The 43,803-nt window shown below is 70.1% G+C and carries 68 protein-coding genes; 63 read left to right on the top strand and 5 right to left on the bottom strand.

Annotated elements, in window-relative coordinates; all coding sequences use genetic code 11:
* Window positions 1–144 precede the first annotated feature (144 nt).
* Window positions 145–1,443, top strand: a complete 1,299-nt coding sequence (locus ACFYWS_RS39565) for a tyrosine-type recombinase/integrase (RefSeq protein WP_389284619.1) — start codon at window positions 145–147, stop codon at window positions 1,441–1,443.
* On the opposite strand, the gene ACFYWS_RS39560 is transcribed toward ACFYWS_RS39565, so the two are convergent.
* Together ACFYWS_RS39560 and ACFYWS_RS39555 are read right to left on the bottom strand one after the other, a co-directional pair.
* Window positions 1,444–1,923, bottom strand: a complete 480-nt coding sequence (locus ACFYWS_RS39560) for a hypothetical protein (protein ID WP_389284618.1) — start codon at window positions 1,921–1,923, stop codon at window positions 1,444–1,446.
* A gap of 171 nt (window positions 1,924–2,094) precedes the next feature.
* Window positions 2,095–2,514 carry an XRE family transcriptional regulator gene (locus ACFYWS_RS39555; RefSeq protein ID WP_389284616.1) on the bottom strand — a complete coding sequence of 140 codons (420 nt, stop codon included), beginning with the start codon at window positions 2,512–2,514 and terminating at the stop codon, window positions 2,095–2,097.
* Window positions 2,515–2,778: 264 nt separating this feature from the next.
* On the opposite strand from ACFYWS_RS39555, the gene ACFYWS_RS39550 reads away from it, so the two are divergent.
* The 26 genes from ACFYWS_RS39550 (at window position 2,779) to ACFYWS_RS39425 (ending at window position 14,332) form a co-directional block, all read left to right on the top strand.
* The gene (locus tag ACFYWS_RS39550) at window positions 2,779–3,066 is read left to right on the top strand and encodes a hypothetical protein (RefSeq protein WP_389284615.1); all 288 of its coding nucleotides are present in this window, start codon (window positions 2,779–2,781) and stop codon (window positions 3,064–3,066) included.
* Window positions 3,063–3,335 (top strand): helix-turn-helix domain-containing protein, encoded by a 273-nt coding sequence (locus ACFYWS_RS39545; protein ID WP_389284613.1) that lies wholly within the window; start codon window positions 3,063–3,065, stop codon window positions 3,333–3,335. Before ACFYWS_RS39550 ends, ACFYWS_RS39545 begins: the two co-directional genes overlap by 4 nt.
* Before the next feature lie 90 nt (window positions 3,336–3,425).
* Complete coding sequence (locus ACFYWS_RS39540) at window positions 3,426–3,800, top strand: hypothetical protein (protein WP_389284612.1); 375 nt, start codon at window positions 3,426–3,428, stop codon at window positions 3,798–3,800.
* The gene (locus tag ACFYWS_RS39535) at window positions 3,797–4,075 is read left to right on the top strand and encodes a hypothetical protein (protein ID WP_389284610.1); all 279 of its coding nucleotides are present in this window, start codon (window positions 3,797–3,799) and stop codon (window positions 4,073–4,075) included. Before ACFYWS_RS39540 ends, ACFYWS_RS39535 begins: the two co-directional genes overlap by 4 nt.
* Window positions 4,069–4,284 (top strand): hypothetical protein, encoded by a 216-nt coding sequence (locus tag ACFYWS_RS39530; protein ID WP_389284608.1) that lies wholly within the window; start codon window positions 4,069–4,071, stop codon window positions 4,282–4,284. Before ACFYWS_RS39535 ends, ACFYWS_RS39530 begins: the two co-directional genes overlap by 7 nt.
* The gene (locus ACFYWS_RS39525) at window positions 4,281–4,721 is read left to right on the top strand and encodes a hypothetical protein (RefSeq protein ID WP_389284606.1); all 441 of its coding nucleotides are present in this window, start codon (window positions 4,281–4,283) and stop codon (window positions 4,719–4,721) included. Before ACFYWS_RS39530 ends, ACFYWS_RS39525 begins: the two co-directional genes overlap by 4 nt.
* Window positions 4,718–5,767: a YqaJ viral recombinase family protein gene (locus ACFYWS_RS39520; protein ID WP_389284604.1), complete on the top strand. Its 1,050-nt coding sequence runs from the start codon at window positions 4,718–4,720 to the stop codon at window positions 5,765–5,767. The genes ACFYWS_RS39525 and ACFYWS_RS39520 overlap by 4 nt, the downstream gene beginning before the upstream one ends.
* Window positions 5,764–6,564: an ERF family protein gene (locus ACFYWS_RS39515; protein ID WP_389284602.1), complete on the top strand. Its 801-nt coding sequence runs from the start codon at window positions 5,764–5,766 to the stop codon at window positions 6,562–6,564. The genes ACFYWS_RS39520 and ACFYWS_RS39515 overlap by 4 nt, the downstream gene beginning before the upstream one ends.
* Entirely contained in the window at window positions 6,561–7,292 is a 732-nt protein-coding gene (locus ACFYWS_RS39510) for an exonuclease domain-containing protein (protein WP_389284600.1), read from the top strand. Before ACFYWS_RS39515 ends, ACFYWS_RS39510 begins: the two co-directional genes overlap by 4 nt.
* Entirely contained in the window at window positions 7,289–7,552 is a 264-nt protein-coding gene (locus ACFYWS_RS39505) for a hypothetical protein (RefSeq protein ID WP_389284598.1), read from the top strand. The genes ACFYWS_RS39510 and ACFYWS_RS39505 overlap by 4 nt, the downstream gene beginning before the upstream one ends.
* Window positions 7,549–8,172, top strand: coding sequence for a hypothetical protein (locus ACFYWS_RS39500; RefSeq protein ID WP_389284597.1), 624 nt, complete (start codon window positions 7,549–7,551; stop codon window positions 8,170–8,172). The genes ACFYWS_RS39505 and ACFYWS_RS39500 overlap by 4 nt, the downstream gene beginning before the upstream one ends.
* The gene (locus ACFYWS_RS39495; protein ID WP_389284596.1) at window positions 8,169–8,477 is read left to right on the top strand and encodes a WhiB family transcriptional regulator; all 309 of its coding nucleotides are present in this window, start codon (window positions 8,169–8,171) and stop codon (window positions 8,475–8,477) included. The genes ACFYWS_RS39500 and ACFYWS_RS39495 overlap by 4 nt, the downstream gene beginning before the upstream one ends.
* Window positions 8,474–8,704 (top strand): hypothetical protein, encoded by a 231-nt coding sequence (locus ACFYWS_RS39490; protein ID WP_389284595.1) that lies wholly within the window; start codon window positions 8,474–8,476, stop codon window positions 8,702–8,704. The genes ACFYWS_RS39495 and ACFYWS_RS39490 overlap by 4 nt, the downstream gene beginning before the upstream one ends.
* Window positions 8,704–9,141: a hypothetical protein gene (locus ACFYWS_RS39485; RefSeq protein ID WP_389284594.1), complete on the top strand. Its 438-nt coding sequence runs from the start codon at window positions 8,704–8,706 to the stop codon at window positions 9,139–9,141. Before ACFYWS_RS39490 ends, ACFYWS_RS39485 begins: the two co-directional genes overlap by 1 nt.
* A gap of 77 nt (window positions 9,142–9,218) precedes the next feature.
* Window positions 9,219–10,082, top strand: a complete 864-nt coding sequence (locus ACFYWS_RS39480) for a hypothetical protein (protein ID WP_389284593.1) — start codon at window positions 9,219–9,221, stop codon at window positions 10,080–10,082.
* Window positions 10,079–10,711, top strand: a complete 633-nt coding sequence (locus ACFYWS_RS39475; RefSeq protein ID WP_389284591.1) for a hypothetical protein — start codon at window positions 10,079–10,081, stop codon at window positions 10,709–10,711. The genes ACFYWS_RS39480 and ACFYWS_RS39475 overlap by 4 nt, the downstream gene beginning before the upstream one ends.
* Entirely contained in the window at window positions 10,708–10,899 is a 192-nt protein-coding gene (locus ACFYWS_RS39470) for a hypothetical protein (protein WP_389284590.1), read from the top strand. The genes ACFYWS_RS39475 and ACFYWS_RS39470 overlap by 4 nt, the downstream gene beginning before the upstream one ends.
* Before the next feature lie 74 nt (window positions 10,900–10,973).
* Entirely contained in the window at window positions 10,974–11,165 is a 192-nt protein-coding gene (locus ACFYWS_RS39465; protein WP_389284588.1) for a hypothetical protein, read from the top strand.
* An 18-nt stretch (window positions 11,166–11,183) separates the two neighbouring features.
* Entirely contained in the window at window positions 11,184–11,324 is a 141-nt protein-coding gene (locus ACFYWS_RS39460; protein WP_389284587.1) for a hypothetical protein, read from the top strand.
* 36 nt (window positions 11,325–11,360) lie between these two features.
* Window positions 11,361–11,702 carry a hypothetical protein gene (locus ACFYWS_RS39455; RefSeq protein WP_389284585.1) on the top strand — a complete coding sequence of 114 codons (342 nt, stop codon included), beginning with the start codon at window positions 11,361–11,363 and terminating at the stop codon, window positions 11,700–11,702.
* Window positions 11,703–11,779: 77 nt separating this feature from the next.
* Window positions 11,780–12,334 carry a hypothetical protein gene (locus ACFYWS_RS39450; RefSeq protein ID WP_389284583.1) on the top strand — a complete coding sequence of 185 codons (555 nt, stop codon included), beginning with the start codon at window positions 11,780–11,782 and terminating at the stop codon, window positions 12,332–12,334.
* A complete protein-coding gene (locus ACFYWS_RS39445; RefSeq protein WP_389284581.1) occupies window positions 12,331–12,480 on the top strand; it encodes a hypothetical protein in 150 nt (49 codons plus the stop codon). The genes ACFYWS_RS39450 and ACFYWS_RS39445 overlap by 4 nt, the downstream gene beginning before the upstream one ends.
* A complete protein-coding gene (locus ACFYWS_RS39440) occupies window positions 12,477–12,713 on the top strand; it encodes a hypothetical protein (RefSeq protein WP_389284579.1) in 237 nt (78 codons plus the stop codon). Before ACFYWS_RS39445 ends, ACFYWS_RS39440 begins: the two co-directional genes overlap by 4 nt.
* On the top strand, window positions 12,710–13,105 hold the full coding sequence (locus ACFYWS_RS39435; protein ID WP_389284577.1) for a hypothetical protein: 396 nt from the start codon (window positions 12,710–12,712) through the stop codon (window positions 13,103–13,105). The genes ACFYWS_RS39440 and ACFYWS_RS39435 overlap by 4 nt, the downstream gene beginning before the upstream one ends.
* 2 nt (window positions 13,106–13,107) lie before the next feature.
* On the top strand, window positions 13,108–13,485 hold the full coding sequence (locus ACFYWS_RS39430) for a hypothetical protein (RefSeq protein WP_389284575.1): 378 nt from the start codon (window positions 13,108–13,110) through the stop codon (window positions 13,483–13,485).
* Window positions 13,486–13,579: 94 nt separating this feature from the next.
* Window positions 13,580–14,332 (top strand): hypothetical protein, encoded by a 753-nt coding sequence (locus ACFYWS_RS39425; protein ID WP_389284573.1) that lies wholly within the window; start codon window positions 13,580–13,582, stop codon window positions 14,330–14,332.
* Between the two features lie 204 nt (window positions 14,333–14,536).
* Here ACFYWS_RS39425 and ACFYWS_RS39420 read toward each other — a convergent pair whose 3' ends face one another.
* The gene (locus ACFYWS_RS39420) at window positions 14,537–14,752 is read right to left on the bottom strand and encodes a hypothetical protein (protein WP_389284571.1); all 216 of its coding nucleotides are present in this window, start codon (window positions 14,750–14,752) and stop codon (window positions 14,537–14,539) included.
* Window positions 14,753–14,879: 127 nt separating this feature from the next.
* Entirely contained in the window at window positions 14,880–15,284 is a 405-nt protein-coding gene (locus ACFYWS_RS39415; RefSeq protein WP_389284569.1) for a helix-turn-helix transcriptional regulator, read from the bottom strand.
* 181 nt (window positions 15,285–15,465) lie between these two features.
* Between ACFYWS_RS39415 and ACFYWS_RS39410 the strand changes: the two genes are divergently transcribed.
* The 36 genes from ACFYWS_RS39410 (at window position 15,466) to ACFYWS_RS39235 (ending at window position 42,720) form a co-directional block, all read left to right on the top strand.
* Complete coding sequence (locus tag ACFYWS_RS39410; protein WP_389284567.1) at window positions 15,466–15,639, top strand: hypothetical protein; 174 nt, start codon at window positions 15,466–15,468, stop codon at window positions 15,637–15,639.
* A 67-nt stretch (window positions 15,640–15,706) separates the two neighbouring features.
* Window positions 15,707–16,558: a protein transporter Sec31 gene (locus ACFYWS_RS39405; RefSeq protein WP_389284565.1), complete on the top strand. Its 852-nt coding sequence runs from the start codon at window positions 15,707–15,709 to the stop codon at window positions 16,556–16,558.
* A complete protein-coding gene (locus ACFYWS_RS39400) occupies window positions 16,555–16,698 on the top strand; it encodes a hypothetical protein (protein ID WP_389284563.1) in 144 nt (47 codons plus the stop codon). Before ACFYWS_RS39405 ends, ACFYWS_RS39400 begins: the two co-directional genes overlap by 4 nt.
* Window positions 16,695–17,279: a hypothetical protein gene (locus tag ACFYWS_RS39395; protein WP_389284561.1), complete on the top strand. Its 585-nt coding sequence runs from the start codon at window positions 16,695–16,697 to the stop codon at window positions 17,277–17,279. Before ACFYWS_RS39400 ends, ACFYWS_RS39395 begins: the two co-directional genes overlap by 4 nt.
* A 16-nt stretch (window positions 17,280–17,295) precedes the next feature.
* A complete protein-coding gene (locus ACFYWS_RS39390) occupies window positions 17,296–17,700 on the top strand; it encodes a hypothetical protein (RefSeq protein ID WP_389284560.1) in 405 nt (134 codons plus the stop codon).
* Complete coding sequence (locus ACFYWS_RS39385) at window positions 17,700–18,341, top strand: hypothetical protein (RefSeq protein ID WP_389284558.1); 642 nt, start codon at window positions 17,700–17,702, stop codon at window positions 18,339–18,341. The genes ACFYWS_RS39390 and ACFYWS_RS39385 overlap by 1 nt, the downstream gene beginning before the upstream one ends.
* A 280-nt stretch (window positions 18,342–18,621) precedes the next feature.
* Window positions 18,622–18,789 carry a hypothetical protein gene (locus ACFYWS_RS39380; protein ID WP_389284556.1) on the top strand — a complete coding sequence of 56 codons (168 nt, stop codon included), beginning with the start codon at window positions 18,622–18,624 and terminating at the stop codon, window positions 18,787–18,789.
* A gap of 81 nt (window positions 18,790–18,870) precedes the next feature.
* Window positions 18,871–19,017: a hypothetical protein gene (locus ACFYWS_RS39375; RefSeq protein WP_389284555.1), complete on the top strand. Its 147-nt coding sequence runs from the start codon at window positions 18,871–18,873 to the stop codon at window positions 19,015–19,017.
* 247 nt (window positions 19,018–19,264) lie between these two features.
* The gene (locus tag ACFYWS_RS39370; protein WP_389284553.1) at window positions 19,265–19,525 is read left to right on the top strand and encodes a hypothetical protein; all 261 of its coding nucleotides are present in this window, start codon (window positions 19,265–19,267) and stop codon (window positions 19,523–19,525) included.
* Between the two features lie 65 nt (window positions 19,526–19,590).
* On the top strand, window positions 19,591–20,136 hold the full coding sequence (locus tag ACFYWS_RS39365) for a helix-turn-helix domain-containing protein (protein WP_389284551.1): 546 nt from the start codon (window positions 19,591–19,593) through the stop codon (window positions 20,134–20,136).
* Window positions 20,123–21,400: a PBSX family phage terminase large subunit gene (locus ACFYWS_RS39360; RefSeq protein WP_389284549.1), complete on the top strand. Its 1,278-nt coding sequence runs from the start codon at window positions 20,123–20,125 to the stop codon at window positions 21,398–21,400. The genes ACFYWS_RS39365 and ACFYWS_RS39360 overlap by 14 nt, the downstream gene beginning before the upstream one ends.
* Entirely contained in the window at window positions 21,400–21,672 is a 273-nt protein-coding gene (locus tag ACFYWS_RS39355) for a hypothetical protein (protein WP_389284547.1), read from the top strand. Before ACFYWS_RS39360 ends, ACFYWS_RS39355 begins: the two co-directional genes overlap by 1 nt.
* Complete coding sequence (locus ACFYWS_RS39350) at window positions 21,653–23,230, top strand: phage portal protein (protein ID WP_389284545.1); 1,578 nt, start codon at window positions 21,653–21,655, stop codon at window positions 23,228–23,230. The genes ACFYWS_RS39355 and ACFYWS_RS39350 overlap by 20 nt, the downstream gene beginning before the upstream one ends.
* 3 nt (window positions 23,231–23,233) lie before the next feature.
* Window positions 23,234–24,373, top strand: a complete 1,140-nt coding sequence (locus ACFYWS_RS39345) for a phage minor capsid protein (RefSeq protein ID WP_389284543.1) — start codon at window positions 23,234–23,236, stop codon at window positions 24,371–24,373.
* Window positions 24,374–24,428: 55 nt separating this feature from the next.
* On the top strand, window positions 24,429–25,157 hold the full coding sequence (locus tag ACFYWS_RS39340) for a hypothetical protein (protein WP_389284541.1): 729 nt from the start codon (window positions 24,429–24,431) through the stop codon (window positions 25,155–25,157).
* A 9-nt stretch (window positions 25,158–25,166) separates the two neighbouring features.
* Window positions 25,167–26,366: a DUF5309 family protein gene (locus ACFYWS_RS39335; protein ID WP_389284539.1), complete on the top strand. Its 1,200-nt coding sequence runs from the start codon at window positions 25,167–25,169 to the stop codon at window positions 26,364–26,366.
* Between the two features lie 5 nt (window positions 26,367–26,371).
* Window positions 26,372–26,680: a hypothetical protein gene (locus ACFYWS_RS39330; RefSeq protein ID WP_389284537.1), complete on the top strand. Its 309-nt coding sequence runs from the start codon at window positions 26,372–26,374 to the stop codon at window positions 26,678–26,680.
* On the top strand, window positions 26,680–27,186 hold the full coding sequence (locus tag ACFYWS_RS39325) for a hypothetical protein (RefSeq protein WP_389284535.1): 507 nt from the start codon (window positions 26,680–26,682) through the stop codon (window positions 27,184–27,186). Before ACFYWS_RS39330 ends, ACFYWS_RS39325 begins: the two co-directional genes overlap by 1 nt.
* 9 nt (window positions 27,187–27,195) lie before the next feature.
* Window positions 27,196–27,615: a hypothetical protein gene (locus tag ACFYWS_RS39320; RefSeq protein ID WP_389284533.1), complete on the top strand. Its 420-nt coding sequence runs from the start codon at window positions 27,196–27,198 to the stop codon at window positions 27,613–27,615.
* Window positions 27,609–27,923, top strand: coding sequence for a hypothetical protein (locus ACFYWS_RS39315; protein ID WP_389284531.1), 315 nt, complete (start codon window positions 27,609–27,611; stop codon window positions 27,921–27,923). Before ACFYWS_RS39320 ends, ACFYWS_RS39315 begins: the two co-directional genes overlap by 7 nt.
* Window positions 27,920–28,270 carry a hypothetical protein gene (locus ACFYWS_RS39310; RefSeq protein ID WP_389284530.1) on the top strand — a complete coding sequence of 117 codons (351 nt, stop codon included), beginning with the start codon at window positions 27,920–27,922 and terminating at the stop codon, window positions 28,268–28,270. The genes ACFYWS_RS39315 and ACFYWS_RS39310 overlap by 4 nt, the downstream gene beginning before the upstream one ends.
* A 60-nt stretch (window positions 28,271–28,330) precedes the next feature.
* A complete protein-coding gene (locus ACFYWS_RS39305; RefSeq protein ID WP_389284528.1) occupies window positions 28,331–28,762 on the top strand; it encodes a minor capsid protein in 432 nt (143 codons plus the stop codon).
* Window positions 28,763–28,774: 12 nt separating this feature from the next.
* Window positions 28,775–29,245 (top strand): phage tail tube protein, encoded by a 471-nt coding sequence (locus ACFYWS_RS39300; protein WP_389284527.1) that lies wholly within the window; start codon window positions 28,775–28,777, stop codon window positions 29,243–29,245.
* The gene (locus tag ACFYWS_RS39295) at window positions 29,245–29,748 is read left to right on the top strand and encodes a hypothetical protein (protein WP_389284525.1); all 504 of its coding nucleotides are present in this window, start codon (window positions 29,245–29,247) and stop codon (window positions 29,746–29,748) included. The genes ACFYWS_RS39300 and ACFYWS_RS39295 overlap by 1 nt, the downstream gene beginning before the upstream one ends.
* A 201-nt stretch (window positions 29,749–29,949) precedes the next feature.
* On the top strand, window positions 29,950–32,253 hold the full coding sequence (locus ACFYWS_RS39290; protein ID WP_389284524.1) for a hypothetical protein: 2,304 nt from the start codon (window positions 29,950–29,952) through the stop codon (window positions 32,251–32,253).
* 3 nt (window positions 32,254–32,256) lie between these two features.
* Complete coding sequence (locus ACFYWS_RS39285) at window positions 32,257–36,048, top strand: carbohydrate binding domain-containing protein (RefSeq protein ID WP_389284522.1); 3,792 nt, start codon at window positions 32,257–32,259, stop codon at window positions 36,046–36,048.
* A gap of 10 nt (window positions 36,049–36,058) precedes the next feature.
* Complete coding sequence (locus tag ACFYWS_RS39280) at window positions 36,059–37,675, top strand: right-handed parallel beta-helix repeat-containing protein (RefSeq protein ID WP_389284520.1); 1,617 nt, start codon at window positions 36,059–36,061, stop codon at window positions 37,673–37,675.
* A gap of 59 nt (window positions 37,676–37,734) precedes the next feature.
* A complete protein-coding gene (locus ACFYWS_RS39275; RefSeq protein WP_389284518.1) occupies window positions 37,735–37,959 on the top strand; it encodes a hypothetical protein in 225 nt (74 codons plus the stop codon).
* Window positions 37,959–38,786 (top strand): N-acetylmuramoyl-L-alanine amidase, encoded by an 828-nt coding sequence (locus ACFYWS_RS39270; protein ID WP_389284517.1) that lies wholly within the window; start codon window positions 37,959–37,961, stop codon window positions 38,784–38,786. Before ACFYWS_RS39275 ends, ACFYWS_RS39270 begins: the two co-directional genes overlap by 1 nt.
* A gap of 8 nt (window positions 38,787–38,794) precedes the next feature.
* A complete protein-coding gene (locus tag ACFYWS_RS39265) occupies window positions 38,795–39,022 on the top strand; it encodes a holin (protein ID WP_389284515.1) in 228 nt (75 codons plus the stop codon).
* Window positions 39,023–39,071: 49 nt separating this feature from the next.
* Window positions 39,072–39,404 carry a hypothetical protein gene (locus ACFYWS_RS39260; RefSeq protein WP_389284513.1) on the top strand — a complete coding sequence of 111 codons (333 nt, stop codon included), beginning with the start codon at window positions 39,072–39,074 and terminating at the stop codon, window positions 39,402–39,404.
* The gene (locus ACFYWS_RS39255) at window positions 39,401–40,087 is read left to right on the top strand and encodes a collagen-like protein (protein ID WP_389284511.1); all 687 of its coding nucleotides are present in this window, start codon (window positions 39,401–39,403) and stop codon (window positions 40,085–40,087) included. Before ACFYWS_RS39260 ends, ACFYWS_RS39255 begins: the two co-directional genes overlap by 4 nt.
* A 98-nt stretch (window positions 40,088–40,185) precedes the next feature.
* Window positions 40,186–40,827: an HAD family hydrolase gene (locus ACFYWS_RS39250; RefSeq protein WP_389284509.1), complete on the top strand. Its 642-nt coding sequence runs from the start codon at window positions 40,186–40,188 to the stop codon at window positions 40,825–40,827.
* Between the two features lie 107 nt (window positions 40,828–40,934).
* A complete protein-coding gene (locus tag ACFYWS_RS39245) occupies window positions 40,935–42,110 on the top strand; it encodes a helix-turn-helix domain-containing protein (RefSeq protein ID WP_389284507.1) in 1,176 nt (391 codons plus the stop codon).
* Window positions 42,111–42,214: 104 nt separating this feature from the next.
* A complete protein-coding gene (locus ACFYWS_RS39240) occupies window positions 42,215–42,412 on the top strand; it encodes a hypothetical protein (RefSeq protein ID WP_389284505.1) in 198 nt (65 codons plus the stop codon).
* A complete protein-coding gene (locus ACFYWS_RS39235) occupies window positions 42,409–42,720 on the top strand; it encodes a hypothetical protein (RefSeq protein WP_389284503.1) in 312 nt (103 codons plus the stop codon). Before ACFYWS_RS39240 ends, ACFYWS_RS39235 begins: the two co-directional genes overlap by 4 nt.
* A gap of 367 nt (window positions 42,721–43,087) precedes the next feature.
* On the opposite strand, the gene ACFYWS_RS39230 is transcribed toward ACFYWS_RS39235, so the two are convergent.
* Entirely contained in the window at window positions 43,088–43,318 is a 231-nt protein-coding gene (locus ACFYWS_RS39230; protein WP_389284501.1) for a helix-turn-helix domain-containing protein, read from the bottom strand.
* Window positions 43,319–43,803 lie beyond the last annotated feature (485 nt).

The following is a 43,803-nucleotide window of genomic DNA, read 5'->3' as shown; positions in this document are numbered from 1 at the left end:
GGTTCAAGTCCCGTCACTCACCCTGAATGATCAAGGCTCGACCTGCGAAAGCAGGTCGAGCCTTCTTCATGTCCGCACCCATGGGAACACCACGGGAACACGACCCCCTCCCCACGGCCGCCCCGCACGCCTATCGTCGCCGTCATGGCGAGCATCGTTGAGCGCCCCAAGAAGTCGGGCGAGGTCACGTATCAGGTGAAGTGGCGCGAGGGCGGCGCCTGGCAGACCGAGAACTTCGGCGGCGAGACCGGCGCCGAGCAGGCCGGCCAGTTCAAGCAGCTCGTCGAGGCGCACGGCAGCCAGTGGCCGTACGGCTGGGTCAAGGGTCACGGCTTCGTCGAACCCGAGCAGCACCCCAACGACCACCCCTTCGGGGACTACGCCCTCCGGTACGTCGACGGACTGAACACCGTGGACGACCGCACCAAGCACGACTACAAGCGGGACATCGAGAAGCACTTCCTCGGCGTGACGTACGTCGACTCGGCCGGCACCGAGCATCGCCTCGGCGGCCTCGTCCACACCGAGCCGGACGGCACGGAGCTCCCGCCGACCATCTGCAACGTGACGCAGGCCGACGTGAACGGATGGGTAGGCCGGCAGCGGCACGCGGTCACGGCTCCCGACAATCCCGAGAAGGTGCTCCGGATCAAGGCCAGCGCCAAGAGCGTCGCCAACCGGCACGGCCTGCTGTACGTGATCTTTCAGACCGCGGTCGAGTCGGAGCCCGCGCTCCGCGAGTCGAACCCCTGCAAGAAGACCGGCCTCCCCCGCCAGGACGAGGGCACCGACGAGGAGATGGTGTTCCTCGAACACGAGGAGTACGCGCGCATCAGCCTCGAACTGCGCGCCCTCGACCCCGCGGCCGCAGACCTCGCCGACTTCCTCGTCGGCACCGGCATGCGCTGGGGCGAGGCCACCGCACTCCAGACCCGCGACATCAACTGGACCACCGGCAAGGCCAACGTGCAGCGAGCATGGAAGCGACAGGACGACAACACGTTCAAGATCGGGCCACCCAAGACGAAGAAGGCCCGACGCTTGGTGAAGCTGAACGCGGACCAACTGGCGATGCTGCGCCGCCTGACAACCGGCCGCCGCCCGGAGGACTGGATCTTCCGGGGCGGGCAGGGCAAGGCGTGGCGGCACAGCAACTTCTACCACCGCAAGTGGGAGCGGGCGCTCGCCGAAGCGATCAAGAAGGGGCTCGGCAAAAAGCCCAGGATCCACGATCTGAGGCACACCCACGTGGCGTGGCTGATCGAGCAGAACATCAACCCGGCAGCGATCCAGGCCCGGTTGGGGCATGAGTCGATCACGACAACGATCGACCGGTACGGGCACCTGCTGAACAACCTGGACGATGAGATCAGCGCCGCCGTCACCAACGCGATGCGAGTGGCAGCACCCCGCGAGGGTCTACGTGCCGTCCGCTCCGCGTGATCAGGGGCCCGGCTGCGGCGAGGGGCCGCCGCGCCAGTCCTGCGTCCACTCGCCGGTGCCGACGATGTGGAGCAGGTAGCCGCGCATCTCGTCGAAGCACTGCCGGGTCATGGCGCCGGCCGCAACGAGCCACACGAAGCGGCCGGACTGCTCGTCGGGGGTGATCGCCGCGCCGTCGGGCAGGCTCGGGCGGAACTCCATGTCGAACTCTGCGACGGCGAGTTGGGGGTCGGCCTCGACGGGTGGGATCTTCCCCCAGTTCTGCCGCCATCGGCCGCTGCCGACTATGACCTGGAGGTGGCGGAGCATCTCGTCGAAGCACTGCTGTGTCATGGCGCCTACGGCTACGAGGAAGACGAACTTCCCGTCGCGTTCGGCGGGCACGATGGCTCTGCCGTCTGGCAGGTGGGGCACGAACTCCATGTCGAACTCCGCCTGGGGTTCCTCTTCCGCCGCGCGCGCTGCGCCTTCGTCCGCCATTGTCGAGCCCCTTCGCATGGCACACCCCGCAATTCGAACTTGATTCGAACATGCAGGTTACAAGTGATCCATCACGCCCCCCAGGCGGATCACCGACTGTGCCATACCGATCAGGTTGTGACTAGAGGGACTCAATGTGTAACTGAAAGTAGTATTAACTACTTGGTACGTTCACTCGGACGGGCGTCGAGTGCGCCGCCGGAGGAGGATCTGAGCCAGTTCATCGAGCTCGTCGAGCTCCTCCTCGTCGATCCCCTCGATCCGGGCCAGGAAAAGGCGCCGCTTCCCCTCGACGTCCCAGCGCTCGGAGACGTGCCCGAAGAACTGCGCACTGGCCGCGCGCTGCAAGGCGCTCACTGGGAGGTGGAGTGCGGCGGCGAGTGCACGTAGCTGCCCCTCGGTCGGCGCCTTCACTCCCCGATTCTTGATCAGGTTCTCGATGGTGCTCTTCGTGTAGAGCGGCCCGAGCTCCGGGTGCTCCGGATCGATCGCCGCCTCGGCGAGGGTGCGGTAGCCGAGGCCGCGCTCCTTCATCTGATCGCGCACGAGATCGGACAAGTCCGTCCGCCTCGTCGTTTCCTCCGCTGCCATGATCCTCGTCTCCGCGTGGGCCGTGTGGGGGGTGGTGTCCACGTGACTACTGCGTCGTCTTTGGCATATGCACTGGTCGGCGCACCTTTCTTGCCATCCCGACTGACACAGTGTCCAGGTTCCTGGTCACCGAACGCCACCCCACCCTCCACCTTGACCAAAATTCCCCGAAACACTCCGTCCAATTATCTGGACACAGCGTCCAGGTTCCTGCCATGATCTGGGTGTCCAAAAAACTGGCCACCCTGTCCAAGGAGGTAGATCGTGGCGCCCGAACCTCGCTACGAACTCGTCCGCCCCGACCTGCTCCGCCTTCTCATGGGGCGCACGTGGACCGGTGCCGACGTCAGCGGCCGCGAACTCGCCGCCGCCATCGGCATACCGCGAGCCACCCTCAACGCCCTGCTCACCGGCACCACCCGCTCGCAGCCCGAGACCATCGCCCGCGCCATCTGCCGGGAGATCGGAATCGAACTGCTCTGCCTGTGGACGCCCAAGAGCCGCACGACACGCGTCCCCGAGCCCGCGCCCAAGCAGCTGGCCGCCGCGTGACCCGCCGCTTCACCTACGCCGAAGCCGCGGTCGTACTGCGCGTCTCCGAAACCTGGCTGCGCCGGCACATCAAGTCGCTGCCGCACAGCAAGAAGGGCCGAGTCGTGACGTTCACGGCGGAGGACCTGGAGCGGATCGACGCTCTGCACCACCACGAGCCGACGGCGGGCCCGCTGTCCATCGTCTCGGCCCCGCGCGCCGACGGCCCGCACCCGATGGCGGGGCTCCGGCCGCTGCCTCCGCGCGGCGCGGCTGTCCGAACTTCCTGATCTTTCCCTGAACGCGCCGAGGGGCCGCCCGCTTGCAGGCCCGGCGACCCCCGACTACGGCGCCCCTACCAAGAGAGAAGAGAGGCCCCGATGGCCACTGAGATTACCGACTCGATGACCTTGGCCGTACAGGCCCTGGTTCTGATGAACGAGCGCGCGGCCCAAGTCCAGGCCGTCGCGATCCAGTTGATCGCGGAGTACAGCGCAGCTCTGCCGCCGCTCTCCGCAGTCCGCGCCGAGGCGTCCACGAACCGCGTACACCTGGCGTTGCAGACGTTGACGGAGGCGGACGCCCGCCAGTGGGCGCAGGCCCTCGACGTCACGTTGGAGACGTCCGAGCCGAACCGGGGCCGCTACGAGCACGGCTACCACGTCCACACCGTTGCGACGTTCGTGGTCGACGGCGTGAACGTGGAGCTCGGCTCGGCCGTGTGGGTGTCGACGCCTGAGGCGGTCGCCGCGTGAGCGCCCCGCTGGTCGTGAACACGGTCGAGGGCACCGTGTGGACGCGCCGCCCGCAGTTGCGGGATGGGGCCGACCTGTACGCGCCGCAGAAGTGCCCGACGTGCCCGGAGTTCCTGATGGCGACGTACGCCGAGCTGACCGAGCACGGGATCGCGGGCGAGGCGTTCGCGCTTCCGATGCCGGTGGGTGTCGAGCGGGCGGCCGATCGGTTGACGGCGCTGCTCGCCCCGACGCAGGCCCTCCGCGAGGACGAGACGGGCGGTGCCTCGTGCTGACCAACGCGCTCCTCCTCTTCTTCCTCGCGCTCTCCGGTGAGGGCCTCCTCCTCTTCAAGCACGGGCTCGACCGCGAGTTCCCGATGGACAACGACCCGGAGGACGAGCCCGAGGTCGACGAGCTGGACATCGCGGACGAGGTGGCGCTCGCGGATTCGGGGCGCCGTTGGACACCGCGTTTGGTGCCGGGGCAGCGAGGTGCGGTGTGAGCGCCTCGACCGAGATCGAGAACTACCCCGGCGAACTCCCCATGCTGCGCGGCCTGGTGCGCGTGATCCGCGCGATCGCGGAGCACGGCGACATGGACGAGCTGCGCCGGGTCCTGGCCGAGCACGAGATCGACGAGCAGGCGGCGTACGCGGCGCGCGGGGAGAAGGCCACCGTTCCGGCGGCGACGGCCACTCCCCACGTGTTCATCGAGGACGCCCGCCTCCGCGCCCTGCACGACGCCATGACCGCCAAGCGCGGCGAGTGGCGCAGTAGCGACGCACTCCGCGCCGTCCGCGACTCCGGCGTCCGAGGCGTCAGCCGCGGCTACGCCTCCCGCCTCCTCCGCGCCCTCGTCGAGAAAGGCCTCGCCACCGCGCACGGCCCTCAAGACGGGCGCTTCTACACGCTCAGCACGAAGGGTGGCACCGCCACATGACGAGCACCACCGTGCGCGCCGGGGCTTCGGCCCCGGCCGCCGGCCGCCGGGTCACCCCGACCGGCCGCCTCATCCTCTCCGCCGACGCCGACCGCTCCGACTGGCTCACCGCCCGCCGCTCCGGACTCGGCTCCTCCGACATCGCCGCGATCCTCGGCATCAGCCGCTACGGCAACGCCCTGTCCGTCTGGCACGACAAGACCGGCGGCCTCCCGCTGGAAGGCGACGACTCCGAACCCGCCCTGTGGGGACGCGCGTTCGAGGAGACCGTCGCCCGCGAGTGGGCCCGCCGCAACCGCTCCGTCGTCCGCCGCGTCGGCCTCGTCCAGAACATCGAACGACCCTGGCAGATGTGCACCCTCGACCGCCGAGTCCTGGAGTGCCCGCTCGCCGACGGCCGCGAGAAGTGCGCCGTCGAGATCAAGTGCCGCGACAAGATGAAGGCCGGGCAGTTCCGCCGCGGCGTCGCCGATGACGTCCTCGTCCAGACCCTGTGGCAGGCCGACGTGTGCGGCTTCGACCACGTCCACGCCGCAGTGCTCATCGGTGGCAACGACTACCGGCAGTACGTCATCCGGCTCGCCGACCACGCTGACCTCGTCGCCGACCTCCGGGCCGCGGGCGAGCGGGCGTGGCAGCAGATCGTCGACCGGCGCCCGCCGACGATGCCCGGCGACGCAGACCCTGACGTCCTCCTCGACCTGTACGACCGCCTCTACCCCGACCGGGCCGGATCGGTCGACCTGTCCCGCGACATCGACACGCAGGACGCCGTCGCCGACTACCTCGACGCCCACAACGACTACACGGCGGCCGAGCGCCGCAAGAAGGCCGCGAAGGCCCGCATCCTCGCCGGTCTCGGCGACGCCGAGCAGGGCCTCGTCCTCGACCGCGTCCACGTCGCGCTCGACGAGCGCTCCAAGCAGTGGACCGACCTGTCCCGCCTCGCCGAGCGCTGGCCGGACGCGTACGCGGACTGCGTCGAGGACCGCACCTATCGCCAGCTGTCCATTCCCCGCTCTGTCCGTGAGGAGCACAACGCATGAGCACGATCGCTGAGCGGGCCGCGGCTGCGGCCGGCCGCACCTTGAAGACCGACGAGTTCCTCGACGAGGTGGTCGACGAGGTGGTCGACGAGCGCGAGGCCGAGGAGTTCACCCCGGCGCCGGACCCCATGGCCGACTACGAGCCCGGTGACGACGACCCGGAGATGGTGCCCGTCCACATCGCGTGGCTTCGCGTGCGCCGAGAGGTCCGCGCCATCGCCAAGGGCGAGGAGTACAAGGGCGGCAGCACCCGCTTCAACTTCCGCGGCGTCGACACGGTGGTCAACACCTTCGGCCCGGTGACCTTGAAGCACGGCGTGAACGTCCTGCCGGTCAAGGTCGACGCCGAGTACCGCGACACCACCACCTCCAAGGGCAACAAGATGCGCGAGTGCACCGTGCGCGTCTCGTGGTTGATCGTCGGCCCGAAGGGCGACAGCCTCTCCTTGCAGACACAGGGCGAGGCCCTGGACTCCGCCGATAAGGCAACGGCCAAGGCGCAGTCCGTCGCGCTGCGCGTCCTCCTCCTCACGAGCGGCCTCACCCCCACCCACGACAAAGACCCCGACGCCTCGTACATCGAGCGCGGCAACGAGGCCCCGGCTCGCTCTGCGGAGTCGTACCGCGACGAGATCCTCGACAAGAAGACCTCACCGCAGCGGATCCAGCAGATCGGCTACGAGGTCTCCAACGCCCGGATGCTCCAGTCCAAGGTGCAGAACGAGAGTGGCGATTGGGAGACCCTCGCCAGCCTCGGCCCGCGCATCTACAACGAGCGTGTCGGCGGTGGCCAGTGAGTTGGCACACCGGCCGTCTGTGCGGCTTCGACCTGGAGACCACCGGCATCGACGTCGAGCACGACCGCATCGTCACCGCCTGCGTCGTCCAGTGCGGCGGCAGCCACCCGACTGCATCCGGCACGTGGCTCGCCGACCCCGGGATCGACATCCCCGAAGAGGCCGCAAAGGTCCACGGCATCACGACCGAGCAGGCCCGCGCCAAGGGGCGGCCGGCGGCCGAGGTCGTCGAGCAGGTCGTCGCCGCCCTCGCTGCTGTCGTCGTCTCCGGCGTACCGGTCGTCGCGATGAACGCCGTCTACGACTTCACGATCCTCGACCGCGAGGCCCGCCGCCACGGCGTACAGCCGCTCGTCGACATCGTCGGCGGCGACCTCCGCGTCGTCGACCCGCGCGTCCTCGACAAGTCCGTCGACAAGTTCCGGCGCGGCGGCCGCAAGTTGGAAGACCTGTGCCGCACGTACGAGGTTCGGCTCGACGGCGCGCACTCGGCGGACGCCGACGCGATCGCCGCCTGCCGCGTCGCGTGGCGGATCGCCAGCAAGAAGCCGAAGGTCGGCGGCGCCTCTCTCGACGAGCTGCACGCCTGGCAGATCGAATGGGCGCGCGAGCAGGCCGAGAGCCTCGCGGACTACTTCCGGCGCACACCCGGCAAGGAACACCAGGCCGACGGCGTCCGCACCGAGTGGCCGCTCATCCCCGCGCAGCGCACGTGCGGTGCCTCATGAGCCCCCGCACCGCCGCCCGCGCCGTCCGCGCGTTCGTCCGCGGCCCCGGCCGACACCGCCACGGCGACCGGCCGGCCCCGATCGAGCTGCCCGCGCTCCTCGACGAGGCCGACGTCGACCAGCTGCTCGCCGACGGCGACATCGAAGCCAGCGAGTGCGCGCCCTGCCCGTGCTGTGCGCGCACCACGTTCCACGCCATGCACACCGACGGGTCCCGCACATGCTGGACCTGCGGCACGACCACAGCAGGTGAACAGTGACCGCACCCACCCTGTTCAACACCGAGGCACCGGCCGCCACCACGGCGGCCGGGCACCGGCCCCTCGTCATCGGCCTCGACATGGCCCTCGGAACTTCCGGAATCGCAGGGCCCGGCTGGACCGACACCATCCGCACCGGCAACCTCCGCGGCGAGCAGCGCCTCCGCTACATCGCCGACACCGCCACCAGCTTCTACCGGCTCGCGGACTTCGTCGCCATCGAAGGCGCCGCCTTCTCGCACGCCAAGCAGGTCGGCCACGACGAGATGTCCGGGCTCCGATGGATGATCCGCTGCGACCTCTGGAGCCGCGGCATCCCCTTCGCCGTCGTCACCCCGGACTCGCGGACGATCTACGCCACAGGCAAGGCCCGTTGGAAGGACGAGGCCGACCGCAAGCTCACGCCGAAGCAGGTCAAGGGCCTCGTCCGCGACGAGACGGCACTCCGGTACGGCATGCAGTTCACCGGGACGACCCGGTACGACGAGGCCGACGCGTACGTCCTGATGGCGATGGCCATGGACTGGCTCGGCCATCCGCTCGCCGAGGTCCCGCCCACGCACGCCCGTGCGCTCAAGGGCGTGCCGTGGCCGACGCAGCCCGTGGCGGTGGCCTCATGATCCGCCACGTCCCGTACCGCGTCGCCGCACCCAACCCTGCCGGTAGCGACGACTGGCGCAGCAAGGGCACATGCGCCTCCGTAGACCCGGACGTCATGTTCCCGCACAGCGACCCGGCGGACATCGGGAACGCCAAGCGGGTCTGCGCCCGTTGCCCCGTCTCCCGCACGTGCCTGCGCGACATCATCCGGCACGAAGGCGACAAGGACACGTACGCCCGCCACGGCGTCGTCGCCGGACTCACTCCCGCTGAACGCCGCGCCGTCTACCGGCTGTTGCAGGAGCGCGGACAGGGCGCCGCATGACGGGCCGCAAGCGCCGCCGCGCCCCGCCCGAGCCGCCGCCCGGCGGACTCCTCGACTGGCACGCCAGCTCGCACTGGTCCCGCCGCCAACTCCCCTGCCGGTACTGCGAAGAGCCGACCAACCTCCGCGACTCCAAGCACAAGCCCGCACACAAGACCTGCGCCGAGCAGGCCCTCGCCCAGCAGGCCGCCGAAGCGGCCGACGCCTACCAGAACGGAACGCTGTAATGCCCAAGCTCAGCCCCTCCGACGTCCCCGAGGTCAAGCTCGACAGCGGCGCCGCCGCCATCGAAGCCAGCCTCACCCGCGACCTCCGCCGCGGCCTCTTCGAAAAGCCCGGCACCACCGTCGTCGCCATCGTCGAACTCACCGCCAAGACGTACACCGGCCACGCCGAGGACGAAGACAAAGTCCCGCAGGTCAAGGTGCGCGTCACCGGATGCGAGGTCGCCCGCACCGACGAGGACGCCGCCGCCCTCCTGGAAGCCAAGCGCGCCATGTGGAGGGACCGCCAGATCGAAGGAACCCTCGACGAGATCGGCGAGGGCCCCCGCCGGCCGGACGTCCACCTCTTCGACGTGACGGCCACGAAGCCGACCGAGGACGAGCTGCGCGAGCACCGCCGCAAGGTCGAGGACCAGCGCCGCTCCGAGTACGTCCGCTAGCCGCTCCCGCCCCCGGGGCCGCCCGTCTGCGGCCCCGGACCGAGCCCCGACCAGTACGACCGAAAGAAGCGACGCAGATGCCTTGGGCACGATTCGACGACCGGTTCCCCTCGAACAGGAAGGTCCGCCTCCTGACCGACGGAGCGTTCCGTTTGTACGTCTCCGCGATCTGCTGGTCGGCCGAGAATCTCACCGACGGAGTCATCAAGACGACCGAACTGCGCCTCGTAAGCGACGTGAAGTCGTCACGAACGCGAGCGCAACAGCTCGTGGAAGCGGGCCTCTTTGAAGTCGTCAAAGGGGTCGGCTGGAAGATCCACGACTACAACGAATACAACCCCACCGCCGAGCAGGCCAAAGCCGACCGGGCCGCGAAGACCGCACGTCAGAAGCGGTGGCGGGAGAAGAAGAACGAGCAGCAGCCCGACCCCACACCTCCCGGCAACGGCACCGATGTAGACGCGTCTACAGACACGTCACAAGATGCGTCGCGCGACGCATCTAGAGACGCTGCCCCGACCCGACCCGACCCGACCCGTCCTTATACCGGGGTTGATCCAGGGGGGTCCTCTTACGCAAGTAGGACGGCCGGCCCCAACGACCACGCCCCCATCGACGACGCCGGATTCACCATCACCGACGCCATGCGCCGCTGGTCCCACGCCACCTACCCCGGCATCGACGTCGACCACGCCACCGCCCAGTTCGTCAGCCACTACCGCTCCACCGGCACCACCCGGAAGTCCTGGCCCGACGCCTGGCAGAAGTGGATCCGCGACGACCACAAGCGGGCCGCAGAACGCGCCGCACGCCCACAGCAAGGCGCCTTCCTCGTCCCCCTCGACGGCGGTGGCCAGACCCCCACCCAGCAGCCGCGCCGCAACACCACCGACGACCGCGTAGCCGGATGGCTCTCCCTCGCATCAGGAGACAACCAATGACACCCGACGAAGCAGCCCGACTCCTCGCCGCCTGCGCCGCATTCGACAACCGCCAACCCTCCGAGATGGCAAAGCAGGCATGGGCCGCCGCCCTCCGCGGTGTGCCCCTAGACGACGACACGTTCGAAGCCGTCGCCCGCTACTACAGCGCCCCCGCAGCCCCCGGCGAAACCGGCCGACGTTGGGTCGAACCGCACCACGTCGTCAGCACCCGCCAGAAGATCCGCGAGGAACGCCTCGGCACCACCATCCCCGCCTACAACCCCACCGACCCCAACGAGGACGCCCACACGTTCGTCAACCGCCGCCGCGCCCAACTCCACGCCATCGCCGACGGCCTCGAACAACCCATCCCCGTCCAAGCCCTCACCGGCGGACCCCACCCCCGCGTCGCCCAAGCCCTCGGCAACGTCGGCCAGATGCCCACCGACGAGCCCTACATGCCCGAAGGATTCCGCGAATCCATCGGCATGGCCGCCGCACCACCCGAACTCCGCATCCCCTGCCCCAAGAACGGATGCCACGCCCTCATCAGGCAGCCCTGCAAGACCCCACACGGCCGCCGCCGCGCACAACCCCACCAAGCCCGCACAGACGCCGTGCACGCCACCACAGGAGGCGCCGCATGATCCGCGTCGACCTCCCCGACATCCCCACCACCGACCGCCTCATCGAAGCCCTCCACGTCGCCGCCGGCGCCCGCCCCAACACCACCCAGGCCACCGAATGGCGACGCATCGCCCACGACCTGGAGCAAGCCCTCGACGCGATCGGCCCCACCTACCCGATCCAACAGGTCCACCAGAACGCCGCCTGAGCGCGCGTCACTCGGTTACGGCCGCCCCGCGCGCAAGACCCGACCAACCCAACGCCAGAGCAACGGAGATCACCATGACCGACCGACCGCAGACTCCCGCCAGCGAGCAGCCGGCCGCGTGCGCCAAGTGCCGCGTCCCGTTCGACCCCACCGACCCGCGCGCCGACGGCCGCTCGCGGTACCGCGACACCCCGTACTGCCGGATCTGCGTCAACCGCTGCCACGACACCGAGATCGCCGACCACCGCTGCGTCATCTGCGCCTGACCCACGAAAGGCCCCGCCATGGACAACTGCGAGGACTGCAACGGCTCCCGCTGCACTGAATGCCGCGAGCACTACTGCTGCGAGCCCTGCCCCTGCGGGCTCTCCCACACCTGCAAGTGCGGCTGCGACGCGTACGAGCGCCGCGCGATGGCCGACTGATCCACCCGCCCGCCCGACACCACGAAGGAGCACACCGTGCCCACCCGCATCTTCACCCGCGACCAACTCGACACCTGGGGCGTCCCCCACGACCTCCCCGAGGAGCAGCACGCCGCCAACTACCCCGACGCCGCGATCGAACTACACCGCGAACAGACCAGCAGCCGCCGATGGGTGTCCGTCAACAAGCTGATCTTCCGGGCCCCCGACGACGGCAAGGCGTACCGCGTCACGTTCGAGGTCGGCCTCACCGAGGAGCAGGAAGACCACGACCCGTGGGCCGACGAAGACACCGTCACGGGCGTCGAGGTCGAGCAGCGCACGGAGACCGTCACCCGTTGGAAGCCCGTCGCCTCGCGGCCCGCCGTCGAGCAGTGAACAGCAGCACGGCCGCCCCCGCTGATACCGGGGGCGGCCGGCACCGCCAGTCCACCACACGACACCCCGGAGCCACCATGACCGACCCCACCCCCGCCGACCGCATCCGCGCCCTGGCGCTAAACGAGGCCGCCGACTTCCTCCGTGACTCCCACTTCCGCGACGGCATGACCGTGCAGGAGATCGGCGTCGCACTGCACTACACGGCCGACGCCGCGGACCCGCGCGTCGGAACCCTCGCTCGCGAAGGGTTCGGCCTCGACGAAATCGCGGCCATGCTCGCCGAGCCCGCCGCGCCTGCGCCCGCCGATCTCCCCGGCCGCCTCCGCGCCGTGCTCACCGAACGGTTCACCTCGCTCGGCAACCCGTTCTCCCGCATGAGCTACAGCGAGAAGGGCCCCGACGGGTGGCCCGCAACGCATCCCGTCAGCCCCGCCATGGTGGCCGACGTCCTCCGCGAGCTGCTCGCCGCCGACGAGGTGCAAAAGGCCGAGCCCGACAACCCGCGCGCTGTGTGCACCTGCGGCCACACCCGCGGCGAACACGTCGACGTCAGCGGCCGCCTCCTCTGCGACGTCTGCGACCCCGACAGCAGCGACAACCTCGTCTGCAAGGAGTTCGAGGAGCTGTGATCTTCCACGACCTTGCCGACCTCGGCACCACCCTCATCGGCCGCGCCGTCCTCACCGCCGGCGCTTCGGCCGGCGCCGCGACCGCGCTCCTCTACGGCGCACTCGCCCTCGCCATCCACCTCCGCACCCGAAGGAGAAGCCCATGACGATCACCCTCGTCGCCCTCCTCGCCGCCGCACTCGGCTGGACCTGCGGCCACTCCACCGCCCGCATCCGCATCATCAACGTCGGCGCCACCGCCCGCGAAGACGACAACGCCCTGATGACCCAGGCCATCCGCGACCTCAACGACGCGTGCTGCGACCTGTGGTGGACGACCACCGGCCTCGAACACGACTCCACCTGCCCCAACCACAAGAGCCACCGGAGCGCCGCATGACCGACCGGATCCCGCTGGACGAACTGAACAGCGACCAACTAGACGCCCTGTACGCCCGCGCCGAGCAGGCCGAGGCCACCCACACCGCACCCGCGCTTCGGGCACAGCTCCGCGCAGCCATCGCGCCCATCCTCGACGAGTACCCGGAGCACAACCGCACCGACGAACACGAGGCGATCCTCGCCGAGATCATCACCGCCGTACTCGGCGCCATCCTCCCCACCGCGCGCACCACGGCCGCGCTCGCCCGCATGTCCGAGGCCGACGTCCACCGCGTCATCGCCGTCATCGAGGAGGGCCAGCCCTACGACCTCAACGACGAGCAATGGGAGGCCGGTTGGAACGCCGCAATGAACCGAGTCCGTGCCGCCCTCATGCCTAAGGAGCAGTGACCATGCCGAAGTTCCGCAAGAAGCCCGTCGAGATCAACGCCATCCGGTGGACCGGCGACAACATCGACGCCGTCATGGGCTTCATGCACCCGCAACAGCCCATCCACCCCAACGACCTGTCGCACATGCGGTTCACGAACGCGGACGACCTCGTCGGCATCGAGACCCTGGAGGGAGTGATGTTCGCGAGCAAGGGCGACTGGATCATCCGCGGCGTCCAGGGCGAGTTCTACCCCTGCAAGCCGGACATCTTCGCCGCCACGTACGAGCCAGTCGCTACTGGCCACGTCGAGGTCCACGTCCAACCCGACCCGCCGCACGTGGCCGACGCCATCCGCGACATCCGACGCCACGGCGGCCCGCCCAACTACCGCCGCTGAACAGCACGAAGGGGCGCGCCCACGATCTCCCCAGACCAGGCACGCCCCAACCGGTGGCACCAACGTACCGCCCCACCAGCACCAGGAGCGCACGATGAACCCCACCGCCACCCACCTCCGCACCATCGCCCTCCACTGGACCGACCTCCGCACCGCCCTCACCACCACCGGCACCACCACCTGGCCCCCCGCCGGCCGAATGAGCGACTACCTCACCGCCCTCGACCACGCCGACGAGCAGCTCGCCGAAGCCGCACGCTGGCAGGCCGCGTACAACCGGCAGTACCTCGATCGCGACCCCAACCAACTCGGCGTTACCCGGCCGCCCCTGAGTCTGACGATCGTGGACACCATGCGCGCCGTGGAGGCCGCGCTCACCCAGTGCGCCGACGACATCGCCCGCACCGCGCAGCGCCCGCCCATGGCCATGCCCACCGCGCGCCGGGCCGCGTACGCGAGCCAGCGTGAGGCCGACATCGCGCACGGCGACCGGCAGCGCCAAGCCGTGCTCGCCCGCGCCGACCTCGCCGACCCCCGCAGGTGGCGACACACCGGCCGACGCTCCGCACCCCACGCCGCGCTCTGGCTCCTCGCCCGCATCGAGTTCAAGCCCGGCCCATGCCGGCGCCTCACCCACGACGAGGCCCGCCGGATCGGCATCGTCGCCGAAGGAGCCGCGGAGCGTGTCGAGCGGGCCCTCGACATCGCCGCGCAGCGCGTCGCCCTGGCGCAGGCATGCGCGTGCGGTGGCCGCATCGACATGCACGGAGGCGAGGGACGCGCCCCGGTCGCGCACTGCACAGGCTGTGGACGGGTCTGGTCCGAGAGCGGGATGGCGGCCGCATGAAACTGGCCTGGCTCCGAATCCGCTGGTACGCCCGCGCAGCACTCGGCCTCCGCGACATGCGGCAAGCCATCCTGCGGCAGCGCATCGAGCAGGCGAAGGAGCAGCGGACGGGCTGAACAGCACGCGGCCCGCCGTCCCCGATGGGTGCGGCGGGCCTGCGAGGGTGGCCCCCTGTGATGCATGACGACCGTACGCCCGCCACGATCAGTGCGTCCAGACCTCGGGCCCACCGCCCCGCCACTCGATGAGCGAGGACCGGACGACGTCCATCTCGTCGAACTCCTGAAGTCCGGCCTCCTGCATGAACCGCGCGACGTCCTGCACGCTGAACGCGCGGCCGAGGATCGAACCGTCAGCACGGACGCGCCGGCCGCCGTCCTCGTCGGGCGGATAGATCACTACGGGCGTCGCGGGGGCCATGACACCAGCCTGCGGCGCCCCAGTCGGGGTGGCACGCCGGGCGCGGTGTTCGGGCGACCTGTGGGCGCGCTCCGTCGAGCACGACGAAGCCCCCGACCAGCCTGGTCGGGGGCTCGCCTGTGTGCGGCTACGCGTCCCAGTCGGCGGAAACCTCCTGCACGGCCCGCACGACCGCCTGCGCCGCCCGCTCGGCCTGCCCCTCGGTGAGGCCGATCTTCTGGGCCGCTACGCCGGTCTGGTAGGAGAGCACGTTCGCTAGCCGCTCCCCCTTGGTGAGGTCCGCTTCGGGGACGCCGGCCGGGTGCAACTCGGTGACGTTCATGGGCACTCCTTCGTCTCGTGAGGGCAGATCCGTGCGCTTGCCCGGACTCGGAGGATTCGCCGCGAAGAACGCGGCCACCTCGTCGGCCCGGAACCGGGGCCGCGTGCTGCCCTCACCCTCGACAGGCTTCGGGAAGGCGCCGCTCTTCCGGTGCGCGTGCACCGTCTGTCGACTCACCCCGTGCTCCGCCGCGATCTCCGTGGTGGTCATCAAGCGCGGGCTCCCCTCTGTTTCAGGGCTCTTGGGCACGGCAACATCCTTCCCGAACCTCTTGACGTTGTAAAGAGGTTCCTGCCACTCTGGCACTGCACCAACAAGGAAGCCCCGGCCCGGAGTTGCACCTCCATTGGGCCGGGGCGGACCCACCCACAACGCGAGAAGGAGCAGGTCCGTGCCCAACGGTACCGATCAGTCCCCGCCCGATGAAGCCGCACGCGTCGCCGAACTCCAGCAGCAGGCCGCCGCCGACTACGCCAAGGCGCAGAACCCCGCGCAGCAGGCCGCCGCCCGCGACCAGCTCGCCGACGCCCGCGCCCACGGCAACGAGCAGGCCGGCACCAACTGACCCACAGACCGGCCGGGCCCGCCACACCCCCAGTGCGGGCCCGGCCTTCGCTTCCTGGAGCAGCTCCGTGAAGACCCGCACCGACTACCGCACCGAGTACGTTCCGCACACCGTCGGCGGCAAGACCCGCATGGTCCCCGTACAGGTCGAGGTTCCGCCCCCCGTCGCACCGCGCGACTGGGACCAGCTCGCCATCAACGCCGTGACCGCCCTCGTCACCGTGCTCGTTCTCGTGTGCGTCGTCTGGTCCACGGTGTCCATCGGCGATCTCCTCGCCCGCGTCGTCGTCGAGCCCGCCGCGTACGGGGCCGCTGCCGTATTCGATCTCGCCTGGATCGCCCTCATGATCATTGAGTGGCTGGCCCGCTACACACCCGCCCGCGCGTACAAGGCCCGCGCCGCCGGATACGTCGCGCTCGCCGTCGCCATGGGCGCCGTCGGCACACACGGCTGGATCGCAGGAGACCCCGCCATCGGCATCATCGGCGCCGTCGTCTCCGGCCTCGCCAAGGGCACCTGGACGATCCTCCTCGACTACCAGGCCACACCTCTCGACGAGCGCACGGCCGCGTTCCTGGAGCAGGAACTCGCCGAGGCCGGCGCCGAGCTGTCGCGCATCCCCGTCGCCCGCCGGGTGAACCGGGCCCGCGCGCTCCTGGAGGGCGAGCGCCGCGCCCTCGACGCGGACAGCGGATCCGCCAATCCGGACCGTCCGGACGACGAGGAGGACGATCCGGGCCCCAACGTCCATCAACTCAACCCCGGCGTCCCGACCTTGAAGGACGCAGTCCGGACAGCATGGGACTCCGGAATCCAGGACCGGGACGCCGTTGCCCGCTACGTCGGCAAGGCCACCGGCAAGGCCCCCTCGCCCGACACCGTCGAGCGGTACCTCCGCGCGCTGAGAGTGGGGGCGTGATGGGCTACCTCATCCTCGCGTTGCTGCTCGCGACTGCCGCCTGCGGATGGCGAGCCCACGCCGACGACGTCCGCTTCGGCGCCCGCATGGCCGCGCTCCTCTGTGTCGTGCTGGCCGTACAGATGTGGTGGGAACTATGAGCCACGACGCCCCAGACCGCGCCGAGCTCGCCATCCGCGAGTGGCTCCACAAACGCGTGACCCCGAAGGTCGAAGAGCAGCCGCTCCCCGCCGCGCCCACACACCTGCCGCCCGGATACGCGCCCGCCCCGGACCCGGACGACTGGTTCACCCGCCTCTACGGCCCGGACGGCGAATCTCCCATCGAGACGCCGACCAGCCCGGACCTCGATCCGGAGCCGGGTCCGGAGGTCGAGGACGACGATCCGGAGCCCGCACCGTACGAAGGCCATAGGCCCTCGCGCCGCGCGCTCGTCGATGTCACCCACAACGCCGCCCCACGCCTGCGCTGGCTCGCCCTCCACACCACCGCCGCTGCCGCCGGGTATCCGCTCGGCCTCGTCAACTGGGGCCAGAACACCGCGGCATGGCTCACGGCCGGCCACTGGACCGCCCCCTCGGCGTGGGTGGTCTACGCCGTCGGCGTGATGGGGCTCGCCCTGTACCGCCGGACGCACCGCTCGCTGCTCCTCGTCGCATGGCTCGGCGCCGTGCCGATCTCCTCCGTCGTCCTCGGCGTGCTGCTGCACGGCCGCGCCTGACCTTCAAGGACCCATCGTGAACACGCTGTTCGGCAACCTCGGCGTCGTCGGCCTCGCCGTCGTGATGACCGCACTGTTGCTCTTCGGGATCAAGGGCGGCGGCAAGATCAAGCCCCTCGGCTGGTGGCCCTGCCTCATCGGCGGCATGCTCGCCGGTTCGGCCTACGCGGCGGCCGGCGGCATCTTCAAGATCGTGCCCGATCTGGTGGGCGGCCTGCTCGGCGCAGCGCAGGGCATCATCCCCGGCGTCACGCCACCCGCGATCGCGCTGGTCATCGCCATCATCATCGGGTTCCGTCCGATGACGACGAAGCAGGTCGCGATCACCGGAATCATCTTCTTCTACGCGGCCACCGGTGCGGGCGGCGTGTGGGGGCAGGTCGCCGATGCGATCACCAAGCTCGGCGCGCAGGTGGCGTGATGATCAACCGCCTCGCCGCGCGCACCCGCGCGCTCCTCGACCTGCTCGCCCGACTCGGCCCCGGATCCCAAGCCCTGCTGCTCCGCCTCATCGGCCGGTTCGGATGGGGCCCGGTCCTCTGCGCCGCGGTCGTCACCGTGTACGCGGCCGCCCGATACCGGACGTGGATCGCGTGGGGCGTCCTCGCCTGGTGCGCCGTCGCGTGGGCGCACGCCCCCAACGAGACACCCGCCGAGGACGACGAACAGGACGCGGAGGAGGCCCCCGTCGCCCCCGATCCGGCGGACATCACAGACGTCGTACGGGACGTCATCGGCCCCGGCCGCGGAGCCCTCCTCACGGCCCTCGTCGGACCCCTCGGCGTCGCCGACACGAAGGCCGTACGCGAGCTGCTCGCCGCGGCCGACATCCCGCTCCGACCAGGGGTGCGCACCCCGGGCGGGAATGGGCCCGGCGTCCACACCGACGACATGCCCACCCCTCGCCCCGCCCTCGACGACGCCGACGTTGGCGTTGTTGCCGCAGGTGAGACCGCCAACACCAACACCAACAACAAACCCACGGTGGAGGCCCGAGAGGGGATGACGATCATCACCGACCCGGCCGACTCCCACCGGACCCACAACCTCCGCAAAACCTGAACAGGAAGCAGCGAGCCATGCCGTACCGCTACTGGTGCGCCCAGTGCGAAGCCAGGTCACCGCACCCTCACGACCGCCGGACCGACGCCGAAGCCGAGCGCGACGAGCACCGCGCCACGGAGCACGGCGGATTGGCGCCGGCCTCCGGAGACGGAGTGCGGAAGGTCCACGCCGAGGGCCGCACCGGCACGTGTAGCGGCTCGCTGCTGTTCGTCCTATTCCTGCTCGCCGCGGTCCTAGCGAACTGCTTGGGCCGGTAGCCAACCGAAGGGGAATGACCATGCCCAACTACCTGGCCCAGTACCGGCAGGCGATCAGAGACGGTGCACACGACTACGCCCGCACCGTGCTGGTCTCCGCCATGCAGGCGGCGCGCAACGGTCTGGTGACCGAGGAGCAGGTCGCCGAACTCGCTCAGGAGGTGCGGAACAACCCGCCTTCCTCATGAAGCCCCGGGGCGGCCGTTCGCTGCCAGGCATCCCGGCCGCCCCGGTTCACCCATCCCGAACACGAGACAGGAGCCGACATCATGGCACTGAACAACAACATGCCGATCAGGGACCCGGAGCGCGCGGAGATCGACACCGAGAACGCCACCGAGTACCGGGCCTCGCAGGGCGGTTATTACCCGGTAGAGGAGAAGCCCGTTCCGGGCACGCCGCAGCAGGAGCGCTGACACACTGGAACCTCGCGCCGGGTAGCGCCCGGTAGTTGGCCCCGCCGTTCGCCCCCGTGACGGCGGGGCCTCACTACGCCCGTAGTTGCGCCGCGAGTGATCGTGTCGCACACTGGCCCCACGTCCGGCGTGCCCGGACCCGACAGGCCCGCCACATGCGGGCCTTACGCATATGCCGGAACACACCCGTCCGCCACAACTCGCACCGCATGATGCCTCTCTCATCACCACGCACCAGGGGGCACACATGGGGTTCATCAACAACGCGAAGGCCAACGAGGCGACCAGGGTTGCCACCGAGGCGTACGCGAGCGGCCGGCAGGTACTGACCTTCAAGATCATCGAGGCGAACGCCACCCACCGCTCAACCGGCGTCATGACCGGCATCGGCGAGCAGATCGAAGCCATCGAAGCGCAGGGCTGGATGCTCGCCAACATGTGCGCGGCCGAGGGCAAGGCACTGACCGGCGACCGCTCGGCGCTGATCTGCCTGTTCCGCCGCCGCTGACCAACCACCAGGCCCGACCGCATCCTCCCCGTGCGGCCGGGCTTTCGCATGCCCGGAGGTGGCCCGTGCCGCAGCCCAAGTTCAGTAAGGGCGGCCTCGTCACCGACGACGAGCGAGCCGAGATCATCCGCCTCCACGGCGAAGGCCACGGCCGCAACGAGATCGCACGCCTCACCCGCCGCTCCCAGCGCACGGTGTCCGTCATCTGCGCCGAGGAACACCTCGTCTTCGACGTCACCCAGACCGAGGAAGCCACCCGGCACCGCGTCGCCCAACTCGCCGAGAAGCGCGTCATCCTGGCCGACGCCTTCACCGACGACGCGCTGCACCTCTCCGCGCAGGTGTGGCAGCCCGCCACCATCCACAGCTTCGGCGGCAAGGAACACACGTACAACAGTCGCGATCTGGACGAGCCGCTCGCCGCGGACAAGCGCGCTCTGATGGCTGCGGCGACGAACGCCGCGGCGCAGTCGCTGCGTCTCGTGCCTCCCGTCGACGACGCTGGCGCCGACGACGCCCGCTCGATGCTCGGCAAGCTGATGAGCGGGCTCGCCGCGGTGTACGAGGAGCAGCGGGGGGCCGACGAGGAGGCGGAGGGTGGGTCTCCTTGATGCGCTGCCGTTGTCCCGCAAGCAGGTCGTGTCGATCGTCGAGGCCGAGTCCCGCATCAACGTGTGGGAGGGCTCGGTCCGTTCGGGCAAGACCGTCGCATCGCTGCTCCGCTGGCTGATCTACGTAGCGAACGCGCCGCGCGGCGGCGAGCTCGTCATGGTCGGCCGCACCCGCGACTCCCTGTTCCGCAACATCATCGGCCCGCTGATGAACCCCGACCTGTTCGGGCCGCTCGCCTCCCAGGTGCGCTACAACAACGGCGCCCCGATCGCGTACATCATGGGCCGCCCCGTCCACGTGATCGGCGCCAACGACGCCAAGGCCGAGCCGAAAGTCAGGGGCATGACGTGCGCCGGCGCCTACGTGGACGAGCTGACGACGATCCCGCGGACGTTCTTCGACCAGCTCGTTGCGCGCTGCTCGGTCAAGGGCTCCAAGATCTTCGCGACGACCAACCCGGACAACCCCGGTCACTGGGCTCGCCGCGAGTACCTCAAGCGCGCCGAGGCCGTACGGCTGCGCTCCTGGCATTTCGTCCTCGACGACAACCCGTTCCTCGACCCCGAGTACGTCGCCGCGCTCAAGGCCACGTACACCGGCCTGTTCTACCGGCGGAACATCCTCGGGCACTGGGTGCAGGCCGAGGGCGCGATCTACGACAGCTTCGACGAGGAACGCCACGTCGTCACCGACGTCCCGCACATCGCCCGCTGGCTGTGCGACGCGATCGACTACGGCACCACGAACCCGTACTCGGACCTGCTGCTCGGCCTCGGTGTCGACCAGCGGCTCTACGTCGTGTCCGAGTACCGGTGGGACTCGCGGGCCGAGCGCCGCAAGATGACCGACGCCGAGTACAGCCAGGCCCGCCGACGCTGGCTCGCTGCCGTACCGCAGCCACAGACCAACGTGCTCGGCGTGCAGCCGGAATGGACCGTCGTCGACCCGTCGGCCGCCTCGTACATCGAGCAGCTGCACCGCGACGGCGTGGCCGGGGTGACTCCGGCCGAGAACACCGTGCTGGACGGCATCCGCACCGTGGGATCGCTGTTCGCTGGCGACCGGCTGCGCGTGCACGCCTCCGCGCGCGGCCTGATCGAGGAGCTGCCCGGCTACTCCTGGGACGACGAGAAGGCCGAGAAGGGCGAGGACGCCCCGATCAAGCTCGATGACCATTCCTGCGACGCGCTGCGGTACGGGGTGCGTACGACCGAGGCCCTGTGGCGGCCCCACATCCCGACCCTCCTGGAGGTGGCCGCGTAATGGCACGCGACGTGCGTATCGAGCTGAGCGAGCAGGGGACCGGCACCGTCATGGTCGACGGGCAGCGCCTCAAAGGCGTGCGCGAAGTCTCTGTCGAGGGCGAGGTCGGCTGCCGCCCCGTCGTCCGCCTCGAACTGCTCGTCCACGACGTCGGGACCTTGGCCAAGCCGGACACCGTACTCATCCCGGACGACACCGCAGCGGCCCTCGTGGCGCTCGGCTGGACGCCGCCGCCCGGACAGGAGGTGCCCGATGCCGCTTCCGACGTCTGACGCCCCCTGGCCGCCCACCGACCACCAGGTACAGGCCGCACTCGCCGACTGGGACGCCTGGTATTCCGCCGACCCCGACCGGCTGGAGAACCGCTACCAGGGCCGCGGCTACCGCGAGGCACTCGACCGGCCCGCGCAGCACCGCGGCGGCCTCGTCGGCAAGGTCGCCCGCTGGTTCTGGGGCAACCCCACATCCCCCGGCGAGAAGCGCACCAAGCTGCACGTGCCGCTCGCGGGCGATATCGCGCGCACGTCGTCGGAGCTGCTGTTCTCCGAGCCGCCCAAGCTCGTCTCCGAGCACACCGCGACACAGGATCGCCTCGACGAACTGATGAACACCGGCCTCCAGCCGACCCTGTTGGAAGCCGGGGAGCTGTGCGCAGCGCTCGGCGGCGCGTACCTCCGCGTCGTGTGGGACGAGGAGGTCTCGGACCGGCCGTGGCTCGACGCCGTGGCCGCCGACCGGGCCATCCCCGAGTTCCGATACGGGCGCCTCGTCGCCGTCACCTTCTGGACCGTCGTCGAGGCCGAGGACTCCCGACGCGTGCTGCGCCACCTGGAGCGCCACGAAAAGGGCCGCATCTTCCACGGCCTCTACGAGGGCTCACTCATCGCGCTCGGCCACCCCGTCCCCCTCACAGAGCACCCGTCCACGGCCGGCCTCGCCACCGAAGTCGACGCAGAGGGCGGCCTCGACACAGGCGCCCCCGACCACCTCACCGCCTCCTACATCCCCAACGTGCGCCCCGCGCGGGCCTGGAGACACATCCCGACCGCCGCGTACTGGGGGCAGTCCGACTACCAGGGCATCGAAGGCCTGATGGACGCCCTCGACGAGACGTACAGCTCGTGGATGCGGGACGTGCAGAACGGCAAGGGCCGCATTGTCGTCCCCAACACCATGCTGGACAGCCTCGGGCCGGGGCAGGGCGCAGCATTCGACGAGGAGCGGCGCGTCTACTCCGGGCTCAACATGCTCCAGCGGCCCGGCGACCCCAACCCGCTCACCGTCGTGCAGTTCGAGATCCGGGTACAGGAGCACCGCGACACGTGCGCCGAGCTGGTCGAGCAGGCCGTACGGCAGGCCGGGTACTCCGCGTCGACGTTCGGGGAGACCGGCGACGGCTCCGCGGTGACCGCGACGGAGATCCGGGCCCGCGAGCGGCGTTCCATGAGCACGCGGGGACGTAAGTCCATGTACTGGGGGCCGGGCATCGCCGACGGGGCGGCCGCGCTGCTCGCCGTCGAGGCGGGCCCGCGGTTCCGTACCGGCGGCCTGGAGGTCGAACCCCCGAAGGTCGAGTTCCAGGACTCGATCAGCGAGGGCCCGAACGAACTCGCGACCACGGCCGAGCTGTTGCGCCGTGCCGAGGCCGCGTCCGACGAGACGCTCGTGCAGATGATCCACCCGGACTGGGACGAGCAGCAGGTACAGGCCGAGGTCGATCGGCTCGGCAAGGCCCGCGAGGTCGCCGACCCGTTCCTCACCGGTGCGGAGGACCCGGCCGGCGGGCCGCCGCTCCCGCCCGGGGCTCCCGAGGAGGACGAGGAGGCGTAGGCCATGCCCGTGTCACCGGCTATGGCCGAGGATCTCACCGCCGCGATCCGCACCCTGTACGACGATGCCGAGCTGACGCTGATCGACAAGCTGCGCCGCGCGCTCGCTGACGGTCTGGAGTCGCCGCTGTGGGCGGAGATCAAGCTCCGGTCCATCGGTGACCTGCGGCAGGCGGTCGAGGAGGTCACGCAGGCGCTCCAGGCGGATGCGGACGGGGCGGTCGCGGAGGCGCTGGCCACCGCGTACGGGCGCGGCAGGCAGGCCGCTGTCGCCGAGCTCGGCGCGCTGGACGTGGGCCGCGAGCTCCAGGCCCGCGCGCAGCTGCCCAACGCGCCTGCGGTGGACCGGCTTGCCGCCTCGTGGGCCAACGACACCCGGCCCCTGTACGCGCGCATCACCCGCGCCGTTCTGGACTTCTTCCGCGACACCGTCACCCGCGTCTCCACGGGCACGCTGCTCGGCACGATGACACGGCGCCAGGCCAGCCAGGAGGCGCTGAACCGGTTCGCCCGCCGTGGCGTGACCGGGTTCACCGACAAGGCCGGCCGCAACTGGGAGCTCGGCGCGTACGCGGAGATGGCCGTACGGTCCGTCACCGCGCGGGCCGCGGTCGAAGGCCACACCGACGCCCTCGCGGAGATGGGCGTCGGCCTGGTCATCGTCTCGGATGCGCCCCTGGAGTGCCCGCTGTGCGCCCCGTGGGAGGGCGAAGTCCTGTCCCTGGGGCCGGAGTCGGGGCCGCGGTCGCTGCGCGTCGAGCACGCGATCCAGCCGACGCGCCTGTTCGCCCCTACGCGCACGGTCGTCGTCCATGTGGCGGGCTCGCTCGTCGAGGCGCGCGCCGCAGGCCTGTTCCATCCGAACTGCCGGCACTCACTGTCGGCCTACCTCCCGGGCGTCACGACCCGGCCGAAGAGTCCGCCGCATCCGCAGGGTGCGACGTACGAGGACACGCAGCGGCAGCGGTACTACGAGCGCCAGGTGCGCGCGTGGAAGCGCAGGGCTGCGGCGGGCATGGACGAGGGTGCGCGCCGCACGGCGAACGCCAAGGTCCGTGCCTATCAGGCCCGGATCCGTGCTCTCACGGATGAGAAGGGCTTGGCCCGGAAGCGGCAGCGCGAGCAGATCGCCGCTGCTCATTGATCACCGGCCCGGAGCGCCGCACGGCAGCCGGGCACCCCGAAAAGGGAGTACACCCATGCAGCACCCTTTCAAGCACCCTTCCGCGACGCATCACGCGATGGAGGTGCTCGGCTATCGCCGCAACGGCTCGCCGATCTACGCCATCGCGGGTGGCAGCGGCGAGGGCGAAGGCGGCTCCGGATCCGGCGGATCCGAGCAGTCCAACCAGTCCGGAACCGGCGGAGACCCGTCCGGCGGGCAGTCCGGTGACCAGGGCGGACAGCAGTCCGGACAGGGATCCGGGGCGTCCGGATCGGAGTCGGGCGACGGCACCGACTGGAAGTCGGAGGCCCGCAAGTGGGAGAAGCGCGCCAAGGACAACAACACCGAGCTGGAGACCCTCCGCACGCAGAACATGAGCGAGCAGGAGAAGGCCGTAGCCGAGGCAGAGAAGAAGGGCCGCACGGCCGCCGCCGCCGACTACGGAACCAAGCTCGCCAACGCCGAGTTCCGCGCTGCGGTCGCCGCCGCAGGCATCGACCTCGGCGAGGCCGCCGACCTCATCGACGTGAACCGGTTCGTCGGCGACGACGGCGAGGTCAACGTCCAGGCCATCAAGTCCGCCGTCACCAAGCTGTCCAAGCTCGCCCCGCGCGGCCCCGGACGCTCCGGCACCGACATGGGCTCCGGCGGCTCCGGCGACCAAGCGGCATCCCTCGACAAGCAGATCGAAGAGGCATCCAAGCGGCGCGACTTCGCGACCGTGATCCGCCTCAAGCGGCAGAAGGCCGCACAGACCACCTAAGGAGGACCCATGGCCGGCATCACCGGGATGGGCACCACGTTCGACCTTCCCAACTACGCGGGCGAGCTGTTCGCCCTGACTCCGGCGGACACCCCCGTCCTGTCGGCCATCGGCGGTCTCACCGGCGGCGGTATGACGACCGGCGTCGAGTTCGAGTGGCAGACCTACGACCTGCGCGACCCGGGGCAGCGCACCCGCACCGAGGGCGCGACCGCGCCGACCGCCGAGGAGCGGGTGCGGGCGAACGTGCGGAACGTCGCTCAGATCCACCAGGAGAAGGTGTCGGTCTCCTACACCAAGCAGGCTGCGGTGGGGCAGCTCTCGACCCCGGGGGCGGCTCCGTTCCGTGGCGTGGACGGCTCGAACCCGGTGAACAACGAGCTGGACTGGCAGGTCGCGCAGGCGCTGAAGTCGATCGCGCTGGACGTGAACTGGTCGTTCATCAACGGGGCGTTCGCGAACCCCACGACCAACGCGACCGCCCGCAAGACGCGTGGGCTCCTGGCCGCGATCGTCTCGAACCGGATCGCGAAGGGCGTGACCACCACGGGGGCGACCTCGGCGACGGACACGGTCACGGCGACCGGGCATGGCCTGGTGGACGGCGACAAAATCGTGTTCACGAACACGTCGACGGCGACCGGGATCGTCGCGGGACGGACCTACTACGTCGACCAGATCGACGTGAACACCTTCAAGGTCAGCACCAGTTCGGGCGGCGCCCCGATCACCCTCGGCACCACGACGGGCCTCGCCTACACGAACCCGTGGGAGACCGCCCTCACCACCGACCACGTCTCCGACCTGCTCCAGCTCGCCTACGACAACGGCGGCATCAGCGAGCAGGAGACCGCGACGCTGATCGTCAACAGTGCGCAGCGCCGCGCGGTCACCAAGGCCTTCGCCTCGGCGTACGGCCAGTTCCAGGAGACCTCGCGCACGGTCGGCGGTGTCGCCGTCGACACGATCATCACGGACTTCGGGACGCTCAACGTGATGATGGACCGGCACGCGCCGCAGGACACCATCACCGTCGCGTCGCTGGAGCAGCTGCGCCCGGTGTTCCTCAACGTGCCCAGCAAGGGCGTCATGTTCGAGGAGCCCCTCGCCAAGACCGGCGCCTCCGACGAGGTGCAGCTCTACGGCGAGATCGGCCTCGAATACGGCAACGAGAAGGCCCACGCAGTCATGACCGGGCTGAAGGTGTGACGCGTATGCCGATCTACGAACGATGCACGGGCGGGCACGTCGCCGAGCGCGTACGCCCCGCCGAGGGCAGCGACGACGCCGAGCAGTACGCACGGCTCGCCGAGGACCCGGCCTCCGGCTGGCGATGCGCCGAGCAGGACGAGAAGGCCGAGGCGCCCGCGACGGAGCCGGTCGAGCTAGAGCGGCCGGCCAAGTCCGCGTCCAAGGCCGACTGGAAGGCGTACGCCATCAGTCAGGGCCTGGACGAGGACGAGGCCGAGAAGGCGACCCGCGACGAGCTCGCCGCGCGGTACGCGGTCGGAGGTGACTCCTGATGCCCATGTCCGCTTCCCTGTCCATGGCCGCCTCGGTCGACCTGTCCAAGGCCCTGGACCTGACCACAGCGCGCGACGGGCTCGCGTTCCGGCGCGCCGTCCAGCTCAACGACGGCACCGGCGCGGGCAAGGCCGACCGGGTGTTCCACGACCGGCGCACCCTGGCCGCGTCCGCGACCGAGGATCTCGACCTGGCAGGCGTGCTCCTCGACGCCTTCGGGGCCACGATCACGTTCGTCCGGGTCAAGGGGCTGTTCATCAGCGCCGCCGCGGCGAACACCAACAACGTCGTCGTCGGGGCCGCGACCAGCGCATGGGCGACGCTCCTGTCCGCGACGGGCACGCTCACACTGCGGCCGGGCGCCTCGGTCGGAGCGATGGCAGGCCCGGCAGACACCACGGCCTACGCGGTCACGGCCGGTACGGCGGACCTGCTCAAGGTCGCCAACTCGGGGGCGGGCAGCACGGTCGCGTACGACATCGTCATCGTTGGCTCGTCCGCGTAGGGGGTGGTCATGGCCCGGATCTACGCCACTTCGGCGCAGTACGCGATGTACACCGGGCAGGCGTCCCCGGCGGACGTCGAGGCCCGTCTCGGCCGTGCGAGCCGGTTCCTCGACTCCGAGGTGTTCCGGTTGTGCTGGTACGAGGTGGACGGCGATGGCTACCCGGCGAACACGCTCGTAAGCGATGCCTTCGCCGATGCGGTGTGCGCGCAGGTGCAGTGGTGGGCGGAGACCGGTGACGAGCTGGGCACGGCCGGACAGTGGGGCTCGGTGAAGATCGGGTCCGTCAGTCTGTCCGGGCCCGGCTCGTCGTCCGGCTCCGGAGGTGCCTCGACCGGCCGCACGGTCGCCGAGGCCGCCCTCGAAGCGCTCCGCACACCCGACCTGACAGCGGACCTGTTCCGGCTCGGCGAGGTGGTCCAGTGCTGATCCCCGCCTTCCTCCTCCAGCACGAGATGACCGTGGAGGCGTGGCAGGGCGAAGGACCCTACGGGCCCTCGTACGCGGCTCCGGTCGCGGTGCGGTGCTTCCTCGACGAGCAGACCCGCATGGTCCGCAACCCCGGGGGCGAGGAGGTCACCTCGTCCAGCACTGCCTACGCCCTGCCGGACGCGGTATGCCCGACACGCTCCCGGGTGACCCTGCCCTCGGGCCGGACCACCACCGTCATCGCCGCCTACCAGCGCGACGGCGGAAACCTGCCCACCCCCGACCACCTGGAGGTGCAGCTCCAGTGACGCAGTACGCACGCATGTCCTTCCAGGGACGGCGACTGTGGACATCGCGCGGTCGCAGGCAAGCGAGCGAGGGCATCCAGCAGGCCTTGGAGCACACCCTCGGCGTCTCGAATCAGCGCGTGCCGCTCGACGAAGGGACCTTGGAACGCTCCGGGCGGGTGGACGTCGACGGCCTCAATGGCGCGATCAGCTACGACACCGTGTATGCCGTGCGCCAGCACGAGGAACTGACCTGGCGGCACCTGCCCGGACGCCGCGCGAAGTACCTGGAATCAGCCATGAACGACGAGCGCGAGACCATGCGGCGCCTCATGGCCGTGCCCCTGCGCCGCTGGCTACGCGGCTGACCCACCCACCCTTCGAACCCCCGCCCTGTGCAGGGGTTTTCGCATGCCCGGAGGTGATCGGTGGGCCACACCAACGCGCTCGTGGACGGGCTCGCCTCGCTGATCGCGGGCGCCGGCCTCGCCGTCTACCGGCCGAACGGCATCTACACCCCGGCTGAGACCGGCATCACGGTCGCGATCGTGCCGGACACCCCCGACGGGGTGCTCTGTCTGACCCCCTATCCGGTCGAGGACACCGACCTCACCGACGCGGTCACCGGCATTCAGGTGCGCATGCGCCAGGGCCGCGACCCGCGCCTCGTCGAGGAGCTCGCCGAGGACGTGTTCGACCTGCTCCACAACCGCCGCGGCCTCGTCCTCGGCGGCATCCAAGTCGCCCTGATCTGGCGCCAGTCACAGGCCCCTATGGGCCAGGACGTCCACGGCCGCCAGGAGATCTCGGCGAACTACTACGCGCGCACGACGCGCCCTGCACCCCACCTCTACGAATAGGGAGGCCGCGTCATGTCGACGCCGACCGAGACCGCTCTTGCGCGCCGCTGGCGCCTGGAGATCAACATGGGCACCGACGCCTCGCCGAACTGGCAACTGTGCCCCGCGATCACAGAGTTCTCGTGGACGGCTGAGCCGAACCACGAGGACGACACCAGCTACGACACGGACGGCTGGGCCGAGAACACCAAGACCGGGCAGGCCTGGGAGCTGGAGGTCACCTTCAACCGGAAGGCGTCGCCGGACAACACCACGTACTCGGTGGTCCACGAGAAGATCCGTACCGCGTTCTTCGCCTACGGCGACGCCTCCAAGGTTCCCCTGCGATTCTTCGACCGCAACGGGCTGCCCGAGGCGTACGAGGGCAAGGGCCTGCCCAACTGGGAGCCGCAGGGCGGCGAGGCCACCGACCTCGACCAGGTACAGGTGACGTTCACCGGCACGGGCCCGCTGACGCCGATCACGAACCCGGTGAGCCCCTGATGGCGGGTTCCTTCAAGGTCCTGGAGGAGTTCCAGGACGACGCGCTCACCCTGCCCTTGCGCTGCCCCGACGGCACCGTGCGTGAGTTCCGCATCCCGGCCCCGTCCGCCGAGGACGGCCTGCGGGTGCAGCACCTCATGGAGAAGGCGCGCCACCTCGCCGCCGGCGGCGCACCGCAGGAGACCGAAGTCCTCGACGACGACGCCGAACTGGACCTGTTCGAGGTGGCGCTCGGCGCCGCCTACGAGGAACTGCGCGCGGCCGGCCTGGACTGGTCGCGGTTTCGGCACGTGGCGATGACCGCCGTCATGTGGATCACCGCCGGGCTCGACGTCGCCGAGAAGTACTGGGAGGCCGACGGCGACCCTTCTCGGGTGGCCCCGAACCGGGCGGCTCGCCGGGCCTCATCGGCTGCGGCGAGTACGACGAAGCGACGGGGCTCTACGAGTGGTACGAGCGGCCAGAGGGCTACCGGCCGCGCCCGCAAGGCCGCGAAGACCTGACCTGGGGCGCCCTCCTCAGCGAGTGGCCCCTCATCGAGTGCGACCTCCATGAGGTCTACGGCCTCGACCTCAACGCCCCAGGCCTGATGCAAGAGCGCACCTGGCGGTGGCTGCGCCTGCGCATCGTCGGCCTGCTGTCAGCTGAGTCCCGCCTCTCGCGCCGCTTCGCACCTCCCGAACCGAAACCCAAGGGGGTACGTCGTGGCGCTGCACCTCGGTGAACTGGTCGCCGGACTGCGGGCAGAGGAGGGCCCGTTCACGCGCTCCCTGGCCCGTGCCGAACTCGCGATGCGCGGCCTGACGCGCGACGTGAACGGGCAACTCCGCACCCTGGACGGGCGGTTCGCGACGAGCTCGCGCGGCATGGGACAGACCCTCGCCTACCAGGTCGGCAACGGCGCACGGTCGGCGGTCGCGGCACTGGCGAAGGTGGCGCCCGCGGTGGCCGGCATCGGCGTGGGTCTGCCCGCGGTCGCCGCCGTCACCGCGGGGCTCATGGGGCTTGTGGCCGGGGCGGTCGCTGCGGGTATCGCGGTGAAGGCGTTCAGCCTCGCCGTGGGCCCGCAGATGGCCGCGGTGACCGACGTCGCCAAGCTCGCCGAGGAAGCAGAGAAGGCGGCCGCCGACGGGGCCGCGGACGCGGCCGAGAAGCAGAAGGCGTACACCGATGCGCTCGCCGACCTTCCGCCCGCGACGCAGGGTGCGGCGAAGGCGTTCATCGGCCTGAAGAAGGACTACAAGGAGTGGTCCGACGGGCTGAGCAGCACCACGATGCCGCTGGTCACCAAGGGCATCGAGATCCTGCGGGACCTGCTGCCGACGTTGACCCCGTTCGTGAAGGCCGCGGCCGACGCGATCGGCGGGTTCCTCGACGAGGTCGCGGTCGGGGTGAAGTCCGCCGGGTTCAAGCAGTGGGCGGCCGACATGGCGTCCGCGGCCGGGCCCGCCCTGACCAACTTCCTTGCCGTCATCAAGAACCTTGCGGTCGGCTTCGGCGGCCTCCTCCAAGCGTTCCTGCCCGTGTCGGCCGGCATGACCGGCGGACTGGCCTCGATGACCGAGTCGTTCGCCAAGTGGGGCACGTCCCTCAAGGGGTCGGAGGGGTTCGCGCAGTTCCTCGAACTGGCCCGTGAGGGTGGCCAGATGCTTGGTCAGCTCGCGATGGCTGCGGGGAACCTGCTGGTCGCTCTGGCCCCGCTGATCGGGATCACGACACAGGTCGCGCTCGCCCTCGCGCGCGTGATCAACGCGCTGCCTCCGGGTGTGCTGTCCGTGCTCGCCACGACGATCGCCAGCGTCGTGATCGCGATGAAACTGTGGGCGGCTGGCTCGGCGGCGGTCGCCGTGGCGAACCGGCTGATGGCGTCCTCCACCTACCTGGCGATCGCCGGTTGGGCGCGGATGATGGCGGCCGGCCTCGCGGCCTACGCGCGGATCGCGGCGGCTGCGGTCGCCTCGGCCGCGCGTACGGCTGCGGCGTGGGCGGGTGCGGCGCTGCGGTCGATGGCCACCTTCGCCGCGCAGATGATCCGCACCGCTGCCGTGGCGGTGGCTCAGTTCGTCATGATGGCGGCCCGCGCCGTGGTCTGGGCGGCGGTCATGGCCGCGCAGTGGCTGATCGCGATGGGCCCGATCGGCTGGATCATCGCCGCTGTGATCGCCCTGGTCGCGCTCGTCATCGCGAACTGGGACACGGTCCGGGCGTGGACGGTCGCGGCCTGGAACGCGGTCGTCAACGCGGTGAAGGTCGCGGTCGACTGGATCCTCGCCGCGGTGGCCTGGCTCGGCTCGATCCCCGGCAAGATCAGCGAGTGGTTCGGGCAGGCCAAGACCTGGGCGATCTTGAAGATGGCCGAGATGGTCGTCTGGCTCCAGGGCCTCCCGGGTCGTGTCGGAGCGGCGATCTCCGGGCTGCTCGGCACCCTGCGCGGCTGGGCGTCCCGCAGTTTCCAGGCCTTCCGCCAGATGGCGGCCGACAAGGTCGCTTCGATGATCGCGTGGGTGCGCGGGCTGCCCGGCCGGATCTCCAGCGCCATCGGCAGCCTGCGTAACCTGCTCGCCGACAAGGGCGGCGACCTGATCCGCGGCCTCTACAACGGCGTGGCCCGCATGGGTGGTTGGCTGAAAGACAAGCTGATCAGCTTCGCGAAGAACATGATCCCGGGGCCGATCGCCAAGGCCCTCGGCATCGCCTCGCCGAGCCGTCTCATGGCCGACCAGATCGGCCACTGGATCCCGGCCGGTATCGCGCAGGGCGCCGAGGCCAACTCGGGCGTGCTCGACAAGACCATGGCGGGCCTCGCCTCCACCCCGACCCCGTCCGCGGCGATGGCCTCCTCGATGGGCGGCGCTGTGGCCGGCGCCTCCGGCCGGGGCGGCTCGTCCGCGATCACGCTGCGGGTCGATACCGGAGGCGGCGCGGCCGACGAGCTGCTCGCCACTCTGATCCGCGACTTCGTGAAGGTGCGCGGCGGCAATGTTCAGACCGTCCTCGGAAGGGGGTGACTCGTGGCCTTTCCCGAGGACCCTCTGGGGCTGCGCGTCGAGATCAAGGCAGGTCAGTGGACGGACATCACACGTGACGTCTACACCCGTGACGCGATCACGCACACACGTGGCATCCGGTCGAGCAGCACCACCGCAGAGCCTGCGTCGGTACCGCTCACGATCAACAACCGTGACGGGAAGTACAGTCCGCGCAACCCGATGAGCCCGCACTACGGGCGCATCGGCCGCAACACCCCCGTGCGGCTGTCGCTGCCCGATGGCGACCGCTTCCTCGACCTCGACGGCAGCGCCACGAGCTACGCCTCGACGCCGGACGCAGCGGTCCTCGACATCACCGGCGACCTCGACCTGCGCGTCGAACTCGCCGCGTCCTGGCACCGGCCGGGCATTTACCACCTGCTCGGCAAGTACGGGCCCCCCGGGTCCCGCTCGTGGGTGCTGCGTCTCGTCAACGGCTCGCTGGACTTCCTGTTCAGCCTCGACGGCACCAACACGTACTTCGTCCGCAGGCCGCTGCCGGTCCTTCCCGAGCGGGCGGCGCTGCGCGTGACGCTCGACGCCGATGCAGGCGACGGCCAGTACGGCGTCGCGCACTACTGGGCGCCCTCCATGGACGGGCCGTGGACGCAGCTGTACAGCACCTACCGCAGCTCGGCACCGCCCGCCCCGGTCGCTCTCTACTCCGGCCCCGCACCGCTGGCGATCGGGCCCGTAGACCTGAGCGCGACCACGCCGCGGCACCCTGTCGAGGGCAAGGTGTACGGCGTGGAGGTACGCGCGGGCATCGACGGCACGATCGTCGCAGCCCCGGACTTCACGGCACGCCCGACGGGTACTGCCTCGTTCGCGGATTCGGCCGGCCGGACATGGAGCTTCTCCGGGGCTGCGGCCGTGGCCGACCGCCGGGACCTGTTCTTCGGCGAGATCGCCTCGTGGCCGCAGAAGTGGGTGGCGTCCGGTGCGGATGTGTGGACGCCCGTGCAGGCGGCGGGCATCCTGCGCCGCTACGGGCAGGGCGTCAAGGCTCTCGACAGCACGCTGCGCAGGCGCATCCCCTCTGGGCGGCCGATCGCGTATTGGCCGATGGAGGAAGACCGCGGGGCGTCCCGCGCCTACTCCCCGATCAGCGGGGTCGCCGCTGCCGCGATGACCAACGTGGAGTTCGCCGCGCTCGACACGCTGCCCTCCTCCAGCGCCCTGCCGAAGATCGGTAAGGGCGGCACGTTGTCCGCGATTGTGCCCGCGCATGCTGATCTCGGGCAGTGGCAGGTCGAGTTCGTCTACAACGCTGACGACAAGGCGCCCTCCAACCTCTCTGAGCTGGTGAGCGTCTCGACGACTGGCACGGTGCGCCGCTGGTCCTTCCAGCTCCGCAACGGCGCGGCCTGGGTGTACGGCTACAACTCCTCGGGGACTGCCGTCATCGACGAGGGCATCGGCGTCAGCTCGGACGTGTTTCACGGTTGGGTGAGGCTGCGCCTGTGGGCCCGCGAAGAAGGCGGCGTCATCACCTGGGGCGTGTTCTTCCAGGACCCCGGCGGTGACGCTGGCGGCCGCAGCCGCACCTTGCCCGGTGCCGCAGGCCGCGTCACCGCCGTGACCGCGAACTGGCCGGAAGCGCTGGACGGGTGGGGCTTCGGGCACCTGTCCGTCCTGCCTCAGGCTGAATCAGCGCTCTACACCGGGTCCGACTCCGGATATGCGGGCGAGACCGCGTGGGCGCGTATCCAGCGCCTGGCATCCGAGGAGGCGATCCCGGTGTCCCGGATCGCCGGGCCGCTCGCCCCGCAGCGCGTGGGACCGCAGCGCCCGGAGACGCTCCTGTCCTTGTTCCAGGAGGCTGCGGACGCCGACGGCGGCATGCTCGTCGAGTCCCGCGACCGGCTCGGCCTCCTCTACCGCGACCGCTCGTCGCTGTACACGCAGGAGCCCGCGCTCGTTCTCGACTACGCGGCCGGGCAGATCGCCGCCGGATCGCTGGAGCCGACGGACGACGACGATGCGACCCGTAACGACATCATCGTGTCGCGTACCGGCGGCAGCTCGGCGCGCGCGGTCCTCGCCGAGGGCCCGCTGTCGGTGCAGGCGCCGCCGGACGGGATCGGCCTGTACGACGAGTCGGTCACGCTGAACGTCGACGATGACGTGCAGCTGGAGTACATGGCGCCGTGGCGGCTGCACTTGGGCACGTATGACGGGGCCCGATATCCGTCGGTGACGATCCGGCTACACAAGCACCCAGAACTGATCGACACCGTGCTCGGGCTGCGTGAGGGTGACATCCTCCGGCTCCTCAACCTCCCGCCGTGGGTGGCGTACGGGCCGGTGGATCTCCTCTTCACCGGGCTGTCCGAGACGTACATGCCGCGTACCTGGGTGGCGACGCTGACGTGCGATCCGGGCGGCCCGTGGATGACCGCCAAGGCCGATCACCCGACCTACGGCAAAGCGGACACCGACGGCTCTCAACTGGCGGGCGCCGTCGCGGAGACGGACACCACCCTGGCCGTGCGCACCACGGCGGGCCCGCCGTGGACGAGCAGCCCGCGGGAGACCCCGTTCGATGTCCGGTTCGGCGGCGAGGTCGCCCTCGTGGAATCGGTGGGCCAGCTCATCAACGGCAACGCCTGGTTCGATCAAGGGATTACCGGCTGGACCGCCGCCGCAGGCTCCGTCGACTGGTCCCAGGCCGTAGTCCACCCCAAGGGCAAGGGCTCCATCCTGGTCACACCCGGTGGCACGGCAGAGTCGCACTCCGCGGACTCACCGCTGTCCCCGGCCGGGAGCGTCGTCCCCGGCGCCTCGTACACGCTGTGCGGCTGGTTCTACTCACCCACGGGCGCCCCGGACATCCGGCCATCGGTCTACTGGTACACGGACGCCGGCACGTACCTCACTGCCCAGGGCGGCGCCATGCCAGCCGTCCCCGCTGGCCAGTGGACCTACTTGGAGTCGGAGGTGACGGCTCCGGCCACCGCTGGCCGGTTGAAGGTCCGGGCCCGCCAGGGCGGCACTCCACCAGCCAGCCAGGTGTTCTACGCCTGGGGCGTGCGCGCCATCCGGACCGACTCCTCCCTCGTCTCCGACACGTTCAGCCGTTCCGTCACGGGCGGTTGGGGCGTGGCCGAGTCGGGCCAGGTCTGGACCCGCTCCGGCGGCTCCGCATCCGACTACGACGTCAACGGCACGGCCGGTCGTCACGTTCACGCGACACGGGACCTCTTCCGGGTCACCTCCCTGAACGCGGTTCAATTGGCCGACGTCGACCTGACGACCACCCTGACGGTTCCGATTTCGCCGACCGGTGACGGCTTATGGACGTACTTCCTGATCCGTACCAACGCCGCTGTGACCTCCTACTACTTCGCCCGCGTGTACTTCGGCGTTGTGGGCCAGGCGGAGCTCCAGCTACGCAAACGCACCCCCACTGAGTCCCTGCTGGCCTCCGCGCCGGTCTTCATGACGCACACGGCGGGACAGTCCTACCGGGTCCGTGTACGCGCCGAGGGCCCGCAGCTGTCCGCGAAGGCGTGGAAGGTCCAGGACCCGGAGCCCTCGACGTGGCAGGCGACGGCCACCGACACCAGCATCCCGGGACCGGGCGGCATCGGTGTGCGCTCCTACATCAGCCCGTCCACCGCCAACCCGCTCCCCATCGCGGTCAGTTTCGACGACTTCCGCGTCATCGACGTCCAGACATTCACGGTGACTCGATCCGCCAACGGCGTCGTCAAGCCGCACACGGCCGGTACACCCCTCGCCCTCGCCCACCCGGCGATCACAAGCCTGTAGAGGAGGACCCTTGGCTACGCCCATCGAGCAGTGGCAGCCCGGCATGGACATCACGGCCGGCCGCCTGGAGTCCATGAACCAACAGAAATCCTGGGTGGCGGTGACCAACTACGGCGCCGACCCCTCCGGTTCGACGGACGCCGCACCGGGCATCCAGACCGCGCTCAACTACGCGCGGGACGTGGGCGGCGCGCAGGTGATGGTGCCACCCGGCGTCTACCTGATCGGCACGACGCTGCGCATCTACAGCAACACCCGGCTCACGCTCATGGCGGGCGCAGAGTTCCGGCGGAACGTCGCCGGGACCATGCTCATCAACGGCGACGCCGGGCAGGCGTTCGGCGGGTACACCGGGCACTCCCGGATCGTCATCGAGGGCGGCCTGTGGAACATGCGCGGCACGACGAGCGGGCTCACGGGCTCGGCGATGTGCATCAGCATCGGGCACGCCACCGACATCGTGATCCGCGACCTGGAGATCCGGGACGTGTCGGGCTTCCACGCCGTCGAGCTCAACTCGACCAGCCACGGCCTGATCCAGAACTGCCGCTTCCGCGGCTACGTCGACCCCGGCGGCCGCGACTACTCCGAGGCAGTACAGATCGACCTCGCCAAGAGCGAGGGCGTGTTCGGCGGGTTCGGCCCCTACGACCACACCCCCTGCGAGGACGTGCTCGTCACCGGCTGCCACTTCGGCGCCTCCGGGACGGCAGGCACGACCGCGTGGCCGCGCGCGGTCGGCTCGCACTCCGCGACAATCGGCCGCTGGCACCGCCGCATCCGCATCAGCGACAACTCGTTCGAGAACCTGCTCCAGTTCGCGATCAGCGCGTACTCGTGGGAAGACGTCACGATCACGGGCAACACCTTCGTCAGCTGCGGAAGCGGCGTGCGCATCCGGGCCGTGATCCTTGCAGATGCCGAGGACACCAAGGACGTCAACGGCAACCCGACCGGCGCCTCCCAGGTGATGCGGAACATCGTCGTCACCGGCAACAGCTTCCGCAGCGGCGGCAGCTACGACAACGCGATCATCGTCTACGGCGAAACATCGGGCACCGTCCTCAACGTGGTCATCGCCGGGAACGCCATCGACGGCACCAGCGGCAACCAGTCCGGCGTCCGCCTCTTCAACGTGTCCCGCGCCGTCGTCTCCGACAACATCATCGCCAACGTCGACAACACCGGCATCAGCACCGAGAACCAGAACAACACGGTGCTGTCCGGCAACGTGATCTGGACCGCCGGAGACCACGGCATCACGATGATCACCAGCGACAACTCCGAGATCCTCGGCAACCACATCCGCGACCCCGGCGACTCCGGGATCCTCGTCCAGGGCGGCTCGGACATCCAGATCCGCAACAACTTCGTGGACGGCGCCAACCGGAACAACTCCGCAGCGTTCGGAATCCGTGTGTCCACCAACCCCGTCGCGGTGGCGATCTCGGGTAACAAGTGCCGCCCCGGCGCCTCGACCACCAAGGCTGTGCGCGGCTTGTCCGTCAGCACGGGCACCGGCATCACCAGCTACGGCAACGACATGCGCGGCACGTGGTCAGGATCCGGCGGCACGGGCATCGACATGGTGGCCGGCGCCAGCCTCGTCGCCACCGACATTCAGTAGCAGCCCGTTCCGTACGCCCCGAGCCAGTTGGCCGGGGCTCTCTTCATGTCTGGAGTCTCATGCAATCCGAGGACATCGAGCACCGGTTCGCCTTCCACGCCGCGACTACGCAGGAGAAGCGCGACGAGCACACCAGCGTGCGCCAGGCGTGCCGGCGTCTCGCCGATGAGTTGAACGAGCGGCTCCCGGAGGGCAGGGAGAAGGCGCTCGTCGTGACCAAGCTGGAAGAGGTCATGTTCTGGGCGAACGCAGCGATCGCGCGCGCCGGGGCTGAGGACAGTTGATGGCTTGGTTTTCCAGCGCCACTCGGCGCCCGATCCCGGTCAACTACACCAAGGGCGGACAGTCGTCCGTGCGTGGTGTGGTCGTGCACATCATGGCCGGCACTCTCGCCGGTACCGACAGCTGGTTCCGCAACAGCAGGGCTCAAGCGTCGTCGCACTTCGGCACCGGGAAGACCGGGGCGCTCTACCAATGGGTGGATACAGCCGACCGTGCGTGGGCGCAGGCGGGCGGCAACACCTCGTGGCTGTCGGTCGAGAACGAGGGCCAGGGCGGCGACTCGCTGACCGAGGCGCAGCTGAACGTCAACGCCGAGGTCCTCGCGTGGGCTCACAAGGTCTACGACGTGCCGCTTCAGGTCGCCTCGTCACCGAGCGGCAAGGGCCTCGGCTACCACGCGATGGGCGGCTCGTCGTGGGGCGGGCACACCTCGTGCCCCGGCCCGAAGATCGTCGCTCAACTTCCGGAAATCGTGGCCCGGGCCAAGCGGCTCGTCGCCGGACAGGACATCGAGGAGGACCCCTTGGCGGGCATGACCAAGAAGGACATCTACGACGCGGTGTGGCGCACGGACTCCGTCCCTGCCCCGGAGACCTCGTCCACGATCAAGACGAACCCGACGTGGCAGGCCGTGTCGGTGCTCTCCGACATCGCGAACCGTGTCCGAGGGACCGAAGCCACCGTGAACGCGCAGAGCGCGACGATCAAGACACTGGCGCAGGCCCTCGCCAAGCAGGACACCAAGGTCGACGTGGACGCGCTCATGCAACGCATCACCGACGCCATCGAGTCCGTCACCGTCCGCCTGGACGTCGACCCCGAGAAGTGAGAGAACCCATGGCATCGTCCACAGCACCGATCGAGAAGAAGGTCACCGCGGGCTCCGTGCTCGCCTACCTGGCCAGCCTCGCCGGACTCGCGATCCTCGGGGGCGTCACTGACGACCCGTCGCTGATCTCCGGCATGCCCGACGCCCTGGAGCCGTTCGTGCTCGCCCTCGTGCCGGCCGCCGCGTCGTGGATCGCCGGGTGGGCGGCCCCGCACACACCGCGCTCGGAAAACTAGCCGAGCAGGCCCCGTGCCTCGAACTGGCCGTGATGGAGGGGGGCATTACGTGGACGCAGCGACGCTCGGCGCCGTCGGAACAATCGTCGTCGGGCTCGCCGCGGCCATCGCCGCCCTCATCGGCCAGCGGGGCGCCAACCGGGCTTCGCAGTCCGGCGCGGTGCTCGGCGGCTACTCCACGCTCGTCGACAACCTCCAGGAAGAACGCAACAAGCTCGGCGAGAAGCTCGCCGAGAACGAGCGCCTCCTCGCCGCGGCCTACCGCGAACTCGCCGACGCGCGTACGGAGAAAGCCGAGTTGCTCTCCCAGATCGGCGGCCTCCGGGACGAGAACCGCCGACTACGCGATCAGCTCGCCGAGTTGGGAGGCCAGCCGACGTGAGTGGACGCCACGCACAGCCGCTCCTCGTCCGCCGGTGGCGTTCTCTCATGCTCGCCGCGATCCTCCTCGTGCTGTCCGGCGCGGTCGTCCTGGCGTGGCTGCGGATCGACGCGGAGGCCAGCCGCGCGGACCGGTTCGGCGCGGAGGCGGCACGGCGCGGTGACGCGGTGACGACGCTTGCGGAGGATGTACGGATCCTGCGGAAGCAGGTACGCGCGGAGGGCGGGACGCCGGCCGCGCCGGATCCGTCGCGGGCGGTCGATCTGCCGGAGAAGGTGGGCGATCCGGCGCTCGTGCCGGGCCCGCGAGGGCGCCGTGGGGCGTCGGGAGAGCCCGCGCCCACGTTGACGCCGTCGCCGGGTGCGCAGGGGGCGCCTGGTGTACCCGGGGCCCCGGGGGTGGACTCCACTGTGCCGGGGCCCGGCTCGACGGTTCCGGGCCCGTCCGGGCCGCCTGGTCCAGCGGGGCAGAACGGTACGGATGGCAAGGACGGGGAGAACGGCGCGCCCGGCACGACGCAGTGTCCGGACGGCTACTCGTGGCAGGCGCCGGCCGACGACCCGGACGCGCTGGTGTGCCGCCGGGTGGGCGCGGCCCCGCCGCCGAAGCAGCCGGACCCCTCACCGTCGGACACCGAGCCACTGGCCATGGCGCTCGATCCGCAGCGACGCCAGTACGTGTGACAGCTTGGCCCCCATCGCCTTCGGGCGGTGGGGGCCGTTTCGTCATGCCCGGAGGGGCATCGTCCGATGGCGGTACAGGCCCCTCTAGGCTCGGCCGGATGATCCGCACCATCGCATTCGACGTAGGCGAAACCCTCGTCCGAGATGACCGGTACTGGGCATCCTGGGCCGACTGGCTGCACGTCCCACGGCACACCGTGTCCGCACTCGTCGGCGCCGTCGTCGCCCGAGGACAAGACAACGCCGAAGCGCTGCGCCTCATCCAACCCGGCATCGACATCCCCGCCGCCTACCAGGCACGCGAGGACGCTGGCCGCGGCGAGTACCTCGACGAGACGGACCTCTACGAGGACGTCCGCCCGGCCCTCGCTGCGCTGCGCGAGTCCGGCGTCCGCGTCGTCATCGTGGGCAACCAGACGGTGAAGGCCGCCGAGTTGCTGCGCGATCTCGACCTGCCCGCAGACCTGATCGCGACGTCCGGCGAGTGGGGTGTGGCTAAGCCCGACCTTGAGTTCTTTGAACGGCTCGTCGTCGAGGCCTGCGCCGCAGCAGAAGAGATCCTGTACGTGGGTGACCACCCGCAGAACGACGTATACCCGGCGCGCGCGGCCGGCCTACGTACGGCGCATCTGCGGCGTGGCCCGTGGGGGTATCTGTGGGCGCAGGATCCGGAGTTGGTCGCGGCCGCGGACTACCGTGTCGACTCGCTGATGGACCTCGTCGCCGTCGCCGAGCGCTGACCGCAACGGGAACGGCCCCACCTGCGAGTTACAGGTGGGGCCGTTCCCGCTCCCGCACGTGACCGCGCGAGTACGGTTCGAAGTGGACGCCTCGAACTGGAGCCAGTATGCCCGTACTTGAAGACGGAGGGCTGGGCAAGCGGATCGCCGCCCTGCGCAAAGCGAGACGCATGTACCAATCACACCTCGCCCGTGAGTCCTACCTGTCCTTGCCCACGATCAAAGCAATCGAGCAGGGCAAGCGGCAGCCCAGCGACAGTGCCCTGGAGTCGATCGCCACAGCACTCGGCGTCGACCCGACCCGCCTGCTGTCCACGTTCACCGGCACCGAGACACGCGTCCACGCCGCGCTGCCCGCCATCTCTACGAGCCTCGCCGCGTACGACGTGCCGATCAGCCCAGCAAGCCGTAACACCGCCGAGCTGCACGCCGCCGTCAGTGACGCGGTGAACTGGCGCCTCGCCGCCCAGTACGGGCGCATCGCGCACCACGCAGCCGACCTCCTCGACGACGCGCTCGCCCACTTCCACGCGACCACCGACAAGCGGGAAGCCGCCCGCCTCCTCGTCGCGACAGCCCGTTCGGTCGACGCCGTCGCCTACAAGTACGGCGCCCGCGACCTGTCCGCCCGCCTCATCGAGCTGATGCGCTGGGCTGCCCCGCACACGGAGGATCTCCTCGTCAGCGCGTCCGTCGCCTACGTACGCACCGAGGTGTTCTTCACCGCCCGCGCCCACACTGCAGGCACCCACGCGCTGGAGGCCGCCGTCGACGCCGCACCGGCCGCCACCGACGCGAACACAGCCGCGGCCCGTGGCGCCCTACACATGCGCGCAGCTGTCATTGCCGGACGCGCCGGAGACCCCGACACCGCTGAGACCCACCTCGCCGAGGCCCGCCGCCTGAGCGATGGCACCCGCGAGACCACCTACCTCGGCACCGCGTTCGGCCCCGAGTCGGTCCGTATCCACGAGCTGTCCGTGGCGGTCAGCCTGGGGCAGGAACACATCGACCGTGCGTTCACCGTGGCCCGGGAGTGGGCGCCGTCGACGGACCTTCCGGCCGAGCGGCGGTCGGGATTCTGGATCGAGTTGGCCCGCGCGCAGGTGTGGGGCGGCCGGTTCGACGACGCCTTCGAGTCACTGAAGGTGGCACGGTCGATCGCCCCGCAGCACACGCGAGAACACCCGTGGGCCCGCGACACCACGGCGACGCTGGAGCGCGTGAAGCGCACCGACGAGGAATCCCTTCACCACTTCGCTGTGTGGGTCGGCGCCGTGTGACACAACCCAGTTGAGCGAATCGGAGGGATACAGCCTGTATCCCTGACTGGCTCCCCGGCCGCCCATGATCTGTGCATCGGACATCACAGACCGGGGGCAACACGATGAGCAGCATGATGGAGGAGGCGGCGCTCCCCTCCGTAGAAGAGGTGAGTATCGCCCGCCTGCACGGGCTCGCCTGCTGGGAATGCGGCGCCGTGACGAAGACGCTCGAACCCAGCCATGAGGTACGGCAGCACGGTACCAACCTCGTCTGGACAGTGTCCCTGTGCGCAGGGTGCCGCCCGCCGGCGACGTCATGAGTAGCCTCGCCGAGACCATCCTCGTCCAGGTGCCCCCTGTTGACGCGTTGTCCGAGCCGCAGGTGTGCGGCCGATGTTGCGCGTGGTGCGGGTGCGCACTCGTGGCGGACCGCATCGTCGACCTCGGGGAACGCGACGAGGAGGGACGTCGGCTGTTCCCCCGCGCCTGCCGGATCTGCACGGCAGAGCAGGTGTACGTACAGCTAATAGGGCACGCCTCCTCCTGCGAGCAATGCGTCGACAACGGCGCCTTGTGCCCGGCCTCGGCCGAGCTGCGGCGGGCGCTCAGGGAAGGGCGTGCACGGTGACCACCGACCGAGGACGGATCTGCTGGCGATGCGACGAGCCGCTCAAGGCCGACGACGAGATCGACGTGTCCGACGTGTTCAGCGCATCGGGACCGGGAGCAACGGTCGAGCGGCATCACGTGTGCCCGGTATCGATCCCGAAGAGGCCAACCGCCCCTTCCGGGTTGGGCACGCTGAGCAGCCCTGCGTCCTGGCGGCGACGCCGCTGACCCTCGACCCCCGCCGCCGGCATCTCCACGGATCCACCGGCGGCGGGACGTGCGGCCGCTCCGCACCCGTGTGCGGAGTGGCCGCTTCACGCTCCCGCGCCCCCAGACCCCGGGCGCGGGCGGGCGGCGGCACGACGGCGGTAGTGCCGCCGCCCAAATCAGACGAGGTCGCGGAGCGGGACGCCGAGCCCGTCGGCGATGCGGATCAGGTTGTCGAGGACGGGCGAGGCGTGGCCCTGCTCAATGCGGTTGATGCTCTGCCGGTCGAGGCCGGCGCGCTCGGCCAATGCCTCCTGCGTCATGTTCGCGTGGAGGCGTGCGGCCCGGATGCGGTCGCCGACGGCGCGTCGGGCGGCGAGGACGCGGGGCGTGGGTGGGGCGGGCGGCACCCGCTCAACGCTGGTCCGATCATGATCAGGTGTCTGTATCGTCAGCCGTACATTTTTGGATCACACGTGCAGAGAATGTGCGCGCCCTGTACGAATAGGGCACACGTTCGAGTGAACCGGGGTGTCGCATATTGCCACCGGCAAACTCCACCCACTGAACTGTGGCTCGCACGTCGGCCCGATGACTGACCTCCCCTCAGGCCCCCCAGGCTCGGGAAGGTCAGCAGTGCCCCTGGCTTCACGCCGGGGGCGCTGTCACGTCTGGGACTTCATCGGCGGTTGGGCCGCTTTGCACTCACCCCACCCGAGAGCCCGCCGCACGCCACTCCAGGATGTTCCCGCGGGAACACGGACCCCCTTCCGGAGGCATCCCGAAGCATCGAACGACATCGAATGACACTGCTTTGCCCCGATTTCCCGCAACGCCGCAGGTCAAAACTGGGTAACAAAACAGGTTCAAGTCCCGTCACTCACCCTGAATGATC

Source organism: Streptomyces sp. NPDC002795 (assembly GCF_042888725.1).
In the GTDB taxonomy this organism is placed as follows: Bacteria; Actinomycetota; Actinomycetes; order Streptomycetales; family Streptomycetaceae; genus Streptomyces.
This window is presented reverse-complemented; position numbering and strand designations above follow the sequence as displayed.

Excerpts from the sequence above, each read along its gene's own strand:
- ACFYWS_RS39560 (WP_389284618.1), bottom strand. The coding sequence starts at position 1,923 with ATGGCGGACGAAGGCGCAGCGCGCGCGGCGGAAGAGGAACCCCAGGCG.
- ACFYWS_RS39435 (WP_389284577.1), top strand. The coding sequence starts at position 12,710 with ATGACCGACCGGATCCCGCTGGACGAACTGAACAGCGACCAACTAGAC.
- ACFYWS_RS39340 (WP_389284541.1), top strand. The coding sequence starts at position 24,429 with ATGCAGCACCCTTTCAAGCACCCTTCCGCGACGCATCACGCGATGGAG.
- ACFYWS_RS39495 (WP_389284596.1), top strand. The coding sequence starts at position 8,169 with ATGATCCGCCACGTCCCGTACCGCGTCGCCGCACCCAACCCTGCCGGT.
- ACFYWS_RS39490 (WP_389284595.1), top strand. The coding sequence starts at position 8,474 with ATGACGGGCCGCAAGCGCCGCCGCGCCCCGCCCGAGCCGCCGCCCGGC.
- ACFYWS_RS39480 (WP_389284593.1), top strand. The coding sequence starts at position 9,219 with ATGCCTTGGGCACGATTCGACGACCGGTTCCCCTCGAACAGGAAGGTC.
- ACFYWS_RS39335 (WP_389284539.1), top strand. The coding sequence starts at position 25,167 with ATGGCCGGCATCACCGGGATGGGCACCACGTTCGACCTTCCCAACTAC.
- ACFYWS_RS39475 (WP_389284591.1), top strand. The coding sequence starts at position 10,079 with ATGACACCCGACGAAGCAGCCCGACTCCTCGCCGCCTGCGCCGCATTC.
- ACFYWS_RS39250 (WP_389284509.1), top strand. The coding sequence starts at position 40,186 with ATGATCCGCACCATCGCATTCGACGTAGGCGAAACCCTCGTCCGAGAT.
- ACFYWS_RS39375 (WP_389284555.1), top strand. The coding sequence starts at position 18,871 with ATGGCACTGAACAACAACATGCCGATCAGGGACCCGGAGCGCGCGGAG.
- ACFYWS_RS39385 (WP_389284558.1), top strand. The coding sequence starts at position 17,700 with ATGATCAACCGCCTCGCCGCGCGCACCCGCGCGCTCCTCGACCTGCTC.
- ACFYWS_RS39355 (WP_389284547.1), top strand. The coding sequence starts at position 21,400 with ATGGCACGCGACGTGCGTATCGAGCTGAGCGAGCAGGGGACCGGCACC.
- ACFYWS_RS39325 (WP_389284535.1), top strand. The coding sequence starts at position 26,680 with ATGCCCATGTCCGCTTCCCTGTCCATGGCCGCCTCGGTCGACCTGTCC.
- ACFYWS_RS39330 (WP_389284537.1), top strand. The coding sequence starts at position 26,372 with ATGCCGATCTACGAACGATGCACGGGCGGGCACGTCGCCGAGCGCGTA.
- ACFYWS_RS39235 (WP_389284503.1), top strand. The coding sequence starts at position 42,409 with ATGAGTAGCCTCGCCGAGACCATCCTCGTCCAGGTGCCCCCTGTTGAC.
- ACFYWS_RS39245 (WP_389284507.1), top strand. The coding sequence starts at position 40,935 with ATGCCCGTACTTGAAGACGGAGGGCTGGGCAAGCGGATCGCCGCCCTG.
- ACFYWS_RS39380 (WP_389284556.1), top strand. The coding sequence starts at position 18,622 with ATGCCCAACTACCTGGCCCAGTACCGGCAGGCGATCAGAGACGGTGCA.
- ACFYWS_RS39485 (WP_389284594.1), top strand. The coding sequence starts at position 8,704 with ATGCCCAAGCTCAGCCCCTCCGACGTCCCCGAGGTCAAGCTCGACAGC.
- ACFYWS_RS39265 (WP_389284515.1), top strand. The coding sequence starts at position 38,795 with ATGGCATCGTCCACAGCACCGATCGAGAAGAAGGTCACCGCGGGCTCC.
- ACFYWS_RS39515 (WP_389284602.1), top strand. The coding sequence starts at position 5,764 with ATGAGCACGATCGCTGAGCGGGCCGCGGCTGCGGCCGGCCGCACCTTG.
- ACFYWS_RS39470 (WP_389284590.1), top strand. The coding sequence starts at position 10,708 with ATGATCCGCGTCGACCTCCCCGACATCCCCACCACCGACCGCCTCATC.
- ACFYWS_RS39350 (WP_389284545.1), top strand. The coding sequence starts at position 21,653 with ATGCCGCTTCCGACGTCTGACGCCCCCTGGCCGCCCACCGACCACCAG.
- ACFYWS_RS39505 (WP_389284598.1), top strand. The coding sequence starts at position 7,289 with ATGAGCCCCCGCACCGCCGCCCGCGCCGTCCGCGCGTTCGTCCGCGGC.
- ACFYWS_RS39460 (WP_389284587.1), top strand. The coding sequence starts at position 11,184 with ATGGACAACTGCGAGGACTGCAACGGCTCCCGCTGCACTGAATGCCGC.
- ACFYWS_RS39420 (WP_389284571.1), bottom strand. The coding sequence starts at position 14,752 with ATGGCCCCCGCGACGCCCGTAGTGATCTATCCGCCCGACGAGGACGGC.
- ACFYWS_RS39540 (WP_389284612.1), top strand. The coding sequence starts at position 3,426 with ATGGCCACTGAGATTACCGACTCGATGACCTTGGCCGTACAGGCCCTG.
- ACFYWS_RS39465 (WP_389284588.1), top strand. The coding sequence starts at position 10,974 with ATGACCGACCGACCGCAGACTCCCGCCAGCGAGCAGCCGGCCGCGTGC.
- ACFYWS_RS39295 (WP_389284525.1), top strand. The coding sequence starts at position 29,245 with ATGGCGGGTTCCTTCAAGGTCCTGGAGGAGTTCCAGGACGACGCGCTC.
- ACFYWS_RS39320 (WP_389284533.1), top strand. The coding sequence starts at position 27,196 with ATGGCCCGGATCTACGCCACTTCGGCGCAGTACGCGATGTACACCGGG.
- ACFYWS_RS39555 (WP_389284616.1), bottom strand. The coding sequence starts at position 2,514 with ATGGCAGCGGAGGAAACGACGAGGCGGACGGACTTGTCCGATCTCGTG.
- ACFYWS_RS39415 (WP_389284569.1), bottom strand. The coding sequence starts at position 15,284 with ATGACCACCACGGAGATCGCGGCGGAGCACGGGGTGAGTCGACAGACG.
- ACFYWS_RS39450 (WP_389284583.1), top strand. The coding sequence starts at position 11,780 with ATGACCGACCCCACCCCCGCCGACCGCATCCGCGCCCTGGCGCTAAAC.
- ACFYWS_RS39565 (WP_389284619.1), top strand. The coding sequence starts at position 145 with ATGGCGAGCATCGTTGAGCGCCCCAAGAAGTCGGGCGAGGTCACGTAT.
- ACFYWS_RS39300 (WP_389284527.1), top strand. The coding sequence starts at position 28,775 with ATGTCGACGCCGACCGAGACCGCTCTTGCGCGCCGCTGGCGCCTGGAG.
- ACFYWS_RS39425 (WP_389284573.1), top strand. The coding sequence starts at position 13,580 with ATGAACCCCACCGCCACCCACCTCCGCACCATCGCCCTCCACTGGACC.
- ACFYWS_RS39370 (WP_389284553.1), top strand. The coding sequence starts at position 19,265 with ATGGGGTTCATCAACAACGCGAAGGCCAACGAGGCGACCAGGGTTGCC.
- ACFYWS_RS39440 (WP_389284579.1), top strand. The coding sequence starts at position 12,477 with ATGACGATCACCCTCGTCGCCCTCCTCGCCGCCGCACTCGGCTGGACC.
- ACFYWS_RS39395 (WP_389284561.1), top strand. The coding sequence starts at position 16,695 with ATGAGCCACGACGCCCCAGACCGCGCCGAGCTCGCCATCCGCGAGTGG.
- ACFYWS_RS39345 (WP_389284543.1), top strand. The coding sequence starts at position 23,234 with ATGCCCGTGTCACCGGCTATGGCCGAGGATCTCACCGCCGCGATCCGC.
- ACFYWS_RS39430 (WP_389284575.1), top strand. The coding sequence starts at position 13,108 with ATGCCGAAGTTCCGCAAGAAGCCCGTCGAGATCAACGCCATCCGGTGG.
- ACFYWS_RS39520 (WP_389284604.1), top strand. The coding sequence starts at position 4,718 with ATGACGAGCACCACCGTGCGCGCCGGGGCTTCGGCCCCGGCCGCCGGC.
- ACFYWS_RS39270 (WP_389284517.1), top strand. The coding sequence starts at position 37,959 with ATGGCTTGGTTTTCCAGCGCCACTCGGCGCCCGATCCCGGTCAACTAC.
- ACFYWS_RS39240 (WP_389284505.1), top strand. The coding sequence starts at position 42,215 with ATGAGCAGCATGATGGAGGAGGCGGCGCTCCCCTCCGTAGAAGAGGTG.
- ACFYWS_RS39275 (WP_389284518.1), top strand. The coding sequence starts at position 37,735 with ATGCAATCCGAGGACATCGAGCACCGGTTCGCCTTCCACGCCGCGACT.